This is a genomic window from Corallococcus sp. AB038B, assembly GCF_003668955.1.
Classification (GTDB): domain Bacteria; phylum Myxococcota; class Myxococcia; order Myxococcales; family Myxococcaceae; genus Corallococcus; species Corallococcus exiguus.
Genome location: NZ_RAWO01000004.1, coordinates 455,928 through 513,598, shown reverse-complemented (window position 1 = coordinate 513,598; position 57,671 = coordinate 455,928). Strand labels below are relative to the sequence as shown.

Sequence of the window (57,671 nt, the reverse complement as noted above, 5' to 3'; positions counted from 1 at the left end):
TGCTCGTGGACTGGAACGCCACGCAGCGTCCGCTCGCGCCCCACACCGTGCCGGAGCTGTTCGCGGCACAGGTGCTCCGTGCTCCGGAGGCCGTAGCGGTCCAGCACGAAGGCCAGGTGCTCACCTACGCGGCGCTGGCGGAGCGGGCGCGACGGCTGGCCCGGCGCCTGCGCGCCTTCGGACTCCCTCCGGAGGCACGGGTCGCGCTGTGCGTGGAGCGGGGCCTGGAGCTGGTGGTGGGGATGCTCGGCATCCTGGAGGCGGGTGGTTGCTACGTGCCCATGGACCCCGCCTATCCGCGCTCCCGCCTCGCGTTCATGTTCGAGGACGCGGGCATCTCCGCGGTGGTGGGCCAGCGGGACCTGCTGGGCGCCCTTCCGGAACACTCCCTGCCCACGGTGTGCCTGGAGCCGGGCGCGGAGGAATCCGGCCAGGAACCGGCGCCCGCTTCCTCGGACGTCACGGTGCGGCCGGAGCAACTGGCCTACGTGCTCTACACGTCGGGCTCCACGGGCACACCCAAGGGCGTGGGCATCACGCACCAGTCCATCGTGCACCTGGTGCGGGACACGAACTACGTCCAGCTCGGGCCGGACGACTGCATGGTGCAGGCGGGCACGCCTTCGTTCGACCTGGCCACCTTCGAGGTCTGGGGCGCGCTGCTCAACGGCGCGCGGCTCGTCATCCTGCCGCGTGAGGTGACGCTGGCGCCGGCGGAGCTGGCTCGCAGGCTGCGCGAAGTGGGCGCCACCACGGCCCTGTTCGCCACGGCCCTGTTCCACACGGTGGCGCGCGAAGTCCCCGATGCCTTCGCCACGATGCGCACGGTCCTGTACGCCGGTGAGGCCGCGAACGCGGATGCGGCTCGCGCGGTGCTGCGCGCGGGGCCTCCGGGCCGGCTGGTGAATCTGTATGGCCCCACGGAGACGACCGTGGGCGTCACCACGCACGACATCGTGGACCTGCCGGAGCACGCGACGTCGGTGCCCATCGGTCGGCCGATGACGCGCGTCCAGACGTACGTGCTGGATGCGCACGGACAGCCCGTGCCCGTGGGCGTTCCGGGAGAGCTGTACCTGGGCGGTGACGGCCTCGCCCGAGGCTACCTGGGGCGCCCCGAGCTGACCGCGGAGCGCTTCGTGCCTTCACCGTGGGGGGACGTGCCCGGTGCGCGGCTGTACCGCACGGGCGACCGGGTGCGCTGGCTCGCGGACGGGACGCTGGACTTCCTGGGCCGCATGGACACGCAGGTGAAGCTGCGCGGCTTCCGCATCGAACTGAGCGAGGTGGAGGCCATCCTCCGGCAGCACCCCTCGGTGAAGGCCGCAGTGGCGGGAGTCATCGAGGATCGCCTCGTGGCGTGGTTCGTGCCGGGCGCTCCCGTGGAGGCAACAGCGTTGCGGGCGTTCGTCTCCGAACGGCTGCCCGCGCCGCTGGTGCCCTCCGCGTTCGTGTCGCTGGACGCACTGCCGCTCACGCCTGTGGGCAAGGTGGACCGCAAGGCGCTGCCCGCTCCGGATGGGCGCTCGGTCGCGGGCGGACCCGTGGCTCCGGAGCGGATGACGCTCTTCCAGCAGCGCATCGCCACGCTGTTCCAGGAACTGCTCCGCCTGGAGTCAGTGGGACTGCACGATGACTTCTTCGTCATCGGCGGCCATTCGCTGCTGGCGACGCAGCTCATCTCGCGGCTGCGTTCGACCTTCGGCGTGGAGCTGCCGCTGCGCGCCCTCTTCGATGCACCCACTGTCGCCCGGCTCACGGAACGGGTGGAAGCCTTGCTCCTCTCGCGTGTCGAGGGACCTCGCATTCCGGCCCTCGTCGCCACGTCGAGGGACCGGGACCTGCCGGTGTCCTACGCGCAGCAGCGGCTGTGGGTGGTGGAGCAGCTTCGTCCGGGCGGCAGCCACTACACCATCGCCACCGCGCTGCGGCTGGAAGGTGCACTGGACGTGGAGGCGCTGCGCCGCGCCCTGGAGCTCGTCGTCTCCCGGCATGAAGCGCTGCGCACCACGTTCGCGATGAAGGAGGGTCAGCCCGTCCAGCACGTGCACCCGGCAGGCGCGTGGGATCTGCCGGTCACCGACCTCACCACGATGCCCCGCGAGTCCCGCGAAGCCGAGGCCCAGCGGCGCTCCGTGGAAGAGGCCGCGCTTCCCTTCGACCTGGGCCGGGGACCGGTCCTGCGCACGCGGCTGCTCCGCCTGGATGCACGGGAGCATCTGTTGCTCCTGTGCATGCACCACATCGTCTCCGACGGCTGGTCGCTGGGCGTGCTCGTCCGCGAGGTGGCCGGCGCCTACGAGGCCTTCGCTTCAAGCCGGACACCTGTGTTGCCGGCGCTGCCGGTGCAGCCCGCGGACTTCGCCGTGTGGCAGCGCTCCTGGCTCCAGGGTGACGTGTTGGCGCGGGAGGTGTCGTGGTGGAAGCAGCACCTCGCCGGTGCGCCGCAGGTGCTGGAGCTGCCCACGGACAAGGCGCGTCCGCCGCTCCAGTCCACGAAGGGTGCGCTGCTTCCCGTGCACCTTCCTTCTGCGGGCGTGGAGCGGTTGGTGGCGTTGGGCCGCTCGGAAGGCGCGACGCCGTACATGGCGCTGCTCGCGGTGTGGCAGGTGCTGCTGTCGCGGTACTCGCGGCAGGAGGAGCTGCTGGTGGGTTCGCCCATCGCCGGCCGTGACCGCTCGGAGCTGGAGGGGCTGGTCGGCTTCTTCGTGAACACGCTGGTGCTGCGCGGGCGCGTGCGTCCGGGGGACTCGTTCCGGACGCTGCTCTCCCAGGTCCGGGCCACGGCGCTCGCATCCTTCGAGCACCAGGACCTGCCGTTCGAAAAGCTGGTGGAGGAGCTGCACGTGGCTCGAGACCTGAGCCGCAACCCGCTGGTGCAGGCGGTGTTCGCGCTCCAGAACGCGCCCACCGGCGAGTTGAAGGCACCGGGGCTCACGCTGCGGCCCGTGCCGGTGGACAACGCCACGGCCCGCTTCGATCTGGGCCTGTTGCTGCACGAGGCTCCGGACGGCCTGCGCGGCGTCATCGAATACAGCACGGACCTCTTCGAGCGTTCGACCGTGGAACGGCTGGCCGGACACCTGCGCACGTTGATGGACGCCGTCGTCGCCGCTCCGGACGTCCCCCTGGCGCAGGTGGAATGGCTCACGCCCGAGGAGCGCCAGCGGGTGCTCACGACGTGGAACGACACCGGAGTGGACTACCCGCGTGAGTCGAACCTCGTGGAACGCTTCGCGCTCCAGGTCGCGCAGCGTCCGGAGGCCATCGCGCTGGAATCGGGTGACGCGCGGCTGACGTATTCGCGGCTCGATGCTCGGGCGAATGCGCTGGCATGGGTGCTGCGCTCGCAGGGCGTGGGGCCGGATGCGCTGGTGGCGGTGTGCCTGGAGCGCTCCGTGGAGCTGGTCGTCACGCTCCTGGCCATCCTCAAGGCGGGCGGGGCCTATGTCCCCCTGGATGCCGCGTATCCCGCGCGGCGCCTGGCCCTCATGATGGAGGATGCGCCGCCCCGACTGCTCGTCACCACCCGAGCGCTGCGGGAGTCGCTGCCGGTCGCGGAGGACGTCCCGTGCGTCTTCGTGGAGGAGACGCGCCTGGAGGAACAGCCCTCCGCGGCTCCGGACGTGGCGCTCTCCTCGCGGAACCTCGCGTATGTGGACTTCACCTCCGGCAGCACCGGCCGCCCCAAGGGCGTCGCCGTGGAGCACCGGGGCGTGCTGCGGCTCCTGCACGGTGCCTTCTGGGCCCGCTTCACTCCGAACGAGACGTTCCTGCTGATGGCTCCGCTGTCCTTCGACGCGTCGACGTTGGAGCTATGGGGGCCACTGCTGTCCGGCGGAAGGCTCGTGGTCTTCCCGCCGCAGCCACCCACGGACCTGGAGCTGCTGGGCCAGATCATCCGCCGTCACGGCGTCACGTCGCTCTACCTGTCCGCGGGATTGTTCGCGCAGGTGGTGGATGTGAAGCAGGAGGTGCTGCGCGGATTGCGACAACTCTTCGTGGGCGGGGACGTCCTGTCCCCCACGCACACGCGCCGCGTGGTGGAGACGCTGGGCCTTCCGGTGGTCAACGGCTACGGCCCCACCGAGGCCACCGTCTTCACCTGCTGCCTCCGCATGGAGCGGCCTGACGACGTCCCGGCCGAGGCGATTCCCATCGGGCCTCCGCTGCCGAACACGCGGACGTTCGTGGTGGATGGCTCGCTGCGGCCGGTTCCCGTGGGCATTCCAGGTGAACTGCTCATCGGCGGGGACGGGCTCGCGCGAGGCTACCTCTCCCGCCCGGACCTCACCGCCGAGCGCTTCATCCCCCACCCCTTCGCCACCACGCCCGGAGAGCGCGTGTACCGCACGGGAGACCGGGTGCGCTGGCGCGCGGACGGGAGCCTGGAGTTCCTGGGCCGCATCGACACCCAGGTGAAGGTGCGCGGCTACCGCATCGAACTGTCCGAGGTCGAAGCCGCCCTCCGGGACTGGCCCGCCCTCACAGACGCGGCCGTGCTCGTGCGCGAGGACGTCCCCGGCGACAAGCGGCTCGTGGCCTACGTTGTGGCCGGAACGCTGGACGTCCAGGCGCTGCGCGAACACCTGCGACAGCAGCTGCCCGAGTACATGGTCCCGGCCGCGTTCGTCCCGCTGCCCGTGTTGCCCCTCACCGCCACCGGCAAGCTGGACCGCCAGGCCCTGCCCGCACCGGACATCGCGGCGAGTGCTCGCAAGGGGCGGTTCGTGGAGCCCGCGGATCCGCTGGAGGAACAGCTCGCCGCCATCTGGGCGCGGGAGCTGGGCGCACGGAGCGTGGGCGTCCACGACCACTTCTTCGAGGACCTGGGTGGCACGTCGCTCACCGTGGTCCGCGTCGCCAGCCGGTTGCACGATGCGCTCCAGCGCGACGTGCCCGTGGTCTGGTTGTTCGAACACCCCACGGTCCACGGACTGGCTCGGCGACTGGAGCGCGAAGGACTGCCCGCGCGTCCTGTGCCCACCCCAGTGGCCACTCCTCCCGCGACACCGGCGGAACCCTCCATGCCTGTCCAGTCCGTGCCCGCGGCCGAGCCGGAGACGACGCCAACGTTGCCGTCGAATGCCATCGCCATCGTCGGCATGTCCGGGCGCTTCCCAGGCGCTGAGTCGGTGGAGGAGTTCTGGCGCAACCTGCGTGAAGGCGTGGAGTCCATCTCCCGCTTCACTCCCGAGGAATTGGAGCCGATGCCCGGCCTGCCTCCGGGCGTGTCGCTGACACAGCATCCGGGGTTCGTGCCCGCGCAGGGTGTGCTCACGGACATCGACCAGTTCGATCCCACGTTCTTCGACATGTCCCTGCGCGAGGCACAGTGGACCGATCCGCAGCAGCGGATGTTCCTCCAGTGCGCGTGGGCGGCGATGGAGGACGCGGGCATCGACTCCGCGCGCTTCCCGGGCGTCATCTCCCTCTTCGCGGGCGCGAACGAATCCGGATACGCGAACGAGGTGCAGCGGCATCTGCCGTTGGACTCGGCGGCGTTCTTCGAGCTGTACGGCACCGCGACCTACCAGAGCCTGCCGACGAAGGTGTCCTACAAGCTGGGGCTCACGGGCGAGAGCATGCTCGTGTACACGGCGTGCTCCACGGGGCTCGTGGCGGTGCACGTCGCGTGTCAGAACCTGTTGTCCGGCCTGTCGGACGTGGCGCTCGCGGGCGCGACGCGGCTGTCGGTGCCGCAGCGCACCGGCTACGTGCACCAGGAGGGGATGATCTACTCCCCGGACGGCCACTGCCGCGCCTTCGATGCGCAGGGAAAGGGCACCGTCTCCGGCAGCGGCGTGGCGGCCGTGGTGCTCAAGCGGCTGGAGGACGCGGTCCGCGACGGCGACCCCATCCACGCCGTCATCCGAGCCACCGCCGTCAACAACGACGGGCGCGACAAGTCCGGCTTCACGGCGCCCAGCGTGCAAGGCCAGGCGACCGTCATCACGCAGGCGCTGCGCCGTTCGGGCGTTTCGGCGACGGACATCGGCTACGTGGAGGCGCACGGGACGGCGACGCCGCTGGGCGACCCCATCGAGGTCGCGGCGCTCCAGCGCGCCTACGGCCTGGGGCCCGAGCACCGGGGCACCATCCCCCTGGCATCGCTCAAGACGAACGTGGGCCATCTGGACACGGTGGCGGGGCTCGCGGGGCTCATCAAGGTCGCGCTGTCGCTGCGCGAGGAGGAGATTCCTCCCAGCCTCCACTTCGAGTCTCCGAACCCGCGGATCAACTTCGACGCGGGACCGTTCTTCGTCAACACGCGCCTGCGGCCCTGGCCTCGGGGGAAGACGCCCCGGCGCGCGGCAGTGAGCTCGTTTGGCGTGGGCGGGACGAATGCGCACGCCGTGCTGGAGGAGGCGCCCGTCGTCCGGAGCGGACACACGACGCGCTCGCACCAGCTGTTCGTGCTGTCGGCGCGCTCGCCTGAGTCGCTAGAGGCGGGAGCGCTGGCGCTGGCGTCGCACGTGCTGGCGGACCGGTCTCCGGAGGCGCTGGAGGCCGCGTCGTTGAAGCTGGCGGATCAGGTGCTCTCCGCTCGTTCGCCGGAAGCCTTGGAGGCGGCGGCGAAACAACTGGCGTTGCGCGTGTTGTCGGCGCGCTCTCCTGAGTCGCTGGAGGCGTTGTCGGCGCGGTTCGCCGTGGAGGTCGCTGGGGATGGAGGGGCGTTCGCGGACGCCGCGTACACGCAGGCGATGGGACGCCGGGCCTTCGAGTACCGGCGTACGGTGGTCGCTCGGGATGCGGCGGACCTGGCGAAGCAGCTTCGCAAGACGGCCACGCCCACGCGCTTGAAGGACGTGGAGGGCGCGCGCCGCAAGCGGGTGGCGTTCGTCTTCTCCGGACAGGGCTCGCAGCAGGTGGGCATGGGCCGGGAGCTGGATGCGTCCGTGCCCGCGTTCCGAGCGCAGGTGGATGCGTGCCTGGCGCTGCTGGATGCACCGCTGCGTTCGCGGGTGGAAACGCTGCTGCGTCCAGGACCGGGCCAGGAGGAGGCGGCGTCCGCGATGCTCTCCGACACGCGGGTCGCACTGCCGGCCCTGTTCACGGTGCAGGTCGCGCTGGCTCGGCTGTGGCAGGCATGGGGCATCGTTCCTCATGCCGTGCTGGGGCATAGCTTCGGGGAGTACGCCGCAGCGTGTGTCGCGGGCGTGCTCTCGCTGCCGGATGCGCTGCGGCTGGCCGTGGTCCGAGGGGAGCTGATGCACCGGTTGCCTCCGGGCGCGATGCTCGGCGTGGCACTGCCGGCGGCGGAGGTACAGCCGCTGCTGTCCGGACGGTTGACGCTCGCGGCAATCAACGCGCCGGACCGGTGTGTGGTCTCCGGGCCCGTGGATGAGGTGGTGCGATTCCAGGCGGTGTTGCAGCAGCGCAAGGCGGGCGCGGTGCGAATGCCGTCGGGCCATGCCTTCCACTCGGCGGACGTGGAGCCGTTGATGGCGGAGCTGGCGCGCGCGGTGGGTGCGCTCCAGCGGAACGAGCCTTCCGTCCGGTACGTCTCCAGCCTCACGGGGACGCTGGCGCGTCCGGGCGAGCTGTCCGCGCCGGAGTACTGGGCCACGCAGATGCGGCAGCCCGTGCGCTTCACGGACGCGGTGGGGGCCCTGCTGGAGGAAGGGTGCAGCGTGCTGCTGGAGGTGGGGCCCGGCCAGGACCTGACCCCGCTGATCCGCGCGTGCCTGGGCGAGGACCGGGAGCGCGTGAAGGCGCTCGCGTCGCTGCGCCGGGGCGGTGCGACGACGGAGCAGTCGGGGTTGCTCCAGTGCGCGGGCGAGCTGTGGATGCAGGGCCTGGAGGTGGACTGGACCACGTTCTACGCCCACGAGCAGCGCCGCCGCGTGCACCTGCCGACGTACAGGTTCCTGCGCAAGCGCTGCTGGGTGGAGCCTCGCGGTCAGGATGGCGCGGCCAGCGAGATGGGGGCCTCGGGACAGAACGTTGCGCCTGCGCCCATGGTGACCGTGTCCGCGCCTCGCATGGACCCGGCCAGCGGCCTCCCTCAGGTCTCCGCTCCGGTCTTCCGTGATCACGCGACGGCAGGCCTGACCGACAAGTCCGAGATGGCGCCGCCAACGCAGGAGCAGGTGACTTCCTTCATCGACACGCTCGCGTCGTCTCCGGCTTCGTGCGCTGGCATCGACATGCCAGGTCCGTCCTCTGCTGTGCCCACCAGCAAGAGCGCAGCAGTGGCTCCTGCGCCCGAGGAGCGCCCTGCCCTCCCGGTTCCAGGGGGCCGTGAGGACGCGCCTCGCGGTGACGTGGAGGTCCGCATCGCCGCGCTGTGGCGTCAGCGCCTGGGCGTTGACTTCGTTGGACGCGACGACAACTTCCTGGAGCTGGGCGGCAACTCGCTGATGGCCGCGCAGCTGCTCAATCAGCTCCGCGACACCTTCCACGTCCAGGTGCCGCTGGCGGCACTCTTCGAAGCGCCCACCGTCGCGGGGCTCGCCTCCCGCATCGAACCACTGCTCCAACAGGCCCCCGCCAAGGAGCCCACGCGCGAACTGCCGCTCATCCCCCGCTCCCGGACGGAGCCACTGCCCCTGTCCTTCGTACAGGAGCGCGTCTGGCGCCTGGAGCAGCACCTCCCCGGCCTGTCCGCGTACACGATTCCCTTCGTCCTGCGCCTGGAAGGCCCCGCCAACGCCGCCATCCTGGAGCGGGCCATCCAGGAGGTCGTCCAGCGCCACGAAGCCCTGCGCACCACCTACGACGCCGTGGACGGCCGGCCCGTGCAGCGCTTCCATCCCCACGTGCGAATCCCGCTGCCCATCGTGGAGGTGGAAGGCACGCCCGAAGAACGCGAGGAGGCCGCGCTCCGCATCGCCCGCGAGGACGCCGCGCGCCCCTTCGATCTGGTGCAAGGCCCCGTGCTGCGCACCACGCTCGTGCGCCTGCGCGCGGACCTGCACCTGCTGGTCTGCGCCATCCATCACATCGTCTGCGACACGCTCTCCACGTCCCTCTTCCTCCAGGAGGTGGGCCAGCTCTACGCCGCCTTCCTCCAGGGCCAGCCGTCCCCGCTGGCGCCCCTGCCCGTGCAGTACGCGGACTTCGGCGCGTGGCAGCGGCAGTCGCTCGCGGAGGAGCGCTTCCCCGAACAGGAGCAGTGGTGGCGTCAGCGCCTGGCAGGCATGCCCAGGCAGCTCGGAATCCCCACGGACCGGCCCCGGCCCGCGAGCTGCCCGCTCACCTCCGAGCGCATGGTGCTGGACTTCCCGCCGGAGCTCGCCGAGGCGCTTGTCGCCTTCGGACGCAGCGAGGGCTTCACGTCGTACATGACGGTGCTCGCCGCGTGGAACGCGCTCCTGCACCGCTACACCGGGCAGGCGGACCTCATCGTCGGCACGCCCATCGGCAATCGCACGAGGCCGGAGCTGCTGCCGCTCATCGGCTACGTGGCGCACTCGGCCGCGTTCCGCACCCACGTGGGGGATGACCCGAGCTTCCGCGAACTCCTGCACCGCGTGCGACGCGAAGTCACGGACGTGCAGTCGCGGCCGGACGTGCCCTTCGAGATGCTCGTCGAACAGCTCGTCCCCGGGCGCGACATCGGCCGGGAGCGCATGACGGACACGGTGTTCGTCTACCACTCGAACCTGGAGATGGGCGGTGACGCGCTGGCGGCCGTCGGAGCGAGAGGCACCTTCATCGAAGTGCCAGGCACGCCCGTGCAGTGGGGCGCCACGCTGTCGGACCTGACGCTCATCCTCACCGAGGAACCCGGCCGCATTCACGGCGCAGTGGAATACGCGACGGAGCTGTTCGACGCCTCCACCGCTCGGCGGATGCTGGAGCACCTCCAGGTGTTGCTCGGGGCGGCACTGGCCCGGCCCGAGGAGCCCCTCTCCCGCCTGCCGCTGGCCACCGACGCCGAACGCCGCGCATGGCCCGTTCCCCCGCCCGTCACGCAGGCCCCCGTCCTGCCCGCACGGCTGCGCGAACACGCGCTGCGGCAGCCGGACGCAATCGCCGTGGAGCAGGCTGGGCGGACCTGGACCTGGCGGGAACTGGCCTCCCGCGCGAGAAGGCTCGCGTCGAGGCTGCGCGAGCAGGGACTCCAGCCGGGAGAACCCGTGGCGCTCTGCCTCCGTGCGTCGCCGGAGAAGCTGGCCGCGCTGTGGGGTGTCCTGGAAGCAGGTGGCGCGCCGGTGGCGCTCGGACCCACGGACCTGGACTCGCTGGCCGTCTATGCCGTGGAAGGCAGTGTCGAGCCCCGGCTCATCACCTGGCGCGGGCTCTTCACTTCAACACGCCTGGAGTCCTCACGCGTCCTGCACATCGAAGAGGTGCTGGGAGACACGTCGCCGTTGACGGTGACGGAGGCGCTGCCGCTTCCCTCGCCGGAGTCCCTGGCGTGGCTCCTGCCCATGGGTGCGGGCCAGCCCGCGTGGGCGTTGAGTCACACGTCGCTCACGGGCTTCTTCGCGGGCCTGGATGCACGGCTGCATCCGGCGCCGGGCACTACCTGGCTCGCCGCCTCCGAACCCGCTCCCGAGAAGCCCGAACTGGAAGCCCTCTGGGCCTTGTCGCGCGGCCTGCGCGTGCTGTTCCCCTCCGAGGCCACCACATCGCGCCGGGGCGTATCGGACGAGGCGGCATCGCGTCCGCTTCAGCTCAGCCTGTCGTACTTCGCCAACGACGAGGACTCGCTCACCGGGCCCAAGTACGAGCTGCTGATGGAGGGCGCGAAGTTCGCGGATGCGCACGGCTTCTCCGCCATCTGGACGCCCGAGCGGCACTTCCACTCCTTCGGCGGCATCTACCCTCAGCCCGCGGTGGTCTCCGCCGCGCTCGCATCCGTCACGAAGCACCTGCGCCTGCGCTCCGGCAGCGTCGTGCTGCCGCTGCATGATCCGCTGCTCGTCGCGGAGCAGTGGGCCGTGGTGGACAACCTGTCGCAGGGCCGCGTCGACGTATCGGTGGCCACGGGCTGGCACGTGCAGGACTTCATCTTCGCGCCCGGGAACTACGCCGACCGGCGCAACATCCTGCTGCGCCACCTGGAGACGCTGCGAGGCCTGTGGCGAGGAGACCGGCTGCGGCGCCCAGGAGGCAACGGCGTCACCGTGGAGGTGGGCCTGCGCCCGAAACCGGTGCAGCGAGAGCTGCCCGTGTGGCTCACCGCCACCGCGAACCCGGAGACGTTCCGGCTCGCGGGCGAGCTGGGCGCGGGTGTGCTCACGGGCCTCTTCGCCCACTCGCTGGAGGAGCTGAAGCCGAAGGTGGCCCTCTACCGCGAAGCGTGGCGCCGCAACGGCCACCCGGGCCGGGGCCACATCACCTGCATGCTGCACACGTACCTGGGTGACGACGAAGCGGAGGTCCTCCGGCAGGTGCGCAAGCCACTGCTGGCGTACTTCCGGAGCTCGGCGGACATCACCACGTCGCTGCTCGCCGCGCAGGGGTATCAAGGGGAGATCGCCAAGGTGTCTCGCGAGGACATCGACGCACTGCTGGAGCACACCTTCGAGCACCACGCGAAGGGCACCGGCCTCATCGGCACGGTGGAGAGCGGCATCCAGCGGCTGCGCGAAGTGCGGGCCTCGGATGTGGACGAGGTGACGTGCCTCATCGACTTCGGCCTGGAGACGCCCGTCGTCCTGGAAGGGCTCAAGCGCCTGGCCACGGCACGCGAGGCCGTGGCCGCCGACGCGGCGACACACTCGCGGCGAGTGCGCGGCGAGCAGGAGACGGATGCGGAGGAGTTGCTGTCGCTGGCGAAGCAGTCGGGCGCGGTGCTGGTGAACACCACGGCAAGGCTGGCCCGAGCGTTGACGGACCTGACGGGAGCGCGTGAGGCCCTGGCACCGGTGGGGGCCTGGGTCCTGGAGAACGCATCCGCGGAGCTGGCGTCCGCGCTCCAGCGCACGGCGGGCGGCGACGTGCTGCTCGCGGGGGAGGCCCGGAATGGAGGCCTGCTGCCGCGTGCGCCGGAGGAGAAGCTGCCTCCGGGCCTGGACGTCTGGGTGCTGGACGCGGCCGGGGCGCCCGTGCCCGCGGGCGTCGTCGGAGAGCTGGCCCTGTCGGGAGCGGGCCTGCCTGCCGCCCTTTGGAGGGCGACGGGTGAGGCGCCGGGCCGACTGGTGCCGCATCCGCTGAGTGGATCCGCGAGCCTCTACCGCACCGGCCGTCCTGTGCGCCTGCGCACGGATGGCCGTGTCGAGGCCGTGAACCTCCCTGCCTTCAAGCTGCCCGCGCCGCGCCCTGCGGCTCCAGCCACCCCGAGCGCTTCGGCCGCGACAGTGCGCGCGGAGACGCCCAGCGCCTCCGGTGCCCTCCAGACGATCCCGCGTGCGCCTCGTGGCCAGCCGTTGCCCCTGTCGTTCGCGCAGCAGCGCCTCTGGTACCTCCAGGAGCTGGAGCCGGAGAGCACCGCCTACAACAACGCGATCATCTTCCGGCTCACGGGGGCGCTGGATGTCACCGCGCTCCAGAAGGCGCTCCACTCGCTCGTGGAACGCCATGAGGTCCTGCGCACCACCTATGCCCTGGGCGACACCGGGGCCGTGCAAATCATCCACGCGACCGGCCCCCTGCCCCTGGAGACGGAGGACGTTTCCGGCGACACGGCAGAGGCGCGCGAGGCCGCCATGCTTCGCCGCTGCCAGGCGTACACCGCGACGCCCTTCCACCTGGACACGGGCCCCGTGGCCCGCGCGCTGCTGCTGCGGCTGGCTCCGGACACGCACGTCCTGCACCTGCTCCTGCACCACGTCGTCTCCGATGCCTGGTGCGCCCTGGTCCTCAGCCACGAGCTGCCAGTCCTCTACGCCTGCGCCAGCGCGGGTGTGCCCTCCGTCCTGCCACCCCTGCCGGTGCAGTACGCCGACTACGCCGTGTGGCAGCGCGCGTGGCTGACCGGGCCGGTGCTGGAGGAACAGGCACGCTGGTGGAAGGAGCTGCTCCAGGGCACGCCGCCGCTGGAGCTGCCCACTGACCGTCCCCGCCCCGCCGCGCAGTCCTACGCGGGCGCCGCCCACGCCTTCCACCTGCCTCGCGAGCTATCCGAGCCGCTCCTCGCGCTGGGCCGCCGTGAAGGCGCCACGTCCTTCATGGTCCTGATGGCGTTGTTCCAGGTGCTGCTCTCCCGCACCTCCGGACAGGACGACTTCGCGGTGGGAACGCCCATCGCGGGCCGCTCGCGCCCTGAGGTGGAAGGCCTGCTGGGCTGCTTCGTCAACACGCTCGCCTTCCGCGCGAGGCTCGACGGCGCACCGGGGTTCCGCGAGCTCATCACGCGCGTGAAGCAGCAGGCACTGGGTGGCTACGCGCGCCAGGACATGCCCTTCGAGCAACTGGTGGACGTGCTCCAGGTGCCTCGCGACCTGAGCCGCACGCCGGTGTTCCAGACCGTCCTCAACGTCATCAACGTTCCGGCGGCCCAGACGACCGGAGGTGCGGGGCTCCAGATTGGCGGAGTGGACGTGCCGGTGACGACGGCCAAGTTCGACCTGTCGCTGGAGGTCTGGGAACAGCGCGACGGCCTGCGCTGCCGCCTGGAGTACTCCACCGCCCTCTTCGACGCCGCGACCCTGGAGCGCATGGCGGAGCATCTGACCGTGCTGGCAAAGGCCGTCGTCGCCGCGCCGGACGCACCGGTCTCCACCTTGTCGCTGCTCACGCCGGCCGCGCGCGAGCAGGTCCTGCGCGGCTGGAACGACACGCGCGCGGACTTCCCTGCTGGCGCCACGCTCCACAACCTCTTCGAGTCCCAGGCCGAACGCACGCCGGAGGCCATCGCGATCCAGTTCGAGAACCAGTGCCTCACGTACGCGCAGCTCGACGCCCGGGCCAACCAGCTCGCGCATCACTTGCGTGCGCGCGGCGCGGGCCCGGAGACCCTGGTGGGCGTCTGCATGGAGCGCTCGTTGGAGATGGTCGTCGCCCTCCTGGGCATCCTGAAGGCCGGAGCGGCCTACGTGCCGCTGGATCCGGCCACGCCCGAGGAACGGCTCGCTGGGATGTTGGAGGACACCGCCGCGCCCGTGCTCCTGGTGCAAGAGCGCTTCCGCGCTGCACTGACACCGCATGCCGCGCACGTCATCGCGCTCGACACCCAGTGGGAGGCCATCGCGCGTGAGTCCACGGCCCGCCCCGTGCCGCAGCCGGCGGATGACTCCCTCGCATACGTCATCTTCACGTCTGGAAGCACGGGCCGCCCCAAGGGCGCGATGAACGCGCACGCGGGCGTCGTCAACCGCCTGCGCTGGATGCAGGGCCGCTACGGCCTGACGTCGTCGGACACGGTGTTGCAGAAGACGCCGTTCAGCTTCGACGTGTCCGTCTGGGAGTTCTTCTGGCCCTTGATGGCGGGCGCGAGGCTGGTGCTCGCGAGGCCCGGCGGACATCAAGAGCCGGACTACCTGGTCGCGCTGATGGCGCGCGAGGGCGTGACGACCACGCACTTCGTGCCGTCCATGCTGCGAGCCTTCGTGGAGGAGCCCGGCCTGGAGTCCCTGACACGCCTGCGCCAGCTGATGTGCAGCGGCGAAGCCCTGCCCGCGGACCTGGTGCTCCGGGCCCAGTCACGACTGCCGCACACCACGCTGCACAACCTCTACGGCCCCACCGAGGCCGCCGTGGACGTGACGTCCTGGGAGTGCCCGCGCGACGAATCCCTGCGAGTCGTGCCCATCGGCCGGCCCGTGGCCAACACGCGCATGCACGTCCTGGATCGACACGGACAACCGGTGCCCGTGGGCATCCCGGGCGAGCTGTTCATCGGCGGCGTGCAGGTGGGCCGAGGCTACTGGCGCCGCCCTACCCTCACCGCCGAGCGCTTCATCCCCGACGCCTTCAGCGACACGCCCGGCGCGCGCCTGTACCGCACGGGCGACATCGCCCGGTGGCGCACCGACGGCACGCTGGAGTACCTGGGCCGTGCTGACTTCCAGGTGAAGCTGCGAGGCTTCCGCATTGAACCGGGCGACATCGAAGCCGCGATCCAGTCCTGGCCCGGCGTGCGCGACACCGTGGCCGTCGTGCGACTGGCGGACACAGGGGGACCGCGCCTCGTCGCCTACGTCAGTATCGAGGGCGGGACGCTCGACACGGCCGGACTGCGCACGTTCCTGCACTCGCGGTTGCCCGAGTACATGGTGCCCTCCACCATCGTCCGCCTGGACGCCCTGCCGCTCACCCCCAGCGGCAAGGTGGACCGCAAGGCCCTGCCCGCGCCGGACGCGCCCACCGCCGGACGCGCGGAGCCCATCGCCCCACGCGACGACACCGAGCGGGCCCTGGCGGAGATCTTCGCGCAGGTGCTCGGCATCGCGCAGGTCGGCGTGCGGGACAGCTTCTTCGAGCTGGGCGGACACTCGCTGCTCGCAACCCAGGTGGCCGCGCGCGTACGGGCGCGCCTGGGCCACGAGGTGCCGCTGCGCACGCTGTTCGAAGCCCCCACCGTGGAGGCGCTCGCCCGGCGCATCACTCCGTCTGGAGCCGTTGCGCCCGCGCTGGCGGAGCCGGAGAAGACCGAGCCCACCGGCCTCACGCCGTTGACCCGTGGCGTACGGCCCGCCGTGCTGCCGCTGTCGTTCGCGCAGCAGCGGCTGTGGTTCATCCATCAACTGGGCACCGCGGACACGGCCTACAACATGCCGTTCTCGCTCCGGCTGGAAGGCACGCTGGACCTCGGCGCGCTCCAGCGGAGCTTCGACCGACTCGTGCGCCGGCATGAAGTCCTGCGCACCACGTTCCGGGAGTACGAAGGAGCCCCGGAGCAGGTCATCCACGCTCCCGGTCCGCTGCCCTTGAGACAGGTGGACCTCACTGGCGTCCTGGACATTGAGCAGCGCCGCGCCGAAGCAACGAGGCTCGCCCTCGAGGAGGCACGCACCCCGTTCGACCTGGAGCAGGGTCCCCTCCTCCGAGCCCTGTTGCTGAAGCTGTCGCCCACGGAGCACGTGCTGGTGCTGAACCTGCACCACATCATCTCTGACGGCTGGTCCACCGGCGTGCTGGTGCACGAGATGGGCGCGCTCTACGCCGCGCTCTCCCGCAACCTCCCCGCCCCGCTGCCCGAGCTGCCGGTGCAGTACGCCGACCACGCGCTGTGGCAGCGAGGCTGGTTGCAGGGCTCGGTGCTGGATGCGCAGCTCGGCTACTGGCGGCGGCAGCTGGAAGGCGCGCCGTCGCACCTGGAGCTGCCCACGGACCATCCGCGTCCGGCCCGGCAGACCTTCCAGGGCGCGCTGATGCCCTTCACCCTCTCGGGGGCCACCAGCGAAGCCCTGGAGGCCCTGGCGAAGCGCGAGGGCGCCACGCCCTACATGGTGCTCCTCGCCGCGTTCCAGGTGCTGCTCGGCCGCTACGCCGGACAGGACGACGTGCTGGTGGGCTCGCCCATCGCGGGCCGCCGCCACGCCGAATCCGAGGCCCTCATCGGCTACTTCGCCAACACCGTCGTCCTGCGCACCCGGCTGCGCGAGGACGACAGCTTCGTCTCGCTGCTGACGCGCGTGCGGAACACAACCCTGGGCGCCTACGAACACCAGGACCTTCCGTTCGAGAAGCTCGTCGAGGCACTGCACTCCGCGCGCGACACATCCCGCACGCCGTTCTTCCAGATCACCTTCACGCTGCAGAACGCGCCGCTGCCGCCGCTGGCCCTGCCCGGCCTGTCGTTCCAACCGATGAACGCCGACCCGGGGGCCATCCGCTTCGACCTGGAGCTGCTGCTGCACCGCGCTCCCGAGGGCTTCACGGGAGGCCTCAACTTCAACACCGCCCTGTTCACACCCGGCACGGTGGCCGGAATGGCCAGGCACCTGAGCGTGCTGCTCGAAGCCGCGGTGGCTTCGCCAGGAACTCGGCTCACACGCCTGCCGCTGCTGACGCCCGAGGAGCGGCACCAGGTGCTCATCTCCTGGAACGACACCACGACGGAGTATCCACGTGACGCCTCCGTGCCCGAGCTGTTCGCTGAGCAGGCCGCGCGCACGCCAGACGCCGTCGCCGTGAGGATGCCCGCGAGTCCGGGGGCCTTCCCGTCAGCGGACACGACGCGGGTCGCAGCGAGTGAGCTCACGTACGGAGAATTGGATCGCCGCTCGAACCAGCTCGCGCACCACCTGCGCCGGGTGGGCGTGCGGCCTGGAGACCGCGTGGGGCTATGCGTGGAGCGTTCGCCGGAACTCGTCACTGGCATGCTCGGCATCCTCAAGGCGGGCGCGGCCTACGTGCCCGTGGAGGCGAAGGCCCCGGCGGACCGCACGACCTGGGTGCTCCAGGAGGCGGGCGTCAGCGTGCTCGTCACGCAGGCGGCGTTGGCGGATGAGCTGCCGGCGGTGACCGGGCTCCTCGTGCTGCTGGATGAAGAAGCAGACCTGATCGCGAAGCAGCCGGTCACGCCGATGGACGTACGGGTGCCCGCGGAGGCGCTGGCCTACGTGATGTTCACGTCGGGCAGCACGGGCCGGCCCAAGGGTGTCTGCGTGCCCCACCGGGGCATCGTGCGCCTCGTCCGGGGCAATGGCTTCATCGCCTTCGGTCCGGATCAGGTGTTCCTCCAGGCCGCGCCGGTCGCGTTCGACGCCTCCACGCTGGAGCTCTGGGGAGCGTTGCTGCACGGCGCGAAGCTGGTGCTTGCACCGCCGAATGCGCTCTCACTGTCGGAGCTGGGCATGCTGCTCGCAGTGGAGGGCGTCACCACGCTGTGGCTCACCGCCGCCCTCTTCGAGCAGATGGTCCTTCACGAAGGAGCCTCGCTCGCGGGCGTGCGGCAGGTGCTTGCAGGCGGGGACGTGCTGCCCGTGCCGCGCGTGCGAGAACACCTGTCGCGGATGGCGCCGGACGCCGTGCTCGTCAACGGGTACGGCCCCACGGAGAACACCACCTTCTCCACCACGCACACGCTGCGCGCACGGGACACCGTGGAGCGCTCGGTGCCCATCGGGCGCCCGCTGACGAACTCCACCGCGTGGGTGCTGGACGCGCACCTCCAGCCCCTGCCGCCGGGGCTGCCCGGCGAGCTGTACGTCGGCGGTGACGGCCTCGCCTGGGGCTACCTCCAGCGGCCGGACCTCACCGCCGAGCGGTTCATCCCCCATCCCCACGCCGCCACGCCGGGCGCCCGCATGTACCGCACGGGCGACCGGGCCCGCTGGCGCGACGACGGCACCCTGGAGTTCCTGGGCCGCACCGACTTCCAGCTCAAGCTCCGCGGCTTCCGCATCGAGCCCGGAGAAGTGGAGGCCGTGCTGCGCCAGGCTCCGGACGTACGCGAGGCCGCGGTGCTCGCGCGCGAGGACGTGCCCGGTGAGAAGCGGCTCGTGGCCTACGTGGTCCTCGACGAGGACGGCGCCGGCACCGACCGGGTGAAGGCGCACGCGCAGCGGCAACTCCCCGACTACATGGTGCCGTCCGCCTGGGTGGCTCTGCCATCCCTGCCGCTGTCACCGAACGGCAAGGTGGACCGCAAGGCCCTGCCCGCACCCGAAGCGCCCCGGTCCGCAGAGTCGACGCGCGAAGCCCCACGCAACGCCGTGGAGGCACAGCTCGCGGCCATCTGGGCGGAGGTGCTGCACTTGGACGCCGTGGGCATCCACGATGACTTCTTCGACCTGGGAGGCCATTCGCTCCTGGCCACACAGGTGGTGTCGCGCATCCGCGCGGTGCTGGGCGTGGAGCTGCCCCTGGGTGAGCTGTTCAACGCGCCCACGGTGGCCGCGCTCGCCCTGCACCTGGGGGCCACCACGAACCTCCGCGAGCACGTGCCGCCTCTCACCCGGGCCCCGAGGCCCCCGCTGCTGCCACTGTCCTTCGCGCAGCAGCGGCTGTGGTTCATCGACCAGCTCGAACCGGGCAGCGCCCTCTACAACATGCCCGTCGCCCTGCGACTCCTCGGCGCGCTGGACGAGGCCGCGCTGAAGGGAAGCCTGGACGCATTGATGGCGCGGCACGAATCCCTGCGCACCACCTTCCGCACGGAAGCAGGCCAGCCCGTGCAGCACATCCACGCGCAGGCCACCGTGCCGCTGGAACGCGTGGACCTGTCCGCGTTGGAGGACACCGAAGCCCGGCTGCGCGAAGCGGAGCGCCTGGCGACAGAGGAGTCCCAGCGGCCGTTCGACCTGGAGCGAGGCCCCGTCATTCGCGCCCTGCTGATCAGGCTCGCGCCCGAGGAGCACGTGCTGGTGCTGCACCTCCACCACATCCTCTCCGACGGCTGGTCGCTGGGCGTGATGGTGCGCGAACTCACTGCCCTCTACGCGGCACTGCGCGAGGGCCGGCCGCCCGCGCTCCCGGGGCTGCCCGTGCAGTACGCGGACTTCGCGCTCTGGCAGCGAGCCTGGCTCCAGGGAGAAACACTGGAGGCGCAGCTGGCCTGGTGGACCCGGCAGCTCGAAGGAGCGCCCCGGACCCTGGAGCTGCCCACCGACAAGCCCCGTCCCGCCGTCTCCACCCAGCGCGGAGATACGCTACCTGTGCACATACCCCTCGCCCTGTCCGAGCGCGTGGAGGCACTGGCGAAGCAGGAGGGCGCCACGCCCTTCATGGTGCTGCTCGCGGCCTTCCAGACGGTGTTGCACCGCTACGCCGGCCAGGACGACGTGCTCGTCGGCACGCCCATCGCGAACCGTCGTCACGCGGAGACCGAAGGCCTCATCGGCTTCTTCGTCAACACGCTGGTGCTGCGTGGAAGCTTCGGCGCCCGGACGACGTTCCGGGAGCTGCTGACCCAGGTGCGCGCCACGACGCTGGGCGCCTACGAGCACCAGGACGTCCCATTCGAACGGCTGGTGGAGTCGCTGCAAACGACGCGCGACCTGGGGCGCATGCCGCTGTTCCAGGTGATGTTCGCGCTCCAGAACGCGCCAGTGCCGGAGCTGGCGCTGCCCGGCCTCACCGTGCGGCCCGCGACCCTCGCGGAGCGCACGACATCCCAGTTCGACCTGAGCCTGGACCTGGACCGCCGCGAGGATGGCTTCCGGGGCAAGCTCGAATACGCCACGGACCTCTTCGAGCGTCCCACCATGGCGCGGCTGATCACCCACCTCCGCGTGCTGCTGGAGGCAGTGCTCACGAATCCGGATGGACCGCTGTCCGGATTGTCTCTCGTGTCGGAGGAGGAACGGCGACAGCTTCTGGGCAACCTGGCCGGAGGCGTGTCGCCTTTCGACGGCGAAGGCACGCTGCACGGCCACTTCGAAGCCCAGGTGGCGCGGACTCCGGACGCGGACGCCGTGGTGTTCGGGGACACGACGCTGTCCTTCCAGCAGCTCAACGCGCGGGCAAACCAGCTCGCCTGGCACCTGCGTTCGCTGGGTGTGGGTCCGGAGGTGACGGTGGGCCTGTGCCTGGAGCGCTCGGCGGAGAGCGTCATCGCGCTGCTCGCGGTGAACAAGGCCGGGGGTGCCTTCGTGCCGCTGGACCCGGCCGCGCCCGCCGCGCGCAGGTCGTTCGTCCTCAAAGACTGTGGCGCGTCCGTGCTGGTGACGACGCGGGCACTGCAAGAAGCGTGGCACCCGGAGGTGCCCCACCTGGTGCGGATGGACGCAGAACCTGTCGGACAGTCGGACAGGTTTTCGGAGACCGCACCGGCGGCGGAGGACGACTCGGAACTTGTCCGACTGTCCGACAGGTTTTCAGAGACCGCACCGGCGGCGGAGGACGGCTCGGAACTTGTCCGACAGTCGGACAGGTTTTCGGAGACCGCTCCGGAGGAGGAGGACGGCTCGGAACCTGTCCGACTGTCGGACAGGTTTTCGGACAACCTGCCGCCAGCGGCGGGAGCGGGGAACCTCGCCTACGTCATCTACACCTCCGGCTCCACCGGGACGCCCAAGGGGGTGATGGTGCGGCACCGCTCGCTGCTGCACCTGAGGCACGCGCTCTTGCGGACCGCCTACGCGGGCCAGCCCATGGCGCTTCGCGTCAGCGTCAACGCCCCCCTGTTCTTCGATGCAGCCATCGAGCAGGTGCTGCAACTGCTGAGTGGCCACTGCCTGTGCCCTGTTCCGGAGGACCTCCGGTTGGAGCCGGAGCGGATGCTCGAGTGGCTGGAGCGGACGCGGGTGGACGCACTGGACTGCACGCCCGCGCAACTGAAGCTCCTGCTGGATGCGGGGATGCTGGACCGTCCCTGCCTGCCGTCACTGATGTTGGTGGGAGGCGAGGCACTGGACGAAGTGATGTGGCGGCGACTCGCCACGACCCGGCGCACGCGGGCCTTCAATGCCTACGGCCCCACCGAATGCACCGTGGACGCCACGGTCTGGGACATCCAGGGAACGTCCCACGCGCTGCCCGTCATCGGGCGGCCGCTGGACAACCTGCGCGCGTACGTGCTCGACGAGCGTCTGGAGCTGGTTCCCTTCGGGCTGCCCGGAGAACTGTGCTTCGCCGGTGAAGGCGTCGCGCGCGGCTACCTGGGCCGGCCGCACCTGACCGCCGAGCGCTTCATGCCGGACCCCTTCGGCACGGAGCCTGGAGCGCGCCTGTACCGCACGGGCGACAAGGTCCGGTGGCGCGAGGACGGGACGCTCGAGTTCATGGGCCGCCTGGACTTCCAGGTGAAGCTGCGTGGCCACCGGATCGAGCTGGGCGAGATCGAGTCCACGCTGCGCGCGCATCCGGGCATCCGGGACGCGGTGGCCCTGGTGCGCGAGGACGTTCCTGGCGACGCGCGCCTCGTCGCCTATGTCACGCCGGAAGCGGACACCACGCCACTGCACGAGCACCTGCGCAGGCACCTGCCGGATTACATGGTGCCGGCCACCGTCTTCGCCCTGCCTGTCCTGCCCCTGACGCCGAACGGCAAGGTGGACCGCAAGGCCCTGCCCGTACCGGACGCGTCATCGCGCCCCGCACGTGTCTTCGAGCCTCCCGCGACCCCCACCGAACAGCGCCTCTCGACCATCTGGGAGGAGCTGCTCCGCGTGTCCAGCGTGGGCCGTCACGACAACTTCTTTGAGCTGGGCGGACACTCACTCCTGGCCACGCAGGTGGTGTCGCGAGTGCGTACCCATTTCGGTGTGGAGCTGCGCGTCCGGGCCCTCTTCGAGACGCCGACCGTGGCGGGGCTCTCCCAGCGGCTGACGGACGCCGCATCCACGCCCGCGCTGCCGCCGCTGACGAGGACGCAGGGAGACGACCTCGCGCCCCTGTCCTTCGCGCAGCAGCGGCTGTGGTTCATCGACCAGTTGGAACCGGGCAGCCCGCTCTACAACATGCCCTTCGCGCTGCGGCTATCCGGAGCGCTGGATGTCCCCGCCCTCCAGCAGGCCTTCGACGCGCTGGTGCAACGGCACGAAACCCTGCGCACGACGTTCGAGACACACGACGAAACACCGCGTCAGCGCATCCATCCCGCGCCCACGGGAGTGCTGCGCACGGAGTACATGGAGGCCCTCCCCACGGATGCGCGTGAGGCCGAAGTCCGGCGCCGCATGGACGCCGATGCGCTGCGTCCCTTCGACCTGGGCACGGGTCCCCTCGCTCGCTTCACCCTGCTGCGGCTGGACACGAGCGAGCACGTGCTCCTGCTGTGCACTCACCACACCGTCTCCGATGGCTGGTCCTTCGGAGTGCTCGTGCGCGAGCTCGTGACGCTCTACGAAGCCTTCCGCCAGGGCCAGCCGTCGCCGCTGCCGGAGCTGCCCGTGCAGTACGCGGACTTCTCCCGGTGGCAGGCGTCATGGCTGGAAGGCCAGGTGCTGGACGGACAGCTCGCCTGGTGGAAGCAGCGACTCGAAGGGGCGCCACATGCGCTGTTGCTGCCCACGGACCGGCCGCGTCCGGCCCGCCGCTCCGCACAGGGAGCACGATGGCCCGTCCAGCTGACACCGACCTTGAGTGACGCAGTGGAAGCGCTGGCGAAGCGGGAAGGCGCCACGCCCTTCATGGTGCTCATGGCCGCGTTCCAGTTGCTGCTGTCGCGGTACTCCGGCCAGGACGACGTGCTGGTGGGCACGCCCATCGCGAACCGCCGTCACGCGGAGACCGAAGGCCTCATCGGATTCTTCGTCAACACGCTGGTCCTCCGAGCCCGCTTCACCGCGGACACGTCGTTCCGGAAGGTCGTCGCACAGGTGCGCTCGACCACGCTCGGCGCGTACGAACACCAGGACCTCCCATTCGAACGGCTGGTGGACGCACTCCAGCCCGAGCGCGACCTGGGCCGCACGCCGCTCTTCCAGGCCCTCTTCGCACTGCACAACACGCCGGATCCGGAGGCCACCCTCCCGGGCCTGACGCTGAAGGCGGTGGAAGTCCCCTCCACTGTGGCGAAGTTCGATCTGGACCTCGCCCTCATCCGGCAGCCCGACGGCTTCCAGGGCGCGCTCACCTACAGCACGGACCTCTTCGACGCCGCCACGGTCCAGCGGATGATGGAGCGCTGGAGCACGCTGCTGGAGACAGTCCTCGCCGAGCCCGACGCGCCTCTGGATCCACGAACGCTGCTGACGGACGAGGAGCTTCTCCGGATGCACGTCCCAGAAGCACCGGCGTCCCGTCCCTCCGAAACCACGGAGGTCGCCCCACGCGACGACATGGAGCGGAAGTTGGTGGCGCTCTGGGAGGAGCTGCTGGGGGTCCGACCCATCGGCGTGACGCGTCCGTTCTTCGACCTGGGCGGTCACTCCCTGCTCGCCGTGAAGCTGATGGCGCGCATCCGGGAGCGCTTCCACCGCGAGCTGCCCCTGGCCGCCCTCTTCCAGGCGCCCACGGTGGAGACGCTGGCCCGGCTGCTGCGTCAGGCGCCCGAAGTCTTCTCCCCCCTCGTGCCCATCCAGCGCGAGGGCTCGCAGCGGCCCTTCTTCTGCGTTCACCCGGTGGGCGGCAACGTGCTCGCGTACGCGGCTTTGGCGAAGCAGCTGGGCCGGGAGCAGCCCTTCTACGGGCTCCAGTCCCAGGGGCTCGATGGAAGCCGTCCACCGCTCGACACGGTGGAGGCGATGGCGGCGCTCTACGTGAACGCCGTGCGCACCGTGCAGCCCCACGGTCCCTACCGGCTCGGCGGCTGGTCCATGGGAGGCGTGGTGGCCTTCGAGATGGCCCGTCAACTCCAGGCCCGGGGCGAGACCGTGGAGCTCGTGGCCCTCATCGATTCCAGCCCGGCGACGGACGACCGCGTGCCGCTCGACGTGGACGACGCGGGCCAGGTGGCCGCGCTGTTCGAGCTCGACCAGGGACAGCTCGCGACGCCGGAAGCGGCCACGGAGGCGGGGCGCACGCTCCTGCACGTCTTCACCCGCAACCTGCGCGCCCTGAAGCACCACCGCCCCGGAACGTTCACCGGCCGCGTCCTCCTGCTCCAGGCGGGCGACAACCCGAAGCACGGGGACGACGGCTGGAGCGCGCACGTCCACGGCGAGCTGACGCGCGAGGTGCTCCCCGGCACGCACTACTCGCTGCTGCGCGCGCCCCACGTCCAGCGGCTCGCGGAGCGTTTGACGGAGGCGCTCCAGGGCGCGGCGCGGGACACGTCCCGGTAGGCCGGAGACCCGCACCGGCGCCGTGCCTCCCGCGCGGCGCCGGGGTGCGCCCGCCGCGATGTCCGTGGAGGGCCCTGAGGGGAGCATGACAGGCCGCCTCCTCGGAGGAGCCAGCGCGCGTGCCAGGACTGGCACGTTCGCGGCGCGGCCACGTCATCCGGCGGGCCGCGCCCACCCGTAACGCCCCGGAATCCCGACGGCGAGGCCCTGGCGGCCCGCGTGGCCCCGACCTTGCGATGGGAAGGCTTCGCAACCTCTCACAGGAGCCCAGCCCCATGAACTTCCAGAAGCCTTCCGTCATCCCCCACCTCCCCCGCCGCGCGCGGCCCCTGACCTGGAGCCTCCTGGCGCTCGCCGCCGCCGGCTGTGGCGCCAGCGACAGCGCCAGCCCCGGCACCCTGGCGGAGCGCCCCCAGGCCCTCACCGAGCGGCCCACCCGCTGCCTGGACATCCGCACCGCCCAGCCCGGAGCGCCGGACGGCGACTACGTGCTGTACGTGGCGGGTGACACCAGCGCGTCCTGGACCGTGTACTGCCACGACATGGCCGGCACGCCCGCCGAGTACCTCACGCTCACGCGCACGGACGCCGACTCCAACTTCTCGCGGTACACCGCCGGCGGCGCCTCCCCCGGCACCGACGTGCTCACCCACTTCGCCCGGCTGCGCATCGACCCCGCGACCCTGCGCGTGGACACGGCGGACCAGACCTTCGCCTCCTCCACCGGCGCGCTGACGCACTCGCCGGACACCGTCACCGCGATGCCCTACGGCGTGGCCATGGCGTGCGGCGGCGGACAGGGCCAGGGCAACGTCGACCTCCGGGGCACCCCCTTCACGGTGGAGGCGGAGGCGTTCAGCGTGGGCGGCGCGAACGGGGCCGGCGCCGCCGTCTCCAGCGAGCACGGCCAGGTCGTCACGCTGTCCGGTGACGGCTTCTGCGGCTGGGTGGGCCCGCAGGGCAGCTACAACCCCTTCAACCAGCATGGCAGCCTGCTCCAGCTCCACTACCGCGGTGAGAACTTCCCCGCGACGTGCCAGGACCTCCAGGCGGCCCGCCCCGGTGCGCCGGACGGCGAGTACGCGCTGTTCGTGAACAAGGACCCGCTAAAGCGCTGGACGGCCTGGTGCCAGGACATGGCCGGCACGCCCAGGGAGTACCTCCCCCTGGTGCACACGGAGGAGGGCGCCAACTACTCGCAGTACACGTCGGGAGGGAACTCGCCGGGCACCGACGTGCGGACCCGGTTCACGCGCGTCAGGCTGAACCCCGTCACCCTCGCCGTGGACACCGGGGACCAGACCTTCGCGACGTCCAGCGGCGCCCTCAAGCACGTCAACAAGGAGCCTGTGACGGCCATGACCTACGCGGCGGCCATGGGGTGCAGCCGCACGGGCCTGGCCAACGTGGACCTGCGAGGCACGCCGTTCTCCGTGCCCACCGGCAACATCGGCCGGGCCGGCCCCTCGAGCGAGTCCTCGTGGTGGGCCTTCCACGACAACAACCAGGTGGTGGAGATGCGCGGCTACGGAGGCTGCGGCTGGGTGGGCCCGCAGGGCAGCTACAACCCCTTCAACAAGAACGGCGCCCTGCTGCCCCTGGCGTACACCGTGCCGCAGCCGTAGCCCCTGACGCTCAGGGAGACGGCTCCAGCCCCGCGCCGGGCTTCACCAGCACGGCGCGGGAGTAGGCCATGAGGAAGCCCAGGCGCATGGCGTTGCGCTCCGTGGGGATGCCGGGCGAGGACATGATGGCCGCCAGGTCACTGCCCTTCTCCAGCCCTCGCGCCAGCCGCGCGGCGATGAGCGCCTGCTGCACGCCGAGCCGCCGGTACGCGGGCAGCACCGACGTGCCAAACAGCGAGGTGAGCCCGTCGCTCACCTCGCAGCTGCCGGCCCCCACCGCCACGCCGTCGAGCCACGCCACGTACGAGTCCGAGGCGGGGTTGCGCGCCGCCTTCAATCCCATCTCCAGGAAGATCGCCGGCATCGACTCGCCCTCCGGGACGAAGCCGCTGCCGGCGACCTCCACGAACCGGTGCACCGCCGCGTCGTCGGACGGATCCACCCGCTCGACGCGCAGCCCGGCGGGAGCGCCCCGGTCCAGCCGCGACAGGTCCTCCCCCACCTGCAACGGCCGGTACAGCACCGTCTCGAACTCGCGCAGCACGAAGCCCCGGTCCGCCAGCCCCTTCAGCAGCGGCTGGGGCGCGAAGGGACTCAGCTCCGCCTTGGGCTCCACGCCACGCGACGCGAAGAAGTCCACCAGCGCGTCCAGCTCCGCGTCCGTGACGGCGCGCTCGAAGCCGTAGCCGCACGACTTGTTGATGTAGGACCCCACGCCGCCGAACGCCATCCAGCCGTCCGCGAGCGGCGCGGACGCCGTCGAAAGCGCCACCGCGGAGGTGGCCTGCTTGCGTTCGAACCGCCGGGCGATCTCCACCAGGTTCACGTCGTTCATCCTCCCCGTCTACACCGGGACGGGCCGCCGCGTCAGTGCGTCGCTGCGCTCACCCAGGCCCGTTTCCGTGGGGTGGCGGGGGCGAGGACAGCAGGCCGTCCAGCACGCCGTAGGCGTAGAGCGCCGCGAAGGCGTAGGCCCCCACGAGATAGGAGACGTTGAAGGCCCGGGCCGTGGGTGCGTCCTGGGCCGAGTAGCGGCCGTCCGGGCCGCGCAGGGACAGGGCCACGCCCAGGGAGACCGCGGACACGGCGAACGTCGTGCCCTGCCCTACCGCGAGCGCGGTGCCCTTGGAGCGCTGGCCGTGCACGAGGTGGCCCACGCCGAACGGCACCAGGTACCAGCCTCGCGAGGCCGGGCGGGATTCGACCAGGACGGGAGCGGTGATGGAGGTCGTGGGCCCGGGCAGGAGCACGGGCGGGCGGAGTCGGGCGGCGCGCTGGACGATGCGGTCATGGCGCTGCGCGCGCACCCGTTCGATGAAGGCGATGAAGTCCGGCGGATACACCAGGGGGTCCAGCTTCGCGTCGGGGTCGAGCGCGAGCCCCTCCACGGCCTCGTGCTCCGCGCGGGGCAGGTCCTCCTGGGCGTGGAGCGTCGCCGCGAGCAGCAGGTGGGCTTCCGCCTCCTCCTGGGGATGGGAGAGCCGAGGGGGCTGGAGCAGGGCCTCCAGCGCGGCCCGGGCGCGGGGCAGGTCGCCGGACTGATAGGCCTCGCGAGCGGGGCCCAGCGGAGAGGACGCCGCGAGCAGCAGGGCGACGATGGCGGTCTTCATGGAGCGGCCCCCAGCACGATCGTGGTGTGGGTCCCCGCCACCGCGTCGAGCGATTGCCTCAGCACGTGGCCTCCCGGGTCGCGGACGGACAGGAGGTGTACCCCGTGCGAGAGCTTCAATGGGTCGCGCAGCGGGGCCACGCCCACCTCCACTCCGTCGACGAAGACGCGGGACGCCGCGGGCGCGACGAGGGTGACCTCCGCGTCGCGCACCCGGAGGGAGACTTCACGGAAGGCGGCTGCGCCGGCGGCCACTTCGAGCACCTCCTCGACGGGCTCGCACAGGGGGTTGGCGAAGCGGAGCCGGTGCGTGCCGGGAGACAGCCGCAGCTCGCGCAGCCGAGGGGTGTAGCCCCGGCTCTGGCCGTCCACGAACACCTCGGCCCAGGGGCGTGTCGCCACCGTGAGCGTCGCGAAGTCCCGGGCCTCCGGGACACGGACGGGCAGCTCGTCGCCGGGGGGCTCCGGAGACACGGGCCGTTGCAGAGAGTCCTGGGCGGGGCGGGCCAGCGGCGCTGGCGCTGCCCGAGGCGACCTGCCCGGAGCCTCCGGACGCGCGCCCCGGACCGGCGTCCCGGCCGCCGCCTGAGGCAAGGGACGCGAAGGGCTTTGCGCTGAATCAAGGCGGGCGACGGCCACGGGCGCGGCGGAGGCCTCGCTTGTGGCGGGCAGGCCAGCGCCGGGCGGTGCCGAGGCCGAGGCGGCCATTGTCGCAGTGGCGTCGTCACCGGGCGCGAGCGCGGCGGAGACGGCATTTGTCGCAGTGGAGTCGTCACCGGGAGCGAGCGCGGCAAGGTCCTCCGACGTGGCAGGCGAGCCCGCAGCAGGAGCAACTGGCACGGCGGTCTGCACCGTTGCATCCGAATCCGTCGCGGGCGCGGACGCCTGCCCCGTGGCCACCGCCGGACTCCTGGCGCCACCCGCGCGCCATGCCCATGGCCCCAACCCGCCCGACACCGCCGCGAGCACCAGGGCCGCCAGGAACGCCCGCTTGTGCTCCGCCCACGAGCGCGGGAGCGCCTCCCACGCGCTCCGGGCGAGCCCCTTCCTCATGGGCCGCGAGCGCAGGAGCGCCAGCACCTCGGGGGCTCCGGGCCGGAGCGCCAACGCGGCGTTGAGACACCGGGCAGCCCGGGCGCCCTGCCCCGCGGCGAGCAGCGCACGGCCTTCGCCCAACAGCCGCTGGAACCGGTCCTCGCGCCAGCGGGCCACGCAGGACTCCGGAGCCTGGAAGAAGGCACGCGACGCTTCGGCGGGAGCCCCGACCCACGGCCGCAGCACCGCCTCCAGCTCCTGCGCCAGCGCCCCACCCTCCCCGGGCCTGTCACGCGCATCCCGGGCAAGACACCGCGCGACCAGCGCCGACAGGGGCGCGGGCGTGCCCGGCGCGGCCTCCACCAACGGCGGCGCATCGCGGGTCATCACCGAGACCGCCAGCCGGGCACTGCCCTCCCCTGCATGGGGCGTCGAACCGGTGCACAGCTCGAACAACACGACGCCCACTGCGTAGACGTCCGACGCCGGGGACCACGCCCCGGTATCCATACGCTCCGGCGCCATGTACGGCAGCGAGCCGATGACGGCGCCAGTGCTCGTCAGCCGAGCCTGGTCCGCCAGCGCGGCGATGCCGAAGTCCGCGAGCTTCAGCGGCCCTCCACGCGCCACGAGCACGTTCTCCGGCTTGACGTCCCGGTGCACCACACCGCGCGCATGCGCCGCGTCCAGCGCGCGGGCCAGCTCCCAGCCCAGCAGCGCGACGGCCTCCGGCGGCAATGGAGCCAGGCGCCGCGCCAGTTCGCGCAGGTTCTCGCCTTGCACCCATTCACAGACGAGGAACGGGCCGCGCACGGCGTCCTCGCCAAGGTCATGCACCGCCAGGACGTTGGGGTGCTGGAGCGAGGCCACCACCTCCGCCTCCTGACGGAAGCGCTCGGTGAAGCGGGCATCCAGGCCCGGGTGCAGCACCTTCACGGCCACGCGGCGGGACAGCCGGAGGTCGAGGGCGAGGAAGACCGTCGCCATCCCGCCCCGCCCCAACTCCTGCTCCAACTGGTAGCGGCCGGCCAACAGTTCGCCCGTCATCGCGCGCGCAGTCTAGGAAGCGGGATCCGCGCGATCAAACCCCCGGGCGCCCTCACTGCTGGCACACGCGGAGGGTGGAGCCGAGGAGCTGCACGCACGTGCCTGCCTGTCCCCCGGGACACTCCGCATCCGACCGGCAGGGTTGGTGACACGTCTTCCCACGTCCCAGGTTTGCGCAGAAGCCGCAGCGGGCGCAGTCCATGGAGGTCTCGCAGGAGTCGCCCAGGTGCTCGGGGGGCAGGCCCTCGCAGGTCTCGACGCACAAGGACTCCGGAGCCGGTGAGCATTGGTAGCCCGTGGGGCAGCCCGGGTCGCAATCGCGTGTACAGCGTCCCTTCACGCAGTACGCGAACGTCGAACAGGCCAGGGGGTCGGAGCAGGGCTCGGTGAGGCGGGGGCCCGGTTCGCATTCCCTGTAGACGTCGGAGCAGCGCTGCCCCTCGGGACACTCCCGGTCCGCGGCGCAGGAGCGCACGCAGGCGTCTCCCAAGCAGCCGGCGTCCCACTCCTCACGCACCTGGATGTCGAGCGGACACCCCGGGGCCACGAGCAGGACCAGCAGCAGGACCGAGAGCGGGAAGCGCATGGTGATCAGCTGCGAGGATGGGGGAGCCGTCCTCACTCCTCTTCCCCCAGGTATCGGAACACGGAGCGCACACCGATGCCCAGGGCCCGGGCCGCCTCCTTCTTGCTGCCTCCGCTGCGGGCAATGGCCTCGCGCACATAGCGCAGCACGAAGGCATCGCGAGCCTCATCCAGGGGCACCCGCGGTGCCGTGTCCGCGGCCAGGTCCAGGTCCTCGACGCCGATGAGCTCCCCCGACGCCAGGATGGCCGCGCGCCGCACGCGAGACACGAGCTCGCGAACGTTGCCCGGGAAGGGATGACCGCGCAGGGCCTCCGCCGCCTTCTGCGTGAAGCCCCGCGCACGCGCCCCCTCCTGCTTCAGGACATGGTGCGCGATGAGCAGCACGTCCTCACCGCGCTCCCGCAGCGCCGGGACCTCCACGCGCACCTCGTCCAGCCGGAAGAGGAGGTCCTCCCGGAAGGCACCCCGAGCGACGAGCGCCTTCAACGGCTGATGCGTGGCGGCGACGACCCGCATGTCGACCCTGCGGGGACGGTGCTCGCCCAGCCGCGTCACCTCGTGCTCCTGGACGACGCGCAGCAGGCGCGACTGGAGCGGCAGCGGCATGTCTCCCATCTCATCCAGGAACAGCGTGCCCCCATCCGCCGCCTCCACCAACCCCGCGCGGTCGGAGGTCGCGCCGGAGAATGCCCCGCGAACGTGGCCGAACAGCTCGCGCTCGATGAGCGACTCCGGAAGCGCCGCGCAGTTGATGGCCACCAGCCGTCCGCGCCGACCACTCCGACGGTGAAGCGCGCGGGCCACCTCCTCCTTGCCCGTGCCTGTCTCCCCCTGGATGAGCACATGCAGGGACGTGGGCCCCAGGCGTTCCACCTGCCGGTAGAGGTTCCGCATGACCGGGGACTCACCGATGAGCCCTTCGAACGTGGCCGCGGCGATGCGCTGCGTGAGGCGGTCCACCTGGGCGCGCAGCTCCGTCAGCTCCCGCGACGTGGCCAGCAGCAGCGCCGCGAGCGACGACAACGCCATGGCCTCCTCCAACTCGCGGGTCGAGAACGGAGGACTGCCCAGACGCCGTCCCAGGTACACCGCGCACAGGGGCGCGGAGCCCGCGCGAAGTGGCAGCACGAGGGCGGATGTCAACCGCAACGCCAGGACACTGGGAGCCCCCGCGAGCGCCGCATCCGCCGCGATGTCCGGCACCAGGACCGGAGCCCCCGAGCCCACGACTTGATCCACCAGACTGTCCACCACTACCGAAGACGGTACGGAGCCGGTGGCCCCCAGCACCTGCCGCCGGTCGCCCTCCACCGACACGAGCACCCCTACGTCCGCGGCAGTGACGTCCGCGATGCCCCGCAGCGCGGTCTCCAGCAGCTCCGACGCAGGCCGCTGCACGAGCAGCCGCGAAGCGAAGTCCGTCATCACGCCCAGCAAACGCGAGGGCGTCGCCGAAGACTCCACCCGCACCGGCGCCGCTGAAACGGTCAGCGTGAGCGAAGCCTTGCCAACGCTGAAGGCCTCCCCCGGCTCCAGCGGCGCCAGCTCCACGCGCCTGCCACGAACCCGGACGTCACAATCCGGCCCCGCGGCGGACACCGTCCACCCACGAGCATCGCGGAACAGCAGCGCATGGCTGCCCTTCACTCCCGGTGCGGAGAGGACGACATCACACGCGGGCTCGGAGCCCACGGACACCACCGGCTTCTCCAGCGCGAAGGAACGTCCGTCCGGGAGGGTCAGGAAGAAGCGCACGGAACGAAGGCCTCCAGCAGGGACGAGGATGGAGCGTCCGACGTCTTCCACCTCCATCCATTCATACCCTTGAAGGGCCACGCAAAGACTCCCTCCGAGGCATGTCCATCGCCCATGGGAGGGGGGCCAGAAGACCCCGCCCTCCCCCGTGGATCCTTGGCCAACCGCACGCGTGGCATGCTGTCGCGGTCAGCGGGGTGTGTCGCCTTGGCCACCCGCACTCGAGGTCCCATGTCCACGGCCATTCCTGTCCCGGCGGTTCCTCCGGTCCAAGTGGAGCTGCTCAGCGCACCCACGTTGAACTTCGCCATGGAGCAGAGCGGCGTTCCGCTCATCCGGGAGGCACTCATCCGGAATACAGGTGAGCGGGCACGGGGACCGACCACACTCGAGCTGCAGTTGCTGCCCGACCTGGGAGAGCCCCTTCAGCTCCCCGTGCCGCCACTGCCTCCGGGCGAGGAAGCCAACCTCGGCGTCATCGACTTGCGCCTGCCCGCCGGGCGTCTGCGCTCGGTCGTGGAGGCGGAGCGCGCCCAACTGCGATGGGCGCTTCGCGAGGACGCCACGCTCCTTCGCGAGGGAGCCCTGGATGTCGAAGTCCTCCCCTACAACCATTGGCCTGGAACGCGCGCCCCGCTGGGCCTGCTCGCCACCTTCGTCACGCCCAATCATCCCGTCATTCCCGAACTGCTCAAGGATGTGCGGACCCTGCTGGAGCAGGCCCTGGGCGATGGAAGCCTGAGCGGCTACCAGAAGCGCAATCCCAGCCATGTTCGAGCCATGGCCGCCGCGCTCTACGAAGCCGTGCAGGCCTTGAAGCTCGGGTACGTGGAGCTCCCCGCCAGCTTCGAGTCTCATGGACAGAAGGTGCGGCTACCGGATCAGCTCCTCCAGGAACGCATGGGGTGCTGTCTGGACCTCACCCTCCTCTTCGCCTCCGCGTTGGAGGCCATGGGACTCCACCCCCTGCTCCTGCTCGTCCAGGGCCATGCGTTCCCCGCGGTGTGGCTGATCGACGAACGCTTCCCGGAAGGGCTCGTGGAGGACGCGGCCCGGCTGCGCAACCTCGTCGCACTGGGGCACCTGCTCCCCTTCGACTCCTCCACGGCGGTTGGCGCCGGGCGTCCCCCCTTCGAGCGGGCCGTCAGCGAAGGGCTCAAGCACCTTTCGGAGGACAGCCGCTTCGTGGCCGCGCTCGATGTGAGCGTCCTCCGGTTCGATCGCTACCGCCCGCTTCCCCTTCGCGCCGTGGAGGCCCCACCCGTTGAGCAGGTGTCGAGCGAGCCGGCGCACGAGCGCATCCGGACGATTCTCGAAAGCGCCGCGGCGGCGCCTCCACCCGTCGAACCCAAACCCCCGAGCGCCCAGGTCCTCACGCGCTTCAGCCGCTGGAAGGAGAAGCTGCTCGACCTCACGCTGCGCAACAAGCTGCTCAACTTCCGGCTCGACACGCGGAGCGCCCTGGAGCTCCACATGCCAGACCTCGCCACGTTCGAGGACACGCTGGCGGGAGGCGAGGCCTTCGAGATCATCCCCGCCCCGGACATGGATTCGCTCGATGCCCGTGAAGCGAAGCTCCTGAAGGCCCGGGGCACCGGGGAGGAGGTGGCCACCCGCCGCCGCGGCGACCTGGACAAGGGACTGCTCCACTCCCCGCTCCGTGAAGCCGACCTCTGGTCCCGCGCCAGATACCTGGAGCGCACGGCACGCACGGACCTGGAGGAAGGCGGCGCCCAGACGCTCTACATCGCCATCGGACTCTTGCGGTGGTTCGACCCGGGCGATCCCTCGACGGCGCGGCTCGCTCCGCTGCTGCTCTACCCCGTGGCCTTCCGCCTGGACCGCGCCCGTGAGCGACTGCGCATCGAGCGCCTTCCCGAGGAGCCCCTGGGCAACGTCACCCTGGTGGAGAAGCTCAAGCGCGAGTTCGGCCTCGACGTCAGTGCCCTGACGTCGCTCGAGCCCGACGAGAAGGGGGTGGACGTTCCCGCCATCCTCCGCGCCGTCCGCACCTCCATCCAGAAGCAGGCCGGCTGGGAGGTGCTGGAAGAGGCCCACGTGGGGCTCTTCACCTTCACCAAGTTCCTGATGTGGAAGGACCTGGAGGACAACGAAGAAGTCCTTCTCTCCAATCCGCTGGTCCGCCACATCGCCGCCGCCAGCACCGCCGCGCCACCCGCGAGCGGCACGGAGTTCCAACCGGAGCAACTGGACGCCGACGTCCCAGCCGGGGAGTTGCCCTGCGTCGTCAACGCGGACTCCACGCAGCTCGCCACCATCGCCTCCGCGCTCTCTGGACGCTCGTTCGTCATCCAGGGACCTCCGGGGACGGGCAAGTCACAGACCATCACCAACCTGATCGCCGCCACGATTGCCCGGGGCAAGAGCGTGCTCTTCGTGTCGGAGAAGATGGCGGCGCTGGACGTCGTGTACCGGCGGCTCAGGGACGTGGGGCTCGAGGACTTCTGCCTGGAGCTGCACAGCCACAAGAGCAACAAGAAGGAAGTGCTCGCGTCCTTCGGCCGAGCCTGGGAGCGGACCCGGCATACGCCCGTCCCACCCTGGAAGGCGCGTTCAGACGAACTCACCTCCCAGCGGGAGGCGCTCAACGCCTACGTCCGGGCACTCCACCGGCCCTGGCCCCTGGGGCTCAGCTTCTACGGCGCGACCGGCCGGCTCTTGTCCCTGGGGGATGCCCCGGACGTGCACCTGAGCCTTCCTTCCCCTGGAGAACTCACGGAAGCGCGCTTCCGCGAAGCCAGTCATGAAGTGGAAGGACTCGCCAGCACGCTTCGCGCATTGAGGGCCCTGGGGCCGCATCCGTGGCAGTCGGTTCGCGGTGTCACGTGGACCCATGCCTTCGAGCAGCAGCTCCGAGACTCCCTGACCGAGACCCGCGCCGCGCTCGACGGCGTGGAGCAGACGGCCGCGGCGCTCGCGGCCTCCACCGGCATCGACGTCCCCGGCTCGACGCAGGGTCTGCAGCCCCTGGTCGAGTTGGGGGAGGTCCTGGCCAGTGGACCGGTGCCCTCCGTCGCGCTGCTGGATGATGCATGGCCCGAGGTTTCGCGAAAGCTCCAGGAGCAGTCGCTCGCACTGCGCGAGCAGACCTCTCGCGAAACCCAGCTGGCCTCGCGCTGGGGGACGGGGCTCCTCACCCTGGACCTGACGGCCCTTCACGCCCGGTTCCAGAAGTGGGCCGGGGCGTTCTTCCTCTTCGCCTTCTTCTTCCTGCGAAGCGCGCGGAAGCAGCTCGCGTCGCTTGCCTCCAAGGGACTGCCCTCCAACCGCGACATCGAGAAGGACCTCGCCACCGCGCGACAGGTGCTGGAGTGGAGACCGAAGCTCTCCGACCAGGCCAACGCGCTCGCGACGACGCTGCGGGGCGTGCCTTCGCGGGACCTGGCACACGCCGAAGCGCTGGAGGGTCTCTCCACCCGCGCGTTGAGGGTTCGCGACCTTCGAGGCGTCCTGGGCGTCGCCCGGGTCCAGGTCCCCACGGACGCGGCCTCCCGCGAGCTGCTGGCGACCCAGACCCAGGCGCTGCGAAGTGCCCTGGAGCGCCTCACGCGTGCCGAGGAGGCACTGAGCGCCCTGGTGAAGACCCGCACCTGGGAGAGCGCCGCCACGCCGCACCACCGCGCCTCCTTGCGCCGGCAGCTGGACGCCTGGCAGTCAGGACTCCGCTCCCTGCGGACGTGGTGCCTCCATCAGGCCCAGGCCGACAAGGTCCGCGCGCTGGGCCATGGGCCGTTCGTGGACGCGGTGGAAGCCCAGGGCCTCACGGAAGAGCAGTTGGGCACGGCCTTCGAGCGCGCGGTCCTCACCGCGTGGACCCACGCCCTGAGGGACAGGGATCCCGCGCTGCGTGACTTCGAGGCCCGTGCTCACTCGACGCGGGTGGAGCGCTTCCGTCAGCTCGACGGCGAGCATGTGGTCCTCTCCCGCCAGCAGGTGATCTCCACGCTGGAGCAGAAATTGCCGTCCGGCGTCGCCTTCGCAGCGGAGAGCTCGGAGCCCGGCATCCTCTCGCGGGAGCTGCGCAAGAAGCGGGGACACATGCCGCTGCGCAAGCTGCTGACCTCCATTCCCAGCCTGTCCCGGCGGCTCAAGCCCTGCTTCCTCATGAGCCCGCTCTCCGTCGCCCAGTACCTGCCCGCGGAGGGCCGTCGCTTCGACCTGCTCGTCTTCGACGAGGCCTCGCAGATTGGCACCCACGACGCCATCGGCGCGATGGCCCGCGCGGACCAGGCCCTCATCGTCGGCGACTCCAAGCAGCTTCCGCCCACCACCTTCTTCACCCGGGGTGAGGACCCGGAGGCGATCCCGGACGAGAACGACGTCATCGAATTGGAGAGCATCCTGGAGGAGGCCCTGGCGAAGCAGTTCCCCCAGCAGATGCTGGGCTGGCACTACCGCAGCCGGCACGACAGCCTCATCGACTTCAGCAACCGGCAGTACTACGCGGGCCGCCTCCATGTGTTCCCCGCCGCGCGTGCTCGCGTGGAAGACCTGGGCGTCAAGTGGCGCCACGTTCCGGATGGGGTCTATCAGTCCAAGCTGAGCGGGAAGTCCGCCGCCATCAATCCCCGCGAAGCGGAGGTGCTGGTCGCGGATCTGGTGAAGGCCTTGCGCCGCCACGCACCGCACGAGCGGACGTTCGGCGTCGTCACCTTCAGCGCCGTCCAGCAGCAGGTCATCCTCGAACTGCTCGAAGCCGAGCGGGCGCGCTTCCCGGAGGTCGAGGCGCATTTCGCCTCGTCCGAGCCCGTCTTCGTGAAGAACCTGGAGAACGTCCAGGGCGACGAGCGGGACGAGATCTTCTTCAGCATCTGCTACGCGAAGGACGCCGCAGGAAAGCTGCGCATGAGCTTCGGTCCGCTGAACCGCGCGGGCGGTGAGCGGCGCTTGAACGTCGCCGTGACCCGCGCGAGGTGCGCCCTGCGGGTCTACTCCACGCTGACGCATGATCAGATCGACCTCTCGCGGACCGCCTCGGTGGGCGTGCGCCATCTGCGGGACTTCCTCCGCCGGGCCGCTGAAGCGGACGCTCTCGCGGCAGCCGCGGCCGAGCGCGAGCCCACGGACGCGCTGGAGCAGCAGGTCGCGCAAGCGCTGCGCGAAGCCGGATGCACGGTGCACACCGACGTGGGGAGCGGCGGCTACCGGGTGGGCCTGGCGGTCGTCCACCCCGAGCGCCCTGGCGAATACATCCTGGGCGTGGAGTGCGACGGCCCCCGCTACAACTCCGCGGCGAACGCACGGGACCGCGAGCGGCTGCGTTCCGAGGTGCTGCAAGGCCTGGGCTGGCGGCTGCACCGCGTCTGGTCCCTGGGATGGGAGCAGGACCGGCCAGGACAGCTGGAGGCCTTGAAGGCAGCGGTCCAACGCGCACTGGAGGATGCGAAGCAGCCACGGCCCGCGCCCGTTCCGCCCCCGCTCGCCGCGGAACCGCCTCCGGTCCAGCCAGTCAACACCAGCGCCCCGGCTTCGCCCCAGCCCGTGGTCGCCGGTCCCAGCGCGTCCGCCCAGGCCTACGTCCCGGCGACCCTCCGCGCCATGAAGGAGGGAGCGGACCTCTTCGCCACCGCGTCGGACGCGTCCCTGAGGGAGCACCTCCAGTCCGTCATCGATCAGGAGGCGCCGCTCCACGAGGACCTGCTGGCCAGGCGCGTCCTGGATGCCTGGGGGCTGACCAAGCTGACGCCCCGCGTGCGCAAGAGGCTGGAGGAACAGCTCCAGGCGCTCGCGAAGCGCGGGACCGTGACGATCCAGGAGGAGTTCCTCTGGTCCACCAGCCGGGGGCCGGCGCGGTACTCAGGCTTTCGTGGCGCGCATCCCGAACGCGAGGCCGCTCATCTTCCCCCGGAGGAAGTGGCCAACGCCGCGGCGGCTGTGCTCACCCAGGCCCTGTCGCTGGAACGCGAAGACCTGCTCCGCGAAACAGCCCGCTGCTTCGGCATCCAGCGGCTGACCAAGGCGGTCATCCCGGTCCTGGAAGCCGGACTGACGCTGCTCCTTCAGCGAGGGCACTGCCTGGCCGAAGGAGAGCGGATGGTGTGGAAGCAATAAAACCCGCGGGACTGAGGCCTCACTCCTTCGTGAGGTCGTAGACCTCCTGGATGCTGTGGAGCGTCTCGACGAAGTCGAGCTTCAGGTCCTGGAGGATGCCGTTGCGCAGGTCGAACACCCACGAGTGCACGATGGGGAAGCCCCGCGCCAGGTAGGACTTCTGCACGGCGGCCGTCTTGATGATGTTGATGCTCTGCTCCAGGACGTTGAGCTCCACCAGCCGCTCGTAGCGCTTCGTCTCGTCCGAGATGCCGTCCAGTTCCTGTTTGTGGAACCGGTACACGTCGCGGATGTTGCGCAGCCAGGGGTTGAGGATGCCCAGGTCCTTGGGCTGCATCGCCGCGCGCACGCCGCCGCAGCCGTAGTGGCCGCAGACGATGATGTGCTTCACGTCCAGCTGCCGGACGGCGTAGTTGATGACCGACATCACGTTCAGGTCGACGTTGTTGACCAGGTTCGCGACGTTGCGGTGCACGAACACGTCACCCGGCGCCAGACCCATGATCTGGTTCGCGGGCACGCGGCTGTCCGAACAGCCGATGTAGAGGAAGTCCGGCTGCTGCGACACCGACAGCTTGGTGAAGTAGTCCGGATCCGCGCGGAGCTGTTCCTCCGCCCAGGCCTTGTTGTTCTCGAAGATCTTGTCGTAGGGCGTCACGGCCAGGACGGTCGCACGAGCAGGCCCCACCGTCGAGCGGTCACTTCCTCCAGTGTTCACGCGCGGCCACGAAGCATCCAGTCCCAGTACAGGCGCGGCAGTCCGTACTTCTTGAGCAGCCACAGGTCGCGGCGCTCCACGAAGGTGTTGATGAACGGAAGGCTCGGCGCGGGCCGGCCCTCGTAATCGAACTCGGCGAGCAGCATCCGCCCGTAGCCCGTCACCAGCGGACAGGACGCATAGCCGTCGTACCGCGCCGTGGGCTCCCGCCCCTCCATCACGGCCACCAGGTTCTCCACGAGCACGGGCGCCTCCGCCCGGACAGCGGCGCCCGTGCGCGACGTGGGCAGGTCGCTCGCGTCTCCAATGGCGAAGACGTTCGGATGGTCGGGGTGCTGGAGCGTGTGCTTGTGCGCCTTGACCCAGCCCGCGTTCGGCCCGTCCGGATGCGCCAGCGCGCTGCGCTTGATGAAGTCCGGCGCGCTCTGCGGAGGCGTAACGTGCAGCAGGTCATACCCCACCGTCACCACCTCCCGGCGTCCGTCGCGCGTCACCGCGAAGAGCGCCTCACGCGTGTGCGCGCGCACCTCCACCAGGTCGTGGCTGAAGTGCGTCTCGATGCCGTAGCGCTCCACGACGCCCTCCAGCACCCGCGCGAAGGGCTGCACCGCGAAGAGCACCTTGCCCCCCGAACCGAACACGACCCGAGACTTCCCCGCGAGCCCGCTCCGGCGCAGGTGGTCCGCCACCAGGTACATGATCTTCTGCGGCGCCCCCGCGCACTTCACCGGCGTGGCTGGATGGGTGAACAGCGCCGTGCCGCCCTGGAACGCCCGCACCATCTCCCACGTCTTCGGCGCCAGCCGGAAGTCGTAGTTGCTGGACACGAACGGCGTCTTCAGCGCCTCGCGCAGGCCGCGCACCCGATCCCAGTCGAGTTGGATTCCCGGAGCGACCACCAGGAAGTCATAGGTCAGCCGCGCGCCGCCCCGCGTGAGCACCTGCTGACGGACGGGGTCCACCTCCTCCGCCCGGTCCTGGATCCACTGCGTCCCCTCCGGGATGTAGTCCGCCTCCGGCCGCACGGTGCTCGCGATGTCCGCGGCGCCAGCGCCCACCAGCGTCCACAGCGGCTGGTAGAAGTGCTGCGCGGAGGGCTCGATCACGGCGACACCCCGCACGCCCTTGCGCCGCAGCCGCGCCGCGACCGTGATGCCCGCGGTGCCGCCGCCGATGATCAGCACCCGATGGTGCTCGGAAACCGATGAAGGCTTGCGGGATGGAGACGCCTCGCGGCGCGCGGACAAGTGAGCGGTCATGAGAGCACGCCGCGAGCCTGCCCACGACAACCCCACCGCGCCAGCTGCCCTACGAGGTGAACACACGTTGGCGGGTCCACATCGTGGGCGTCCCCGGCGTGCGTCAGGTCGCGACTATGCACGCACGGCCTCTGGCGGATCCGAGGGCTTCACCCGCCGGGACGCGGACAGGCGCCGGGCCACGACCATCCCCACGAGCATGGCCGGCACGAACACCCACGCGCCCGCGGCACCGCTCGTGAGCGACGTGAGCGCGGGCCCGGGGCAGTAGCCAGCGAGCCCCCACCCCACGCCGAAGAGCGCCGCGCCGCCCACGAGCCCAGCCTCCACCCGCTGACGGGGGAAGGACGGGAACGTCGCGGCGAACAGGGGCTGCTCGCGACGGAGGATGAGGCGCCGCAGCGGCGCGTGCACGGCGATGGCGCCGCCCATCACCAGCGCGAGCCGGAAGTCCCAGTCGCCCGCGACGTCGAGGAAGGCCAGGACCTTCGCCGGGTCCGTCATGCCGCCCAGGCCCAGTCCGATGGCGAAGAGCAGTCCGCTCAGAAACGCGAAGAAGGAAGGACGCATGGTTCAGAACACGTGGCGGACGAAGAAGACGGTGAGCGCGCCGGTGGCCATGAACGTCAGCGTGGCCACGATGGAACGCACGGAGCCCCGGCTGATGCCGCAGACGCCGTGCCCACTGGTGCAGCCATTTCCCAACTGGGAACCGAAGCCCACCAGCAGCCCGGCACCCACCAGCAGCGAAAGCTGCCTCAGGTCCAGGGGCACGGAGGCCGGGAACCCGCTCGGACGCAGCCACGCCAGCACCAGGCCCCCCGTGAGCAGGCCCCCGAGGAAGAGAATCCGCCAGGAGACATCCTCCCGGATGGGGCCGAGCAGCGCCCCAACGATGCCGCTGATGCCCGCCACGCGCCCCTGGGCGAGCAACAGAAGCGAGGCACTCAGACCGATAAGAACTCCACCCAGGAGCGGAAGGACGATTGAAGAAGACATAGCTTTGTCAAAGGATTCAGGGACGCCGTGAGCCCCGCTGGCCCCCTCCCCGTATCATGGCCCCATGGGTCGGAGACTTCGACATGCTCTTCCGCCAGCTCTTCGACTCCGAGTCCTCGACCTACACGTACCTCATTGGTGACGAGGCCACGCGCCAGGCCGCGCTCATCGACCCGGTGCTGGAGCAGGTGGACCGCGACCTTCGGCTCGTCAGCGAGCTGGGGCTCGTCCTCTCCCACGTCTTCGACACCCACGTGCACGCGGACCACGTCACCGCGTCCGGCACGCTGAGGGAGCGCACGCAATGCCAGGTGGTGGCCGGGACTGGCGGGGCCCGATGCGCCGACATCCAGGTGCGGCACGGCGACACGGTGCACGTCGGACAGTGCGCCTTCCAGGTGCTCGCCACGCCGGGCCACACGGACGACAGCGTGAGCTACCTGCTGGGCGACCGCGTGTTCACCGGGGATGCCCTGATGGTGCGGGGCAACGGCCGCACCGACTTCCAGAACGGGAGCGCGAGCCAGCTCTACGACTCCATCACCCGCGTCCTCTTCCAGCTCCCGGACGCGACGCTCGTCTACCCCGCGCACGACTACCACGGGAACACAGTGACGAGCATCGGCGAGGAGAAGCGCCACAACCCGCGGGTCGCGGGCAGGAGCCGCGAGGAGTTCATCGAGGTGATGAACAACCTCCACCTGCCCCACCCCAAGAAGATCGACCTGGCCGTCCCGGCCAACCGCGCCTGCGGACGGACTCAAGGTCCGGCGCCAGAAGCCTGACCTCAGGCCGGCTTCGCCAGCGCCGCGTCAATGGCCTGGACCAGGCGCGGGTCCTCCGCCGTCACGTCCGGAGCGAAGCGGCCCACGACGCGGCCATCCCGGCCGATGAGGAACTTCTCGAAGTTCCACTGCACCTCCGGCTTCGGGTTGGCTTTGATGCCGTAGCCCTTGAGGTTCGCGCGCATGGGCCCGTCGCCCGTGGCATCCGGGATGGCGCCCGTCAGCGCGTGGTAGAGCGGGTGCTTGTCCTTCCCCACCACGGAGATCTTCGAGTACAGCGGGAAGGTCACGTCGTACTTCAAGGTGCAGAACTGCTGGATCTCCGCCTCGCTGCCCGGCTCCTGCCCATTGAAGTTGTTCGCGGGGAAGCCCAGCACCTCCAGGCCCTGCCCCTGCCGGCTCGCGTAGAGCTTCTGCAGGCTTTCGTACTGGGGCGTCAGGCCACACTTGGAGGCGACGTTCACCACCAGCAGGACCTTGCCCTTGTGCTGACCGAGCGTCCGGGGAGCGCCGTCGATGCCTTTGAGGGGGATGTCGTAGAGGTTCTGGCTCATGTTCACTCCTTCTGAGGGGGCGGCCACTCTAGCCCAGGCCCGCCAGGGGGTGGCCCCGGGCAGGTCCGGCAAAGTGCCAGCCCCGGTGTGGTGATTTGCGGCGGTCGCGGCGCGATGCAAGGCGCCGGCCCCTGGAGGGAACGGCTGGCCCGAGCCTTGCGTTGTGTGGACTCCCTCGCACTCCATGCACCGCCTCCTCGCCCCCCTCGTCCTCCTGCTCGTTGCCCTGGCCAGCGTGGCGGGCGGAGCCGTGTGGTTCATCCAGCGCGACCGGCAGGCGCTCGTGGAACAGTTCGGACGCGACCGGCAGGCCCAGCTGGAGGAGGCCGCCAGTGGCGTCGCCCGGTCGCTGGAGGACCTGGGGGACAACCTGCGCTTCGCGAGCGAGCTGCTCGCCCAACCCGGGTCCGCCGGAGACCATCACAACGAGCTGCGTGCCCTGCTGGAGTCCGTGGGTCAGTACCGGGCCATCGCCGTGCTGGGCCCGGACGGCGAGGAGCGGCTCTTCCTGGTCGACCACAAGTCGCGCCACCTGCCGAGGGAGGCCGTCCACCCTCCGGCGCTCGCGGACACCGCGCGTCAGGCGCTCACGGCCCCGGTGGGGCACGTCATCCCCTCGCCCCCCATCGAAGGCGCGTCCTCCGGGTGGATGCGAGTCTTCGCCATCCGCATCGACTCCGACATGCCCGGGGGCGGAGGCGTCGTCGCCATCCTCGTGGACACCGAACCCATCTTCGCGCCGCTGCGCATGGTGACGGTGGAGGAGAACACGCGGCTGCTCCTCCTGGGCGCCCACGGCACGCCCGCGCCCATGAGCGACCCGTCGCTCGCGTCCTGGCACCGGCGGCTGGGTGAGACCGACGGGAAGCTCGTGCCGGGCTTGCGCACCCTGGTGGCGCGGATGCGCGCGGGAGCTTCCGGGTCGCTGCGGATCAACGAGGCGGAGGCCTCGCGCCTGGGACTGGGGGCCGCGGACTCGGTGGCCACGTTCCGGCCCCTGCGCATGCGAGGCGAGGCCTCCTGGTCCGTGGCCACGCTCTCCTCCACGAGCGCCCTGCGCGCCCACGAGCGCACCCTGGTGCTGCGCCTGTCGTTGGCCGCGCTCCTCGTGGCGGTGTTCCTGGTCGCGTTCGGGACCTACGTGGTGCTCGCCAACCGCCGGGAGGTGGCGCTCCAGGAGAGCCTTCGCCACGCCGCGAAGTTCGCGCACCTGCACGAGAAGACGCAGAAGATCCTCGACCACATCCCCACGGGCATCCTGGCGCTCGACCGCGAGGGCCGCATCAGCGCCGTGAACCAGGCGTTGCGTGCGCGCCTGCCAACCACCGCCGTGGGGAGCACCCTCCCGGAGGCCTTCCCCACCGCGCCCATGGCCGCGGTGCAGCGGCTGACGGCGATGGTGCTGGCCGCGCGGGACAAGGGCGCCGTGCACAGCCTGCACGGCGAACCGCTCAGCCTCTTCAACGAGAAGGACCAGTTCAACGTCCACGCCGTCCCGCTGGAGCACGGCGACGGCGAGGCGAGCACGCTGCTGGTGCTGGAGGACCTGAGCAACGTGCGCATGCTGGAGGACCAGCTCCTGCGCGCGGAGAAGCTGGCCACGGTGGGCGTGCTCGCCGCGGGCGTGGCCCATGAAATCGGCACGCCGCTGGGCATCATCCGGGGCCACGCCGAATACATGCTCCAGAAGGTGGGCGGCGTGGAGCACCCGCAGGGCCGGGGCCTCAACGCCATCGTCACGCAGATCGACCGGGTGAGCCGCATCATCCGCCAGCTCCTGGACCTGTCGCGCCTGCAACCCGCGCGGGCCGGCGTCGTCCCCCTGGCGCCCCTCGTGCGGGGCCTCCAGGAGCTGCTCGACGTGGAGGCAGAGAGGCGGCACGTCCACTTCGAACTGGACGTGCCCGAGCGGCTGCCCAGCCTCGCGGCGGACGCGGATCAACTCCAGCAGGTGCTCCTCAACCTCGCCCTCAACGCCTGTGACGCTTGCAGCCCCGGAGGCCACGTGCGGCTGAGCGCCACGACGTGCATGGCGGGAGACACCCCGGCGGTGGAGATCCGCGTCCAGGACGATGGCCGGGGCATCGCGCCGGAGCACCTGCACCAGGTGTTCGACCCCTTCTTCACCACCAAGAAGCGCGGCCAGGGCACGGGCCTGGGGCTCAGTGTGGTGGCGCAGATCGTCCGCAACCACGGTGGCCAGGTGGGGGTCGAAAGCGAGCCCGGCCGGGGCACCGTCTTCACGCTGCGGTGGCCGGTGGCCGCCGCGCCCGGCTGGGAGGAACGGCATGCCGTCTAGTGCGCGCATCCTCGTGGTGGATGACCACGAGGAGATGGGACAGATGTTGAAGGAGCCCCTCACGGACGCGGGCTACCGCGTGGACCTGTCCACGGGGGGCGCGGACGCCATCGCCCAGCTGAGGGCCCGCGTCTACGACGTCGTCCTGTGCGACCTGCGCATGGAAGAGGTGGACGGGCTGGACGTGCTCGCGGCGGCGCGCCGGCACGACCCGGAGCTCCCGGTGCTCCTGATGACGGCCTTCGGCGCGGTGGAGAGCGCCGTGGAGGCGATGAAGCGCGGCGCCTACCACTACCTCACCAAGCCCTTCCGCCTGGACGAGGTGCTGCTCCACGTCGGGCGCGCGCTGGACTCCCGGCGCCTGAGGACCGAGCACCGCGACCTCAAGCGCCAGGTGGCCCAGCGCGGCGGCCTGGGCTCGCTCCTGGGCCACAGCGTGCCCATGCGGACGCTCTACGAGCTCATCGACCGCGTGGCGGCCTCGGAAGCGCCGGTGCTCATCCGGGGCGAGAGCGGCAGCGGCAAGGAGCTGGTCGCCAGGGCGCTCCACTCCGAAGGCCCCCGGAGCCAGGCCCCCTTCGTGGCGGTCAACTGCACCGCCCTGCCCCACGCCCTGCTGGAGAGCGAGCTGTTCGGCCACATCAAGGGTGCCTTCAGCGGCGCCACCACCACGCGCCGGGGCCTCTTCGTGGAAGCGGACGGAGGCACGCTCTTCCTCGACGAAATCGGGGACATGCCTCCGGAGCTCCAGGCGAAGCTGCTGCGCGTCCTCCAGGACGGCGAGGTGCGCGCCGTGGGCGCGGATGGCTCGCGCCGCGTGGACGTGCGCATCCTGGCCGCGACGCATCAGGACCTGGACGCGCGGGTGAAGGAAGGCCGCTTCCGGGCGGACCTCTACTACCGGCTCAACGTCGTCTCACTCCGGGTGCCGCCGCTGCGCGAGCGCACGGAGGACATCCCGAACCTCGCGGAGCACTTCGTGGCGCAGGCCCGCGCCCGCAATCCGCGCTCGTCCGTCACCACCCTGGCCCCGGAGGTCGTGGCCACGCTCTCGCGCATGCCCTGGCCCGGAAACGTGCGGGAGATGGAGAACCTGGTGGAGCGCCTGGTCGTCCTGGGTGCGCAGCCCACCGTGGACCTGGCCCAGCTGCGCCTGCACACCTCGGAGGCCGCGCCGGAGGTCCACCCGCTGGCCGCGGCCCACGGACAGGTGGTGCCGCTGAGACAGCTGGAGGGTGAATACATCGCGTGGGTGGTCGCCCGCTGTGGAGGCAACAAGACGCGCGCCGCGGAGCTGTTGGGGATTGATGTCTCCACCATCCACCGCAGGGAGAAGACCGACAGCGGCGTTTCGCAACGCTAGAACGACGCGCTTTGCGAGTCATCGCGCCACCGCGCGCGAGACTCCAGACGGAAGGACCGCGGCACAGCCCTTGCTCATGTATCAGGGCATGAACCGAACCCACCTGGTCCTCCTGCTGTCAGTGATTGGCCTCACCGGTTGCGCGAGGCGCGCGGCCAACACGAGCACCGCCGACGCGGCGACCCACCCGCCGGCCCCCACCGCCAGCGACCGAGGCAACGCGGCGCGGCCCACGCCCGACGACGAGGAGCAGGCGCTCGCGGCGCTCAACGCCGCGCCCATCTACTTCCCGCTCGACTCCTCCCTGCTCCCGTCGGAGGCCACCGACGAGCTGTCGCGCATCGCCCAGGCCCTGCGTCAGCGAGGCCTCGCGAAGGTGACGGTGGCGGGCCACACCTGCGAGCTGGGCACGACGGAATACAACATCGCGCTGGGCCAGCGACGCGCCGCCAGCGTGCGCGCCTACCTGGTGAACCTGGGCGTCGAGCCCGGGCGCATCTCCGTCATCTCCTACGGAGAAGAGCGGCCCGCGGACACGAACGCCCCGGAGAAGAACCGCCGCGCGGAGTTCTCCTTCCGCGTGGCTGAACAGGCCCGCGCCGGCGAGCTGTAAGCCTTTTTCGAACCCTCACCGCGACCCCACTCACATGAGCTCCAGCGAAAACGCCCCCCTCCCGCCGTCTGTCATCCGTTCCCTGCGCTGGCCCCTGGGCATCGCCGCCGTCGTGGCGCTCCTGGGCGGGTCGAGCTACTTCTTCCTGCGCACGTCGGAGCCGCCTCCCGCCCCCACGCCGACGATCGCCGAGCCCACGCCTCCAGCGCCGCCTCCGCCCCCGGCGGTGCAGCTCTCCGGCACCGACGCTCGCGTGAGGGAGCAGTTGAAGGGCCTCTCCAGCGACACGGACTACGCGCGCTGGCTGTCTTCAGAGGACCTGGCCCGCCGCTTCGCCGCGTCCGTGAACCTGGTCGCCGAAGGCCAGAGCCCGCGCATGCCGCTGTCCTTCATGGCGCCCACCGGGACCTTCCGCGTGACAAAGCGTCATGGCCACACGGTGACGGCGCCGGAAAGCCATACCCGTTACGACGGCGTGGCCCGCGTCATCACCTCGCTGGACGCGAAGAAGGCGGGACAGGTGTATCAGGAGCTCAAGCCGCTGCTGGACGCCGCCCACGCGGAGCTGGCCCCGCCGGGCCGGAGCCTGGACGCGACCCTGTCGCAGGCCATCGGGCGTCTCACCCGGGTCTCCGTCCCCAAGACGCCTCCGGAGCTCACGACGAAGGGCGCGCTCTACGTCTACGCGGATCCGGACCTGGAAGCGCTGGGCGCGGCGGAGAAGCACCTGCTGCGCATGGGCCCGGAGAACATGCGCAAGGTGCAGGCGAAGCTCACCGAACTGGCCGCCGCCCTGGGCCTTCCGTCGCAAGAGCAGGCGCGCAGGCCGTAGTCGTCGCCGGACAAAGGCGAAGGCAGCCTGGCCAGGACGGAAACGGCTGAACGGCTGAATGCCCGCGTCAGCGCGGTGGGTGACCTGCCTTCGCACGGCCTGGCTGCTTCGCGGACTGGCAGGAGGCGCACCCACGGCACAGCTTTTGGATTGCCATGGACGTCCCTGCCTCGCTGCTCGACTTCTCGCTGGTCCAGGAAACCTCGCTCGACCGGCGGCACCGCTTCGCCCGTCTCGACCGGATTTCGCAGCCCGCGCGCATCGTCTGCCTGATGCTGGTGACCTGGCTGCCGCTCCTCGTCCTGTCGCTCCTGGAGGGCGGGCCGCTGGCACACGCCTTCCTGCGCAACGTGGCGACCCATGTCGAGTTCCTGGTGTCCCTGCCGCTGCTCATCGCGGCCGATGGATACATCGACAGGCGCCTCGCGGCGGCCGTGCGCCATTTCGTCATCGCGGAGCTGATTGATGCGAAGCACCTGCCCCGCTACGAGGCCATTGCTCGCGACGCGGCGCGGGGGCGGCGAAGCGGCGTCATCGAGGCCGGGTTGCTGGTCGTCTCCTTCGCCCCGTCCTTCTTGCACGTGCCCTACCTGCCGAACCGTCCGGACTGGCTCCATGCGGAGCCCGGGGGCCCGCTCACCCCGGCCGGGTGGTGGTACCTCGCGGTGAGCATGCCGATCATCCGGTTCGTGCTCCTGCGCTGGCTGTGGCGGGCGATCCTGTGGGCGATCTTCCTGTTCAAGGTCTCCAGGCTGCCGCTCTCTCTCGTGCCCACCCATCCGGACTCGGCGGGCGGAATGGGCTTCCTGGGCACCTGCCAGGCAAGCTTCTCGGTCATCGTCCTCGCGTTGTCCGCCACGCTCACCGCGCAGCGTCTGGCGCACGCCTCCAGCGCGAACTTCACCGGCTACGCCATTCACCTGGCCGCCTTCTCGATCATCTGCCTTACCGTCGTCTTCTCGCCGCTGATGTTCTTCTTCCGTCAGCTCCTGCTGGCGAAGCGAAGGGGGGACCATGCCTACTCGGGCGTGGCGGCCTGGCACTCGCGGCGTTTCGAGCAGCGGTGGTTCCACCGCGAGCTACCGGAGGGGCTGAACCCGCTGGGCGCGCCCGAGTTCTCCTCACAAACAGACCTGAATACGTCCTTCACCGCGGCGCGCGGCATGCGCTGGTTCCCGGTGGACATCCGCGCCGCGCTGGCCGTCGTCGCCGCGGCCATGGCCCCCATGGTGCCCCTGCTCCTCGCCGACCGGCGCTTCATCGAGGTGATGCTGGAGCTCGGTAAGAGCATTCTCTGACGTGGCGACGCACCGTCGTCAGAGCAGGATGTCGGTGCCCACCGAGAGGGTCGGCCCCGTCTGTCCAGCGGTGTAGAAGCCGAAGCTGGACCCGGTGGGGCTGCGCTGGACGTAGATGAAGTGCAGGTTCAAGCGCCAGCTGCGCGCGGCCATGGGGAACACGCTGACGCCGCCCGACAGCTCCCAGGGTCTGCGGTCGAACTCGTCGAACACCAGCGAGCCGGAGGAGTACACGCCCACGTATTTCGGGACGACCATGTACATGGCCTGGGCGAAGAAGCCCTGGTCGAAGATGGAGTCCTGCGGCACCGGCCCGGTGGCCAGGAAGTTCGAGAGCCGCCGGAAGAAGTACTCCCCCTGGAAGGTGAAGCCCCGGTACTTCGCCCCGACGTCGAACGCCAGCACCTGGTAGTTGAGCTTCTGGACCGTCACGCCATCCGCGAGCGCGCCCTCCTCGAAGGCCAACAGCCCATCGGAGAGGCGGATCTGCGTCTCGTTGGGAGGCGAGCCCAGCTGGTTCGCCCGGTCTTCCCGCGCATGCGCGGCGGAGATTCCGAAGCGCGTCGCCACCCGCGGGTGCTCCTCGAAGTCCGCCAGGCCCCCCCGCAGGCCATACTCGCCGGTGGTGGGCATCCACGCGATGGAAGCGCTGTAGGCCAGGTCGCGCGAGTCATTGGTGGCGGTGATGCCCAGCTGGCTCAGGTTCGTGTTCACGGAGACCGTGTAGAAGAACCGCGAGAGGGGCTCGCCCTTCAGCCACACCGCGGAGGAGAACCCGCCGCGAAAGAACTCCTCGCCCATCTGCCGGTCGCTGGAAGCCCAGAACGGATGGGAGCCCTGCATCGAACGCGAGGTGAGCGTGGGGCCGATGCCGGCGCCCAGCGTGAGGGCCTTGTTGAACTTGAACTGCAGGTTGCCGAAGGCCAGCGTCTGCTGCGTGGTGGGCAGCGACCAGACGGTCACCGTGTAGCTCAGGCGCGGATGCAGCGCGAAGCCCGAGAACCAGATCATCGTGCGGTGCCAGTTGATGTCGTTGCGGGTCTTGACCTCGTGCTCGCGTCCCAGATGGTCGATGAAGATCTGATTCCCCGGGAGTTGATTCACATAGCGCACCAACCCATAGAGGCTGATGTTCAGGCTGCCCCAGTCGGTCTTCAGCAGTTGAAAGCCCCGGGCCGGCGTGAACTCGCCAGCGACGGTGTTCTCCGCGGGCTCCAGGTCCTGGTCATCCACGGGGGGCGTGTCCGCCGGAGGAGTGACCGCGGCATCATCCTGGGCCATGGCACGCAAGGGAAGGAGTGCCAGCGCACCGGCGAGCAGCGCCAGCAGGGTCGCGAGACAGCGTCGACGGAAGTGCGGGGACATGGCGCGCTCAGGGAGCAGCAGCGGGGGGTCGTTGAGAGCGCTCCCACGCGCGGACCTTGAGCCGGGCCGCGTCGAAGAGCCGCGCGAAGTTTCCTTGGAGCAGCTTCGCGCGGGCCTCTGGGGTCAGCATCTCCAGCATGGGCGCATACTGCGTGTAGACGCGCAGATACTTGGACTGGGTCTCGGGCGAGACCTCATCGGTGCCGAAGAGGAAGCGCTCCGGATACCGGTTGATCGTCTCCGCCACCCTTCGTGCTGTCTCCGGAGTGGCCACCGCGTACTTGGCGACCTCGGACCAGGAGATGTCCATGGACACGTGTCGAAGCTCCGGGTCCGCCAGGATCCCCTCTATCAACTCGATGTGGTGTTCCACCGGACGCACCACCCGGCCGACACCGACGTGCGCCCAGATGATGGTCGTCTTCGGATGCCGCTTGAACAGGGCCTTGATCTGCTCCAGGTGGACCGGCGTCGACCCCTCTTCCGCGAAGGGAGCGTCCAGGTCGTTGTGCAGGAGCACCACCAGGCCCACCTCACCGGCGAAGTCCAGGAGGCGGTCGAGGGCCGGGTCGGTCAGGCTGGCCACCTCGCCCGCGACCTTCGAGGAGACGAACTCCTTGTGGATGGTGAACTCGCCAATGCCGCTGAACACGCCGGGATAGACCGTGAGCACCCGCCGGATGTGATCCGCCGCGTACATGTCCGTCGGGTTGAAGCCGGTGATCATCGGCTCGAAGCGCGCGCGCTGTTCCTTCGGCAGGGACAGGTACGCGTTCGCGATGAACGCATCCGTGAAGGAGTAGTAGTAGAGCGGCGCATCCGTCTGCAGGTAGTACGTGGGCGCGGCGCTCCCTGACACCCGGTAGGACCACTGCTGCTGCAAGGGGATGCCGAACAGCGTGGCCCGTCCGACCTTGTCTCCCATCACGCTCAGCAGGTGGCGGATGTCGCAGCCCTCCTGGACATAGTTGGTCAGGTGCACGTGGGAGTCATTGAAGAGGAAGGACCGCTTGGGGGTCTGTGCCACGGCGTCCGCGGCCAGGAGCAGGCCGAGCGCGAACCACGGACACCACGGCGTCATCGGTCTGGGCTGTCGAGCCATCGCCGGCCTCCGGGCAGGGAGCCGCACGCTAGGCATGCCCATCCCTCCAGGGAGAGCCGCCCCTGGGTGCATGAGCGATGTCTGACGGGCAGAGGGGCGCCCGTGAAGCCCCCTCCCCCAAGGCTGTCCTACCGTCGATGGAGAACTACGTTCCGCCGTGAAAGGCATTCACAACGGGAGGAGCCCCCATGCTCGCAGGCAACCAGGGTCGCTGGAGTGTTCTACTGGCGGCGATCGCCGCCATCACGCTCACGACGAGCGCTTCGGCACAAACGGCCGCGACCGGGCTCCCCACCGACGCGGAGTTCCAGTCCGCCATGCAGCGGGCCTATTCAGCGAACAAGGCCGTCACCGAAGGCAAGAACGCCGACTACATCCCGGCGCTCGCCAAGGTCGACCCGAAGCTGTTCGGCATCGCCATCCTCACCGTGGACGGAAAGGTCTACTCCGTTGGAGACACCGACCACGCGTTCTCCATCCAATCCATCTCCAAGCCCTTCACGGCGGCCAGGCTGATGTCGGAGATGGGAGTCCAGAAGATGGAGGACAAGCTGGGGGTGAACGCCACCGGCCTCCCCTTCAACTCCATCGAGGCGATTGAGCGGAACAAGCAGCAGGAGGAACCGCCCACCGGCAATCCCCTGGTGAACGCGGGCGCCATCGCCACGGTGGGGAACCTGAAGGCCGCCAACGCGGACGCGCGCTGGAACAGCGTCATCAACAACCTCAGCGCGTTCGCGGGACGCAACCTCTCCGTGGACCAGCAGATCTACAAGTCCGAGGCGGAGACCAACACCCGCAACCGCTCCATCGCGGATCTGCTCAAGGCGTATGAAGTGATTCCCGGCAACCCGGCGGAGGCGCTCGACGTCTACACGCGGCAGTGCGCGGTGGCGGTGAACGTGAAGGACCTGGCCGCGATGGGCGCCACGCTCGCCACGGGCGGCACCAATCCGCTCACCGGCAAGGCGGTGGTGAGTCCGGACGTCGCCGCGCACACGCTCGCGGTGATGATGACCGCCGGCCTCTACGAGGACTCCGGCACCTGGGCCTACGACGTGGGCGTGCCCGCCAAGAGCGGCGTGGGCGGCGGCATCGTCGCGGTGGTGCCCGGCAAGTACGCGGTGGCCGCGTTCGCTCCTCCCCTGGACGAGGCGGGCAACAGCGTGCGCTCGCAGCGGGCCATCGAGTCCATCGTGAAGGACCTGGGCGGCAACGTCTTCCACGTCGCGAAGCGGCCCGCGGCCCGGCCCTCCCCGCGGTAGGCGTCACTTCTCCTTCTTGAACGTGTGGTCGAACGAGTACTGCATCGAGAACTGCAGCCGGAAGTCATCGTAGATGTAGCCGCCCCGGAAGTTGCGGCGTTGTCCCCACGAGAACTCCGGACCGAAGAAGAGGTCCTCCGTGGGATGGACCAGCACGTTCGCCAGGGCGTAATTGCCAGCGCTGAACGCGTTGTCGCCCTGGCCATTCGAGTTCACGACGTTGACGAACGAATGGCCAATCGTGCTGGTGAACAGCTCGCTCCAGGTCAAATCCAGGAAGGCGACCGTGCTCAACATCTCCAGGCCCACGCCCTCGACCGGCTTCGCGGAGCCGGCAGGGTTCAGCTTGACGGCGACGTCCACCCCGGCGTCGTTCATGTAGTTCTCAATGGCCTTGCCATAGACGACCTGGAGCCGGAGCACGGCCTTCTTCCAGGGGAGCTTCAGGTTCGAGCTCAAGGCGACACCCGCCCCCACGGTGTCCCCGGACAGGTCGATGGCATCGTCGTTCAGGTCATCCCACCGGAGGTAACGCACGATGCCCGCCAGTTGCACGTGACCGAAGCCGCCGCTGTACCGGTAGTGGGCTATCACGTCGGGCGCGGGGAAGCGTGAGGTGACGCCCTCCAGCTCGATGCGCTGGGAGTAGTTGTCGACGTCCGCCGAGCCGCCCGGACTTTCGAGGGACAGGTGCAACTCGTGCGCGGGCCCCTGGAGCGGGCGCCAGCGGATCTGGGCGTTGCGGAAGAACACCATGCCGTTGGGTCCCCAGTACTCGATGGAGTTGGGGAAGACGTCCGGGTCCATGAACCCGCTCCACGTCTGGCCCGCGCCGAACTGGCCGAGCTCACCGAAAGCGTGTCTCAACCGGAACGTCGTCTGGCCCGCTTCGTCACCGACCCCGAACAACTCCGCTTCCAGGTGGACCTTCAGGTCGCCCAGTTTGGTGGGAAGGAAGCTCTTGATGCCGAGCCGGCTCTGCCGGACACCGAAGAACACGCGTCCCTCGCCGCCGAACTCACCGTCGAACGAGGGCAGCTTCGTGGGCCGCAAGACGTCAAACCAATCCTGGTTGATGGTCCCGAAGTTGTAGCCCGAGTCGGTCATCGCGAAGCCGAAGACCTCCAGCTGCGGACCGGTGGGCTTCTCCTCTTCTTGAGCCATCGCTGGGAGCGCGCAAAAGCAAGACGCCCACAGCCCTCCCACCATCCATCTTCTCAGCCGCATGAGAGCCCCCTCCCCCGGAGGCTCGAAGCTGGAAGCAGGCGCATGCCGATTCAACCGTGCGCGCGGACAGCAGGAATGGGGCCGCGCTCACAACCGGGTCGTACGGCGGGGCGTCAGCGGGCCACCGGGCGCGAAGGGGTTTCCTCCCGGACGATGAGCAGCCCATCCATGACCGTTGCCCAGGGGGCCTTCATCCACGAGGTATAGGTCAGGGGACGGGCCACCCTGGGCCCCAGCTCACGAAGCTGGCGCCCATCCAGATACCGGGTGTCTCCGGTGTGGTTCGCGAACGCCTCGGCCTCCAGCGAATCGGGGGTCGCGGGCGCGAGGACAAACGTTCGGGCACTCGCGCCGAGGGAATGGCTCCCGGAGCTCGCGGAGAACCCCAGCACGAAGGACTGCTCCCCGAACCGCTCACGGACATAGGTCCCCAAGGGAATCCGCTGCCGATCGTCCGCCTCCACGCGCGTCATGTCCTTCGCGGCATGAACCGTGGCGGTCCAGACAATGGCCTTTCGGGGCTGGGAGGACTGGGACAGGAGCCACTCCAGATTCATGAACATGGAGCGATCTCGCGCGTTCATATTGTTCCAGTCCCGAGGCCCATCAGGCTGCTCCAGCGCCCGGGCCCGCGCGGCGGCCTCACGGGTGAAGTTCCGCACCAGATTGCGGGCCATCTGCAGCTGCTCCGGTGTCGCGGGTGTTCCGGGCCGGGAGAGCGCCGACTCCCAATCCTTCAGGCAGCCCAGGAGGACCTTCGCGGTCTCCGCCGTGTACGGGTGGGCGTCGTCATACCGCCAGGCCAGGTGCCGTTCGAGCTTCACTCCGCACTCCGCCTGCCCCGAGCTGTTGAACAAGGGGATGAGCTCACGCGCCATCTCGTTCTGCGCCCAGGTGCCCCTGTTGAGCTGATCATCGATTCCGCCGACCACGAGGGTTCCCGCCCGGAGCCGCCCGGACAGGAACGGAATCAGGGGTGCCATCTCCGGACTGGCCCACATCCCGCCAATGGCAGCTACGAGCACGTCATCGCTGACAGGCTGGCCCGCCTTCAGCAGCGACTGGATGCGGAGGAAGTCGTAGGTGCCTGTCTCGATGAAGAAGGCGTCGAACTGGCACTCCTCCACCAGCCTGCGGGTCAGCTCCACCTTGAAGGCCACGGTCCTGGCACTGCCGTGGTTGGAGTCCTCCCCCAGCAGCGCCATCTGCTTGCCGCAGAGTTCCTGGACGATCCGGTCGGTGTCGGAGACCCGAGGGGCCTCACTTCTGGGTGACGAGGCACAGCTCGAAAGCAACGGCAGCAGGAGCAGCAGGTATCTCATTCACGGCCCTTCCATGTGCCGGCCATCATGACCCAGATGGCCGGCAGTTGGAGTGGCTTTAGAGCAGGCACTTCAGGGTCGAGGGATCGCACTCGTAACCCTGATTGCAGTACTTCAACTCGCAACACGGCTGCTTCCAGGCACCACAGCCCGGCTTGTTCTGGGCAGAGACGTCATCCGAGACCGCGTCCGTCGTGGGCGCCTGGACATCCGCCGGAACGCCTTCCGTCGGGTCGACGTCCGCCATCTCTGTTCCACCGCAGGCCAGCGCCAGGGACAGTCCCATCACAACGAAAGCACTCTTCACGATACGCGTCAGCATCGGGAACTCCTCTCGGTGAGAACCGCGCCTGCCTGAATATCGAAAACAAGCATGCGCGTGCAATTCAATGCCTCGCACGCGAACCATCCCGTCGCAAAGGGATTGAAGCCTGGGTGTAGAGCTTCACGGCGCACTCATTATCAAACCTGGGTTCAAAGCCCATTCACGTCCGGCCTCCTGGCCACGGGCGGGATACGGGCGTACCCCTTCAAGCATGAGACCTCTGTCATGCTTCCTCTTCGCCTTGGCCCTTCCCCTCGGGTCCCCGATGGCGGCGACACCGGTCCAGGGAGGCCCGGAGATCGCCATCTCGCGCGGAGGCTCGCGACCCGTGGAGTTGGCGGAGGCCGAGCACTTCACCGGCACCGTGCACCGGCAGGCCCTCTTCGGAACGAACCCACCCGGGCGAGCGACCGGAGGCTCCGTCACCTTCGAGCCCGGCGCCCGCACCGCGTGGCATGTCCATCCTCTGGGACAGACCCTCATCGTCACGTCCGGCACCGGGTGGCTCCAGCGCTGGGACGGCCCCATTCAAGTGTTCCGCGAGGGCGACGTCGTTCAGATCCCCGCGGGCGTCAAGCACTGGCACGGCGCCACGCCGGCCACCCGGATGACCCACATCGCCGTCCAGGAGGAGAGCGACGGCAAGGCCGTCACCTGGCTGGAGAAGGTCAGCGACACGCAATACGCCAAGGGCGCCTCCGCGCCCCAGGGAGCCACGAACATGAAGAAGGAACCTTCCGCGCTGAAGCAGCAGCTGGGCGACTTCGCGCCCAAGATGGTGCAGCTCACGGATGACGTGCTGTTTGGCGACGTCTGGGAGCGCACGGAGCTCGCGCCCCGCGACCGCAGCCTCGTCACCGTCGCCGCGCTCACCATGGGCGGCAACACCGAACAGCTGCCCTTCCACCTGAAGAAGGCCCGGGAGAACGGCGTCTCGGAGCCGGAGCTCGTCGAGGCGCTCACGCACCTGGCCTTCTACTGCGGCTGGCCCAAGGCCCTGTCCGCGATGAACGTCGCCAAGGAGACGTTCAAGACGCCAGCCCCCGCGAAGGAGCCGTCCCAGAAGTAGAGGATCGGCGCATGCCCCACGTCACCGTGAAGCTCTACCCCGGCAAGTCCGAGCAGCAGAAGACCCAGCTCGCCGAGCGGATCGTGAAGGACGTCATGGAGGCCCTCGGCAGCACCGAGGGCGCCATCTCCGTCGCCATCGAAGAGATCTCCCCGACGGACTGGCCTGAGACGGTCTACCGGCCGGAGATCGCCGGCCAGTGGGACCGCCTCTACAAGAAACCCGGCTACAACCCGCTCAAGTAGGCAGCGGGGCGTGGCCGCTTCAGCGCTCGGCGAAGGCCTTCTCGGTGACGTAGTGGCCGGGCTCTCCGGGGGTACCTTCCCGGAAGCCGCGCTCCTCCAGCATCGTCGTGAGGTCCGAGAGCATGCCGGGGCTGCCACAGAGCATCACCCGGTCGACCTCCGGGTTCAGCGGAGGCAGGCCCACGTCCTTGAACAGCTTCTCGCTCTGGATGAGGTCGGTGATGCGACCCGTGTTGCGGAAGTCCTCGCGCGTGACGCTCGGGTAGTACGTGAGCTTCTGCTTCACCAGCTCCCCGAAGAACTCGTTGTGCGGCAGCTCGTGGAGGAAGAGGTCGTGGTAGGCCAGTTCCTCGGCCCGCCGGCAGGTGTGCGTGAGGATGACCCGGTCGAACTGCTCGTACATCTCCGGGTCCTTCACCAGGCTGAGGAACGGCGCCAGGCCCGTGCCCGTGCTCAGCATGTAGAGGTTCTTGCCGGGCAGCAGGTGCTTGAGGACGAGCGTGCCGGTCGCCTTCTTGCTGACCAGGATGTTGTCGCCCTCTTTGAGGTGCTGCAACCGGGAGGTCAGGGGCCCGCCGGGCACCTTGATGCTCAGGAACTCAAGGTGGTCGTCGTAGTGGGCGCTCACCATGCTGTAGGCGCGCAGCAGCGGGCGGGCCTCGACCTCCAGGCCGATCATCGTGAACTGGCCGCTGGCGAAGCGGAAACCCGGGTCCCGCGTGGTGACGAAGCTGAAGAGGGTGTCAGTCCAGTGGTGCACGCGCAGCACGGACTCCTTCATGAGACTGCTCACAGTTGTTGCTCCAGAAGAGGGCCGGCGGCGTTCTAGACCACCCGAACGCGCCAGT

General features: G+C 70.2%; 28 protein-coding genes (1 of these 28 only partly in view). 12 read left to right on the top strand and 16 right to left on the bottom strand.

Translation table 11 applies throughout. The features are described from left to right. Both D7Y04_RS21300 and D7Y04_RS21295 read left to right on the top strand, forming a co-directional pair. Nucleotides 1-24,452, top strand: the 3' portion of a protein-coding gene (locus D7Y04_RS21300; RefSeq protein ID WP_121760505.1) for a non-ribosomal peptide synthase/polyketide synthase. Its footprint begins 7,765 nt before the window's first position; only the last 24,452 of its 32,217 coding nucleotides appear in the window; its start codon lies beyond the left edge, outside the window; its stop codon occupies nt 24,450-24,452. Nucleotides 24,453-24,727: 275 nt separating this feature from the next. Beyond that, on the top strand, nt 24,728-26,077 hold the full coding sequence (locus tag D7Y04_RS21295) for a GON domain-containing protein (RefSeq protein WP_121760504.1): 1,350 nt from the start codon (nt 24,728-24,730) through the stop codon (nt 26,075-26,077). A 10-nt stretch (nt 26,078-26,087) separates the two neighbouring features. Here D7Y04_RS21295 and D7Y04_RS21290 read toward each other — a convergent pair whose 3' ends face one another. From D7Y04_RS21290 to D7Y04_RS21270, 5 genes are read right to left on the bottom strand one after another with little or no spacing between them, the layout of a single operon-like run. Further along, nucleotides 26,088-26,912 carry a GNAT family N-acetyltransferase gene (locus D7Y04_RS21290; RefSeq protein WP_120598512.1) on the bottom strand — a complete coding sequence of 275 codons (825 nt, stop codon included), beginning with the start codon at nt 26,910-26,912 and terminating at the stop codon, nt 26,088-26,090. Nucleotides 26,913-26,961: 49 nt separating this feature from the next. After that, nucleotides 26,962-27,687: a hypothetical protein gene (locus D7Y04_RS21285; protein WP_121760503.1), complete on the bottom strand. Its 726-nt coding sequence runs from the start codon at nt 27,685-27,687 to the stop codon at nt 26,962-26,964. Beyond that, nucleotides 27,684-29,768 (bottom strand): serine/threonine-protein kinase, encoded by a 2,085-nt coding sequence (locus tag D7Y04_RS21280; protein ID WP_121760502.1) that lies wholly within the window; start codon nt 29,766-29,768, stop codon nt 27,684-27,686. The genes D7Y04_RS21285 and D7Y04_RS21280 overlap by 4 nt, the downstream gene beginning before the upstream one ends. Before the next feature lie 52 nt (nt 29,769-29,820). Beyond that, nucleotides 29,821-30,354: a latent transforming growth factor beta-binding protein gene (locus tag D7Y04_RS21275; RefSeq protein WP_121760541.1), complete on the bottom strand. Its 534-nt coding sequence runs from the start codon at nt 30,352-30,354 to the stop codon at nt 29,821-29,823. A gap of 32 nt (nt 30,355-30,386) precedes the next feature. Next, nucleotides 30,387-32,111 carry a sigma 54-interacting transcriptional regulator gene (locus D7Y04_RS21270; RefSeq protein WP_121760540.1) on the bottom strand — a complete coding sequence of 575 codons (1,725 nt, stop codon included), beginning with the start codon at nt 32,109-32,111 and terminating at the stop codon, nt 30,387-30,389. 231 nt (nt 32,112-32,342) lie between these two features. On the opposite strand from D7Y04_RS21270, the gene D7Y04_RS21265 reads away from it, so the two are divergent. After that, the gene (locus D7Y04_RS21265; protein ID WP_158627572.1) at nt 32,343-38,183 is read left to right on the top strand and encodes a DUF3320 domain-containing protein; all 5,841 of its coding nucleotides are present in this window, start codon (nt 32,343-32,345) and stop codon (nt 38,181-38,183) included. 19 nt (nt 38,184-38,202) lie between these two features. Here D7Y04_RS21265 and D7Y04_RS21260 read toward each other — a convergent pair whose 3' ends face one another. From D7Y04_RS21260 to D7Y04_RS21245, 4 genes are all read right to left on the bottom strand, one after another. Further along, entirely contained in the window at nt 38,203-38,901 is a 699-nt protein-coding gene (locus tag D7Y04_RS21260) for a carbonic anhydrase (protein WP_233601521.1), read from the bottom strand. Beyond that, entirely contained in the window at nt 38,898-40,160 is a 1,263-nt protein-coding gene (locus D7Y04_RS21255) for an FAD/NAD(P)-binding oxidoreductase (RefSeq protein ID WP_121760499.1), read from the bottom strand. The genes D7Y04_RS21260 and D7Y04_RS21255 overlap by 4 nt, the downstream gene beginning before the upstream one ends. Nucleotides 40,161-40,274: 114 nt before the next feature. Further along, complete coding sequence (locus tag D7Y04_RS21250; protein WP_121760498.1) at nt 40,275-40,730, bottom strand: DUF6691 family protein; 456 nt, start codon at nt 40,728-40,730, stop codon at nt 40,275-40,277. A gap of 3 nt (nt 40,731-40,733) precedes the next feature. After that, nucleotides 40,734-41,159, bottom strand: coding sequence for a YeeE/YedE family protein (locus tag D7Y04_RS21245; protein WP_120598505.1), 426 nt, complete (start codon nt 41,157-41,159; stop codon nt 40,734-40,736). A gap of 83 nt (nt 41,160-41,242) precedes the next feature. On the opposite strand from D7Y04_RS21245, the gene D7Y04_RS21240 reads away from it, so the two are divergent. Beyond that, nucleotides 41,243-41,944, top strand: a complete 702-nt coding sequence (locus tag D7Y04_RS21240) for an MBL fold metallo-hydrolase (protein ID WP_121760497.1) — start codon at nt 41,243-41,245, stop codon at nt 41,942-41,944. Nucleotides 41,945-41,946: 2 nt separating this feature from the next. Here D7Y04_RS21240 and D7Y04_RS21235 read toward each other — a convergent pair whose 3' ends face one another. Further along, entirely contained in the window at nt 41,947-42,498 is a 552-nt protein-coding gene (locus tag D7Y04_RS21235; RefSeq protein ID WP_120581150.1) for a glutathione peroxidase, read from the bottom strand. Between the two features lie 184 nt (nt 42,499-42,682). Here D7Y04_RS21235 and D7Y04_RS21230 point away from each other — a divergent pair, with 184 nt between their 5' ends. The 5 genes from D7Y04_RS21230 (at nt 42,683) to D7Y04_RS21210 (ending at nt 48,903) form a co-directional block, all read left to right on the top strand. After that, on the top strand, nt 42,683-44,797 hold the full coding sequence (locus D7Y04_RS21230) for an ATP-binding protein (RefSeq protein WP_121760496.1): 2,115 nt from the start codon (nt 42,683-42,685) through the stop codon (nt 44,795-44,797). Further along, nucleotides 44,787-46,160 carry a sigma-54 dependent transcriptional regulator gene (locus D7Y04_RS21225; protein ID WP_121760495.1) on the top strand — a complete coding sequence of 458 codons (1,374 nt, stop codon included), beginning with the start codon at nt 44,787-44,789 and terminating at the stop codon, nt 46,158-46,160. Before D7Y04_RS21230 ends, D7Y04_RS21225 begins: the two co-directional genes overlap by 11 nt. A gap of 88 nt (nt 46,161-46,248) precedes the next feature. Beyond that, on the top strand, nt 46,249-46,773 hold the full coding sequence (locus D7Y04_RS21220; protein ID WP_121760539.1) for an OmpA family protein: 525 nt from the start codon (nt 46,249-46,251) through the stop codon (nt 46,771-46,773). 34 nt (nt 46,774-46,807) lie between these two features. Beyond that, complete coding sequence (locus D7Y04_RS21215) at nt 46,808-47,605, top strand: DUF3014 domain-containing protein (RefSeq protein WP_121760494.1); 798 nt, start codon at nt 46,808-46,810, stop codon at nt 47,603-47,605. Nucleotides 47,606-47,760: 155 nt separating this feature from the next. After that, nucleotides 47,761-48,903: a hypothetical protein gene (locus D7Y04_RS21210; protein ID WP_121760493.1), complete on the top strand. Its 1,143-nt coding sequence runs from the start codon at nt 47,761-47,763 to the stop codon at nt 48,901-48,903. Nucleotides 48,904-48,921: 18 nt separating this feature from the next. Here D7Y04_RS21210 and D7Y04_RS21205 read toward each other — a convergent pair whose 3' ends face one another. Beyond that, nucleotides 48,922-50,268 carry a hypothetical protein gene (locus tag D7Y04_RS21205; protein ID WP_120595962.1) on the bottom strand — a complete coding sequence of 449 codons (1,347 nt, stop codon included), beginning with the start codon at nt 50,266-50,268 and terminating at the stop codon, nt 48,922-48,924. A gap of 7 nt (nt 50,269-50,275) precedes the next feature. Further along, a complete protein-coding gene (locus tag D7Y04_RS21200) occupies nt 50,276-51,370 on the bottom strand; it encodes an amidohydrolase family protein (RefSeq protein WP_199749709.1) in 1,095 nt (364 codons plus the stop codon). A gap of 188 nt (nt 51,371-51,558) precedes the next feature. Between D7Y04_RS21200 and glsA the strand changes: the two genes are divergently transcribed. Next, a complete protein-coding gene (glsA, locus tag D7Y04_RS21195; protein WP_121760491.1) occupies nt 51,559-52,635 on the top strand; it encodes a glutaminase A in 1,077 nt (358 codons plus the stop codon). A gap of 3 nt (nt 52,636-52,638) precedes the next feature. Here glsA and D7Y04_RS21190 read toward each other — a convergent pair whose 3' ends face one another. The 3 genes from D7Y04_RS21190 to D7Y04_RS21180 form a co-directional block, all read right to left on the bottom strand. Next, on the bottom strand, nt 52,639-53,799 hold the full coding sequence (locus tag D7Y04_RS21190) for a DcaP family trimeric outer membrane transporter (RefSeq protein WP_199749708.1): 1,161 nt from the start codon (nt 53,797-53,799) through the stop codon (nt 52,639-52,641). A 176-nt stretch (nt 53,800-53,975) separates the two neighbouring features. Further along, nucleotides 53,976-55,184, bottom strand: a complete 1,209-nt coding sequence (locus tag D7Y04_RS21185; RefSeq protein WP_121760489.1) for an erythromycin esterase family protein — start codon at nt 55,182-55,184, stop codon at nt 53,976-53,978. Nucleotides 55,185-55,242: 58 nt separating this feature from the next. Further along, a complete protein-coding gene (locus D7Y04_RS21180) occupies nt 55,243-55,506 on the bottom strand; it encodes a hypothetical protein (protein ID WP_120595957.1) in 264 nt (87 codons plus the stop codon). Between the two features lie 268 nt (nt 55,507-55,774). On the opposite strand from D7Y04_RS21180, the gene D7Y04_RS21175 reads away from it, so the two are divergent. Then, a complete protein-coding gene (locus D7Y04_RS21175; RefSeq protein ID WP_233601520.1) occupies nt 55,775-56,578 on the top strand; it encodes a carboxymuconolactone decarboxylase family protein in 804 nt (267 codons plus the stop codon). 11 nt (nt 56,579-56,589) lie between these two features. Beyond that, a complete protein-coding gene (locus D7Y04_RS21170; RefSeq protein ID WP_121760487.1) occupies nt 56,590-56,823 on the top strand; it encodes a tautomerase family protein in 234 nt (77 codons plus the stop codon). A gap of 19 nt (nt 56,824-56,842) precedes the next feature. On the opposite strand, the gene D7Y04_RS21165 is transcribed toward D7Y04_RS21170, so the two are convergent. Beyond that, nucleotides 56,843-57,616 carry a ferredoxin--NADP reductase gene (locus D7Y04_RS21165; protein ID WP_171807899.1) on the bottom strand — a complete coding sequence of 258 codons (774 nt, stop codon included), beginning with the start codon at nt 57,614-57,616 and terminating at the stop codon, nt 56,843-56,845. Nucleotides 57,617-57,671 lie beyond the last annotated feature (55 nt).

Coding starts and splice junctions, on each gene's coding strand:
- D7Y04_RS21295 (WP_121760504.1), top strand. CDS start 24,728: ATGAACTTCCAGAAGCCTTCCGTCATCCCCCACCTCCCCCGCCGCGCG.
- D7Y04_RS21290 (WP_120598512.1), bottom strand. CDS start 26,912: ATGAACGACGTGAACCTGGTGGAGATCGCCCGGCGGTTCGAACGCAAG.
- D7Y04_RS21285 (WP_121760503.1), bottom strand. CDS start 27,687: ATGAAGACCGCCATCGTCGCCCTGCTGCTCGCGGCGTCCTCTCCGCTG.
- D7Y04_RS21280 (WP_121760502.1), bottom strand. CDS start 29,768: ATGACGGGCGAACTGTTGGCCGGCCGCTACCAGTTGGAGCAGGAGTTG.
- D7Y04_RS21275 (WP_121760541.1), bottom strand. CDS start 30,354: ATGCGCTTCCCGCTCTCGGTCCTGCTGCTGGTCCTGCTCGTGGCCCCG.
- D7Y04_RS21265 (WP_158627572.1), top strand. CDS start 32,343: ATGTCCACGGCCATTCCTGTCCCGGCGGTTCCTCCGGTCCAAGTGGAG.
- D7Y04_RS21255 (WP_121760499.1), bottom strand. CDS start 40,160: ATGACCGCTCACTTGTCCGCGCGCCGCGAGGCGTCTCCATCCCGCAAG.
- D7Y04_RS21250 (WP_121760498.1), bottom strand. CDS start 40,730: ATGCGTCCTTCCTTCTTCGCGTTTCTGAGCGGACTGCTCTTCGCCATC.
- D7Y04_RS21245 (WP_120598505.1), bottom strand. CDS start 41,159: ATGTCTTCTTCAATCGTCCTTCCGCTCCTGGGTGGAGTTCTTATCGGT.
- D7Y04_RS21240 (WP_121760497.1), top strand. CDS start 41,243: ATGCTCTTCCGCCAGCTCTTCGACTCCGAGTCCTCGACCTACACGTAC.
- D7Y04_RS21235 (WP_120581150.1), bottom strand. CDS start 42,498: ATGAGCCAGAACCTCTACGACATCCCCCTCAAAGGCATCGACGGCGCT.
- D7Y04_RS21230 (WP_121760496.1), top strand. CDS start 42,683: ATGCACCGCCTCCTCGCCCCCCTCGTCCTCCTGCTCGTTGCCCTGGCC.
- D7Y04_RS21225 (WP_121760495.1), top strand. CDS start 44,787: ATGCCGTCTAGTGCGCGCATCCTCGTGGTGGATGACCACGAGGAGATG.
- D7Y04_RS21220 (WP_121760539.1), top strand. CDS start 46,249: ATGAACCGAACCCACCTGGTCCTCCTGCTGTCAGTGATTGGCCTCACC.
- D7Y04_RS21215 (WP_121760494.1), top strand. CDS start 46,808: ATGAGCTCCAGCGAAAACGCCCCCCTCCCGCCGTCTGTCATCCGTTCC.
- D7Y04_RS21210 (WP_121760493.1), top strand. CDS start 47,761: ATGGACGTCCCTGCCTCGCTGCTCGACTTCTCGCTGGTCCAGGAAACC.
- D7Y04_RS21205 (WP_120595962.1), bottom strand. CDS start 50,268: ATGTCCCCGCACTTCCGTCGACGCTGTCTCGCGACCCTGCTGGCGCTG.
- D7Y04_RS21200 (WP_199749709.1), bottom strand. CDS start 51,370: ATGGCTCGACAGCCCAGACCGATGACGCCGTGGTGTCCGTGGTTCGCG.
- glsA (WP_121760491.1), top strand. CDS start 51,559: ATGCTCGCAGGCAACCAGGGTCGCTGGAGTGTTCTACTGGCGGCGATC.
- D7Y04_RS21190 (WP_199749708.1), bottom strand. CDS start 53,799: ATGGCTCAAGAAGAGGAGAAGCCCACCGGTCCGCAGCTGGAGGTCTTC.
- D7Y04_RS21185 (WP_121760489.1), bottom strand. CDS start 55,184: ATGAGATACCTGCTGCTCCTGCTGCCGTTGCTTTCGAGCTGTGCCTCG.
- D7Y04_RS21180 (WP_120595957.1), bottom strand. CDS start 55,506: ATGCTGACGCGTATCGTGAAGAGTGCTTTCGTTGTGATGGGACTGTCC.
- D7Y04_RS21175 (WP_233601520.1), top strand. CDS start 55,775: ATGGCGGCGACACCGGTCCAGGGAGGCCCGGAGATCGCCATCTCGCGC.
- D7Y04_RS21170 (WP_121760487.1), top strand. CDS start 56,590: ATGCCCCACGTCACCGTGAAGCTCTACCCCGGCAAGTCCGAGCAGCAG.